Here is a 54,665-nt window from a genome sequence, read left to right as displayed (position 1 = left end):
CTCACCGACGGCAATGACCTCTCCGCCGAGGAGGCCACCTGGGCGCTGAACGAGATCTTCACCGATAGCGCCACCTCCGCGCAGATCGCCGCCTTCGGTGTGGCCCTGAAGATGAAGGGCCCCACCTCCGCCGAGCTGGGCGGCCTGGCCGCGGGCATGCTCGCGCACGCGCGCCGGATTCCGTTCGAGGGCACCGCGGTCGATATCGTCGGCACCGGCGGTGACCGCTCCGGCACGGTGAATATCTCCACCATGTCCTCGATCGTGGTGGCGGCCACCGGGATTCCCGTGGTGAAGCACGGCAATCGCGCGGCCTCGTCCAAGAGCGGCGGCGCGGATGTGCTGGAGGCGCTGGGCGTGAAGATCGCCCTGGGCCCGGCCTCGGTCGCGGCCTCGGTGCGCGAGGCCGGTATCGGCTTCTGCTTCGCGCCGGTCTTCCATCCCGCACTGCGCTATGCCAGCCAGGCCCGCGGTGAGATCGGCATTCCGACGGTCTTCAATATCCTGGGCCCGCTGACCAATCCGGCACAGCCGACCGCCGGTCTCATCGGCTGCGCCTTCGCGGATCTGCTGCCGGTCATCGCGGGCGTGTTCGCCGATCGCGGCGCCTCGGCGCTGGTAGTGCGCGGCAATGACGGGCTGGACGAGATCACCACGGCCGATACCACCGATGTGTGGGTCGTCGCGGGCGGTCAGCGGTACGAAACCACCATCGACCCAACCAAACTCGGCATCGAGCGCGTCGATCCGGCGGCCCTCAAGGGTGGCGACGCGACCATGAACGCGGTGATCGCCCGCAATATGTTCGCCGGTGATCTCGGCCCGGTTCGTGATGCGGTGCTGGTGAATTCGGCCGCCGCGGTGGTCGCCTACGAGCTCACCGCGGCGAATGCCGAGGACGATCTGCACGCGCGGCTGGCCGTTGCGCTGGAGCGGGTTTCCGCGGCCGTCGACAGCGGCGCTGCGGCGGCGCTGCTCGATCGCTGGGTGGCCGTGACGAACGAGCTCGGTTCCGACTGATCACGGCCGGACGAACCGGCCGCATTCGGCCCGTTCGTCCGAAAAAAGACCGAATTGTCGCTTTTCGCACGAGTTCGCAGGTGCCAAAGGTGTGTTGTTTGCTGGTGATACACCAGCGGCGGCGTTACAGTTTCGGCGTTGAGCAGGCGGTTCTCCGCTAGGGTGCGGGCGATCGCCGGACGGACCCAGTGAGGATGTGCGGCATGAAGCGGTACGGATATGCGATATCCGGGCTCGCGGCTGCGGTGCTCGTGACGGCCGCACCGAGGGACACAGCCATGGCGAGATCGCCGAAAAGCCTGCCCCGCTCCTCGACCCCCACGCCCTGATGGCGAGCCCCGCGCAGCACGGAATCTCTTGGCGCCGAGGCATTCTCGCGGTCACGGTGGCCGCGCTCGGCGGCGCCCTCCTCGGCGGTGTGCCGGTGAGCGCCGCACACCCGGTCACGCCGATTGCCCACACCTCGGCACAGGGCATGCTTACCGTGGACGACCGCGATTACGGCGACCTCACCGGATGCCTCACCGTCCGCAAGGTGCCCCGCCGCCTGGCGGTCACCAACAACACCGATCAGGCGGTCCGCGTCTATCTGCTGCCCGGTTGCCGAGGCGGCGTCACCCGCGTCATCGAGCCCGGCCGCCACGCCTCCCCCCTCGGCGCCGCAGTCCTCGCGAACTGACCGCATGCCTCGGAGGAACTCTCCGGGCGCATCGTTCAGACGGGATTGCCGGGCCCGCTACCGACCGCTATTCGCCGATGGAGAAGCCCTGCTCCACATCCGCGCGCGAGTAGGACTTGAAGGCGATGTGCGTAGTGGTGCGCTCGACTCCGGCCGTCTTATTGATCCGCCCGGTCACCACCTCCGCGATCTGCTCATGGTCGCGCACCCGCACCACCGCGATCAGATCCACATCCCCGGCGCACGAGTACACCTCGGCCACCCCGTCGATATCGGCCAGTTCCTGCGCGGTCTCCGGAATCCGATCGGACTCGGCAAAGATCAGCACGATCGCGGTAATCATGCGCCCAACTCTAGGTGATCACCCCCCGAATCCCCCCGACCCCCGACCGCACACCCCGCATCAGCACCCCACAGCGCCACTGAGCACTGTCCAGCACAGACACGCGCTGTTCGGTGCCCAGCACCCCCAGTCGCGTGCCAACCATCGCCCGCGCCGACCGCACAACCCGTCTCGATGCCACACAGCGCCGACAAGCACTGTCCAGCAGAGACATGCGCTGTTCGACGCCCTGGGCCGCAGGCAACCAGCGCGCGACCGACCGCACAACCCGCGTCGGTGCCACACAGCGCTGATAGGGGCTGCGCGGCACGGACATGCGCTGTTCGGTGCGGGCGGTCAGTCCGGGAGAGAAGCGGGGTCGACGGGGGTGCCGAGGAGGTCTGTGGCGGTGTGGTGGATTTTGGTGAGGGCGGACATGAGGTGTTTGCGTTCGGTGGGGGTGAGAGCGGCGGTGACTTTGTCCTCCAGGGCTTTTCGGTCGGCTTCGACGGGTTTCTGGAGGTCGCGGCCCTTGTCGGTGAGCCAGAGGCGGACGAGGCGGTTGTCGCGGTCGTCGGGGCGGCGCACGAGCAGGCCGGCGGCGGTCATGCGGGTGGCGGCCTTGACGACGGTGGGGGTGCTGACATTCAGGGCGGCGGCCATCTCCCCCGGCGTGCGCCCGTCCTGCTCCCAGAGTGCGGCCAGCACATGGTTCTGCCCGAGGTGCAGTCCGAGGCGGCGCATATCGCGATCGGCCAAGGCGCGCAGGACTTTCGACGTGCTGCCATGGAGATCGAGGAAGTCGGACATCAGGCCTCCGGGGTCGGCGGACAACTATTGACCAGAGATCGTTAGCCGTCTAGCGTTATTCGATAGACGGCTAACGACTTGGAGCGTTCATGATACTTCTGACAGGTGCGACCGGAAACATCGGCCGCGAACTCACCCGCGAACTGGCCACCGCCGGAGTCGAATACCGCATCCTGGTGCGCGATCCGGCCCGCGCCCGCGACCTCCCGGCGCCGGCGCGGCGATACGTCGGCGATCTCGACGATCCGGCCGCCCTCGCCGGGGCCCTGGACGGCGTCACCGCCCTGTTCCTGCTGGTCCCCGGCGTCGGCATCGACCACACCCGCCACGCGGTGAAGTCCGCACAGCAGGCCGGCGTCCGCCGCATCGTGCTGCTGTCCTCCTTCCATGCCGCCGGCGATCCCGTTCCCCCCATGGGCCGCTGGCACCGCGAACGCGAGGAACTCGTCCTGGCCGGCGGCATTCCGGCAACCATCGTGCGACCGGGCGGCCTCATGAGCAATGCCCTCGAATGGGCCCCCGCCATCCGCGCGGGCGAACCGATTCTCGACCCGACCGGCCCGGGCCGCTTCGCCCCGGTCGACCCGGCCGATATCGCCGCGGTGGCGGCCCGCGCCCTGACCGAGCCGAATCACCGGCCCGCCACCTATGCCCTGACCGGCGCCGAATCCCTCACCTGCGCAGAGCAGGTCGCGATCCTGTCGCGAATCCTCGGCCGCACACTCGAGATTCGCGGCACCAGCACCCCGGAGGAGGCCATCCGGGCTCGCTTCCCGAACGGAGCCCCACCAGCCCTGGCCGCCGCGATCCTGGAGTCCTTCACCCAAATGCGCTCCGACACAGTCGGACTGCGCACCGATACCGTCACTGCACTGCTCGGCCGCCCGCCCCGCACCTTCGCGCAATGGTGTGCGGCACACCGCGACGCCTTCGCCTGACCGGACGATCCGGGTCGCCGCAGGTCGGGGGCGTGCGGATCTTGATTTCGCCGAATCGTGTACCGGGCAGTAATTTTCGGGTGATCATGGATCGAAAATGTGAACCGACTAGTAGTCGCTGGCGTGGCTGCCCAGGGGGTTTCCGATGTTCGATCTGCTACCGGCTGTTCCGGTTCTCCGCCACCTCTCCCGAAATACCGCGCGTCTCGCCGTGCGCAACCTGCTCGCGGGTGCCACGGTCGTCGCGGTTGCCGCCGCTGTCGCCACGGCGCATGCCGAACCCGCCGCCGCACCGGTGGATCCGGCGGCGGCCATCTCGCAGGGCGCGCTCGCCGTTCTCCATTCGGTCACCACGGTGATGCCCGGCGTGGACCTCCCCGGCCTGGAACTGCCCGCCATGTTCAGCCCGGCCACCGCCATCGTGGTACTCGGTTACGGCCTGCTGCCCGATGGTTCGATGCGCCCGGAGCTGGTGAACCGCCTCTACGCCGGGTACGTCTCGGCGCTGCTGTCCCCCGATGCCCCGGTGATCGTCACCGGCGGCAATCCGCAGAACGGCGTCACCGAGGCCCAGGCCATGGCGGACTGGCTGACGCAGCGCGGCATCACCCCGCAGCGCATTCACAGTGAGACCCATGCGAATTCGACCGTGCAGAACGCGGCGTTCTCGGCCCAGCTCATGCAGGCGATCGGCGCACACGCGGCCATCCTGATCACCTCGGCCGACCATATCGCCCGGGCCCTCAGCAACTTCCGGTCCGCGGGCATCGCGGTGGTCGCGACCATGACCCCGGACGACTCACCCCTGTCCGCGCAACCATACGGAATAGGCAAGTAGCTTCGCACTCGAAAGCCGAAGGCCCGTCCCCTTTTCGGGGACCGGCCTTCGACGTCGGTGCCGTCATACCAGGTAGCGGGCGATGCTTTCGGCTACACAGGCGGGCTTGGGCTCTCCCTCGATCTCGATGGTGACCGTGCGTTCGCCCTGAACGCCGCCCGGGATATCGGTGATGGAGTTCAGGGTGAAGCGGCCGCGGATGCGACTGCCGACCGGGACCGGGGTGATGAAGCGAACCTTGTTGAGTCCGTAGTTGATTGCCATGCGCACGAAGCTGGCCTGCATCACCTGTGCGCTCATGGGGACCACCAGGGACAGGGTCAGGAAGCCGTGTGCGATGGTGCGCCCGTAGGGTCCGGCGGCGGCGCGTTCCGGATCGACGTGGATCCACTGGTGATCGCCGGTGGCGTCGGCGAACCGGTCGATGCGCTCCTGGTCGATGAGAATCCAGTCGCTGACACCGATTTCGGTCCCGACGGCCGCCCGCAATTCGTCGAACGAAGTGAAGTCGATCATGCTGTTTCCTCTCTCGCATGAGCGGGGCTCTCCGTGGTTACGCTCCGCCGCCGAGCCTGACCGCTCATGCGAACCGCTCCTTGAGTTCTCGCTTCAAAATCTTATGGGTGGGTCCGAGCGGCAGTTCGGTCAGGAATTCGACCCGCCGCGGGTATTTGTAGCGGGCCACGTGCTCCCGGGCGAACTCGATGATCTCCTCGGCGGTGACGGGCTCGGCGGGCACCACCACCGCCAGGATCTCCTCGCCGTAATTGTCGTCCGGCACCCCGATCACCGCGACCTGCGCGATCTTGGGATGCCGCAGCAGCGCGGCCTCGACCTCGGTCGGATACACATTGAATCCGCCGCGAATGATCATCTCCTTGATGCGGTCCACAATGCGCAGGTAGTCACCCTCGTCCTTGACGCCGAGGTCACCGGTGCGGAACCAGCCGTCCACCACGGCTTCCGCCGTAGCCTCGGGCCGCCCGGTGTATCCGCTGAACACATTGTGCCCGCGCACCACGACCTCGCCGACGCTCCCGGTCGGCAGCAGTTCGATGCGATCGTGCACGGCCGGATCGGCGATCTCGACATCCACGCCCCACACCGCATGCCCGACGGTCCCGGCGACCGGTCCGAGCAGCGGCTGGTTGACGGTGGCGGTCGGCGAGGTCTCCGAGAGCCCGTAGCCCTCCAGCACCTGCGCGCCGAACACCCGCTCGAAGTCCTCGAGCACCGAGGGCGGCATGGCCGCGCCGCCGCTGATGCACAGCCGCAGCTTCGGCAGTCGCTCCGCCTCGCGCGCGGCTTCCAGCAGGCCGACGTACATGGTCGGCACCCCGTGGAAGGTATTGATAGTCTCGGCGTTCATGAGCCGAATCGCCTCGGCCGCATCGAATCTCGGCAGCAGCACCAGTGTCGCGCCCAGCCGCCAGTGCGAATTCATGGACACCGTCTGCCCGAACACATGGAACAGCGGGAGCGCGCCGAGGGCGATGTCCTCGCGCTTGACCTCATTGGCGTCGAAGGCGTTCACCGTGGCGCACATGACCATATTGAGGTGACTGAGCTCCGCGCCCTTCGGCCGGCCGGTGGTCCCACTGGTGTAGAACACCACCGCGATATCGAGCGGACTGCGCGACACGAATGCCGGAATCGCTTCGGCGGCCAGCTCTTTCGGGTTCACGCAGGGAATCCCCGCGCGCTCGGCGGCCGCCTTGCCCACCGCAGCCACCATGTCGTGACAGATGAGCAATGACGCTCCGCTGTCCCGCAGCACGTATTCGGCCTCGTCCGCGGTGAGCAGCAGATGCACCGGCACCACGGTCGCCCCCGCCGCCAGGATGGCGTAGTAGGCGCGCGGGAAATCAGCGGTATTGGGCCCCATCAGCGCGACTCGATCCCCCGGCCGCACGCCGAGTTCGATGAGCGCCCCGGCCTGTTCGCGGGCCTGCCGCCACAGGTCGGCGAAGGTGATCCGTTGTGCGCCTTCGATGAGGGCGAGGTGGTCGGGCCGCCGCCGCGCCGGTTCGGCGAGAATGCTGGCCAGGGAGAGCGTCGCGTTCATGGAGACCTCTTGCTGTTCGTAGCGTGTGGCCTACAGGCCCATATCCTTGGCGATGATCATCTTCATGACTTCGCTGGTGCCGCCGTAGATCCGGTTGACGCGGTTGTCGGCGTAGAGCCGCGCGATCGGGTACTCGTTGATGAATCCGTAGCCACCGTGCAGCTGCAGGCAGCGGTCGATGACCCGGGCCGCGACCTCGGTGCAGAACAGCTTGGCGGAGGCGGCATCCGCCGGTGTCAGTGTCCCGGCGTCGAGCGCCTCGAGCCCGCGATCCACCACGGCTTCGGCGGCATCCACTTCGGCCTGGCAGGCGGCCAGCTCGAATTTGGTGTTCTGGAAACTGGCGACCGGCTGCCCGAACACATTGCGCTGCTGCGTGTATTCCTTGGCGAACTGCACCGCCGCCCGCGCCTGCGCGTACGCGCCGACGGCAATGGACAGCCGCTCCTGCGGCAGATTGAGCCCGAGGTAGGAGAATCCCTTGTTCTCCTCGCCGAGCAGATCCGCCACCGGCACTTCGACATTCGTGAAGCTGAGTTCGGCGGTGTCGGAGACCTTCAGGCCCAGCTTGTCGAGCTTGCGCCCGACGGTGTAGCCCGGCAACTTGGTGTCCACCATGAACAGCGAGATGCCGTGGCGGCGGTCCTCCGCACGGGGCGCGTCGGTGCGGGCGCAGACGATCACCCGATCGGCATGCACACCACCGGTGATGAACGTCTTGGACCCGTTCAGCACATAGTGCGTGCCGTCCTCGGAAAGCTTTGCGGTGGTGCGCATTCCGGCCAGATCAGAACCGGTCCCGGGCTCGGTCATGGCGATGGCGAACATAGTCTCGCCGCTCACGAAGCCGGGCAGCAGGCGCTCCTTCTGCTCCTGTGTGGCCAGCATCTTCAGATACGGCAGGCACAGACCCACATGCACGCTGGAGCCGCCGAAGGAGACCGCGGCGCGGGCGGCCTCCTCGATGATGACGGCCTGGAACTTGAACGATTCGATGCCCGCGCCACCGAATTCCTCGGGCACCTCGATGCCGAAGATGCCGAGTTCGGCCAGCTGGTAATAGAACTCGCGCGGCGCGATGCCGGCGTCGAACCATTCGTCGTAGACGGGCGCGACCTCGGATTCGATGAAGGCTCGCACCGTCTTGCGGAAGGATTCGTGGTCGGCGTCGAAAACTGTTCTCTGCATTACACTTTCTCTCTTGAATCAAGCCCCGGGCAGCGGCCTAGAGCTTGCGTCCGCCGTCGACGTAGATGGTCTGCCCGGTGACGAAGGAGGCGTCCTCGGAGACGAGGAACGAGACCACATTGGCGATATCCGCGGGCTGCCCGACCCGGCGCAGCGGCGTGATCGCGGCGGCCTGGGTCCGGAACTCCTCCGGATCGACGCCGACCCGCGCCGCGGTGGCATCGGTCATATCGGTGACGATGAATCCGGGCGCAACGGCATTCACATTGATGCCGTACGGGCCGAGTTCGATGGCGAGGGTGCGGGTGAAGCCCTGAATACCCATCTTGGCGGCCGAATAATTGGCCTGCCCGCGACTGCCCAGCGCGGACACACTGGAGGTGTTCACGATCTTGCCCGACTTCTGCTTGACCATGTACCGCTGCGCGGCGCGGCTGCACAGGAACGCCCCGCGCAGATGCACCGACATAACCGTGTCCCAGTCCTCGACGGACATCTTGAACAGCAGATTGTCCCGCAGCACTCCCGCATTGTTGACCAGCACGTCGACCGAACCCAGTTCCGCCGCAACACGTTCGAACGCGGCGTCGACCGAGGCCTCATCGGTCACATTGCAGGCCACCGCGATCGCCTTGCCGCCGTCGGCGACGATCGCGTCGACGGCCGTCTTACAGGCGGTTTCGTCGAGGTCGGCAATGACGACGGTGAATCCGTCGGCGGCCAGCCGGGCCGCGGTGGCGGCGCCGATTCCGCGGGCGGCGCCGGTGACGAAGGCAACCTTCGAGGTCATGCGAATCTCCTTGTCCGAGAGTGTGATCGAGATCAGACGATGGCGTTCACGCCGGTGAGGGCGCGGCCGATGAGCAGTTTCTGAATCTGGCTGGTGCCCTCGTACAGCGTGAGCACGCGCGCATCACGCAGGTACTTGGCGACCGGGTACTCGTCGATATAGCCGTAGCCGCCGAAGACCTGAATGGCATTGTTGGCGGCCTTGACCGCGGCCTCACTGGCGAACAGCTTGGCCACCGACGCCTCGGTGCCGAACGGCTTACCGCGCTCCACCAGGTCGGCCACCCGCCAGGCGAGCAGCCGCGCCGCCTCGACCTCGACGGCGATATCGGCGAGCAACTCCTGCACCAGCTGATACGAGGCGATGGGCTTCCCGAACTGCTCGCGCTCCTGAGCGTATTTCACCGCGGCTTCCAGGCAGCCGCGTGCGACACCGACACAGCCGGCGGCCACACCCATGCGGCCTTTGTCCAGCGCGCCCATGGCGATCTTGAACCCCTGGCCTTCGTCGCCGAGCCGGGCCGAATCGGGCACCCGTACCTGCTCCAGCACCAGTTCGGCGGTGGCCTGCCCGCGCAGCCCCAGCTTGCCCTTGATCTCGGTGCGACTGAATCCCGGCGCATCGGTCGGCACCAGGAAGGCGGTGACGCCCCGGGGCCCCGGCCCGCCGGTCCGCGCGAAGAGGAGCGCGACGTCAGCCCAGGTGCCATTGGTGATGAACATCTTGGTACCCGACAGCAGCCAATCATCGCCGTCCCGAACAGCTTTGGAGATCAGGCTGCCCGCATCCGATCCGGTACCGGGCTCGGTGAGCGCGAAGCACCCCAGCGCCTGACCGGAGCACAAGCGCGGCAACCATTCTCGACGCTGCGCCTCGGTGCCGTAGGTCTTGATCGATTTACCGACCAGCCCGAGCGATACCGACACGATGCCGCGCACCGAACTGTCCCCGCGCCCGAGCTCCTCGAGCAGCAGGCAGTAATCCAGTGCGGTGCCCCCGGATCCGCCGTACTCCTCGGGAATCTCGATGCCGAGGAATCCCATGGCGCCGAGCTTGCCGACAATGGCGAGATCCACCGATTCGGCGCGATCCCAGGCGGCGGCGTACGGGACGACCTCCTTGTCCACCCAGGCGCGGGCGACCTCGCGCAGTTCGCGCTGCGGCTCGTCGAGCTCGAAGTCCATCGGTCATAGCTCCTAACCGAACGTTGTTAGGTTAATGACTCCGAAGTTATCCTAACGGTGTTCGGTTTTTCAAGGATCAAGTGATAACTTCGAGGTCAGCGGGGTGATCAACCAGGGAGGTGAGACGAATGGCGAGACCGAGGGTGCCACTGCTGAGCCGGGACCGCATTCGCGACGCCGCCCTGACCCTCATCGACCGCGACGGCCTCGCCGAGCTGTCCATGCGCAAACTCGCCGCCGAACTGGGCGTGCGGGCGGCCTCCCTCTACGGCCACTACCCCACCAAGGACGATGTCCTGGACGATATCGCCGGCGGCATCATGGCCCGCGTCGACACCTCAGCCTTCGACCACGGCGACTGGCAGCACGGCCTCATGTCCTGGGCCCGCTCCTACCGCCAGGAGTTGGTCGCGCACCCCAACTTCGTCCCCTACCTCGCCGCCGGTCCCGGCAAACGCGAGGAGAACCTCCGCCACGCCGATGCCGTGCACGGCGGCCTGGTGGGCGCGGGCTGGCCCCCGCGCGATGCCACCATGATCGGCGCCGCCACCCGCTATCTGGTGATGGGCGCGACCATAGGATCGTTCTCCCGCGGCTTCGTCGACGACGTCCAGGTATACCGCGACCGCTACCCCCACCTCGAACAAGCCCACCTGCTCCGCGCCCGGGCCGACGAAATCGATTCCGAGAGCTTCGAATTGGCCCTGACCGCCTTCGTCGACGGACTCACCGCCCGCTTCCCGGCCCACGCGGCGGAATAAGAACTCACCGCAGGTCCGTCACCCGCCTGACCGTCCAATCCGCAACAGCACAGGTATATCCGCCGTTCACATGCCGATCCCCGATGCGCCACGGCGCATCGGGGATCGGGTACGTTGTCAAAGTTGCGGTGCGAGTGAGTTTCCCGGCGCGATGGCGCCGCAGCTGCTGGGCGCCGGTGCTCCCGCGAATCGATCGCTGAGCCAGGCGAGCGCGGCCAGTGTCCACGGAGCCATGGACGGGACGTGGCTGAGCAGGTCGTACTGCTGGTACTGGATGGACGGGTTGCCGGTCGCGCAGTACTGGTTGGCGAGAGCCCGGACATCACCGGCGATCATCACGCCGTCACCGTGGCCGATGCCAGGCTTACCGCCGTCGCTGCCCTCCAGTTCGCCATTGGCGCCCTGACCGATGAACATGGGGGTGGTCGGCGTGGGTGCGAGACCGAGGTCGATCTTGCCGACCGCCTCCACGAACGGCGGCACGCTATTGGGGTCGGCGTACTCCGGCTTCGCCAGCTGCTGCCAGGTCAATCCGGGGTATTGGAACAGCACATTGGCGATCGAGGCGTTCGACAGTTTGCCGACGATCTGTGCGCCGTAGCTGTTCAAGTAGGGCGCGAAGTCGATGTCATAGGAGCGCGCGATGCCGATGATCGCCATTGCCGCGACGCCCGACCACCCGATGCTGCCGCTGATGTACGAGAGGTTGTGTGCGGGGTTGACCAGGACGCCACCCTCGGCAGCGCCTACCAGGTTCGCGTCGACGTCCGGTGCGTAGTCGGGAGCCAGGGCCGCAGCCCAATTGGTGGCGATCGCGCCGCCGGAATATCCGATCAATCCGATCCGGGCATTCGTGTTCAAGCCGGTGTCCGGCGAATGCGTCGCCGCGCGGATCGAGTCGAGGGTGTTCATGCCGTATTCGGGTCCGGCGGCGAAATCCGCCTGTTCGCCCTCGGTGTCGTCGACGATCACGGCGAAGCCCTGCGCGAGCAGCGGAGCGATCAGCGTGGCTTCCATGCTATTGACCAGGCCGCCGAAACTCACATCACCGGCGACGGACCGCGAAGGTCCGTCTTCGGGATTGAGAGAGTCGTAAAATGACTGGTACGCAACCGCTTTGGTGGGGTCGGCACCGGGCGGCACCAGCACCGAGGTGACCCCGACCGTCGGCCGGTGCTGCGCATCGGTGGTGCGGTACAGCAGCTGCACCGCCGTGAGCGGAGTCGCGAAGCCGCTCACGTGATAGGGCAGCGTCCTGGTATCGAGAACCGTGCCCGGCTCGATCGACGAGAGCGGCGTATCGCCGGTGTACTGATAGAACGCATCGGACGCCGCATTCGCAGGTGGCGCGAACTCTGCCGTCGAACCGACCGCCAGCGCCAATGCCGCAACAGCCAGCACAACAGGAACACGTCCCAGTATTCTTCTCAACTCCGAGAATCCTCTCAACTGCGGGCACCACTAAAGCACTGGTCATAGACCACAGCTCTCACCGAACCCCGAGGCCAGGTTACCCACTGGTAGTTTGAACGTGTTCCCCTTTGTTCGTCAAGATCACCTCCCCGCGAGAGCAATGCACCCACTTCCGGCAAATGCCGACATTTGGCCAATTATCCACCGGGACAAGGAAAATCCCTCTACCGTCAGTCGATTCGCGCAGGTGGGAGGGGAAATTATGCGTAACTCGATGCCACTTCCGCATATATCGCCGCCGGACCGGGAACGGTCGTGGAAGGCGACCTCGGGCGTTCCATACGCGGTATCCGGCGCCGAGCTGGCCGTAGGCCATCATCCCGAAGAACGGGTCGGTCATGGCGAACAATGACCAACCCGGCGCTGCGCCATTGTGATTGGAGTTCCAGCGGCGCACGCGCAGACTCACCTGCGCCGAAGTACAGTCGTCGGCGGGCGGACGCTCAGCGGCTCAGGGTGGTCTCCCGGTCCATGCGGGACAGCTTGGCGGGATTGCGAACGGAGTACAGGCCGGTGATCAGGCCGTCGTCGATGCGCAACGCCATGACGGTGTCGAGCTCGCCGTTGAGGCGGAGGATGAGAGCCGGGTAACCATTGACCTGGGTCGGCTCGAAGGATGCCTCGGCGGCGAACCTGCTCCAGCCGGCGGACAGCACGCGGGCCACCTTGTCGGCTCCCACAACGGGTTGCGGGAGGGCCTGTTTGACGCCGCCGCCGTCACCCATGGCGACCACATCCGGCGCGAGGAGATCGAAAAGGCTTTGCAGATCGCCTGTTTCGACCGCGCGCTGGAACGCATCGAGCACACCGCGGGTCTCCGCCTGCGAGACCACACCGCGCGGACGGCGGGCGGCGACGTGCGCCCTTGCGCGGTGCGCGATTTGGCGAACCGCGGCCGGGGTTTTGTCGACGGCCTCGGCGATCTCGTCGTAGTCCAGATCGAATACCTCGCGCAGGACGAACACCGCCCGTTCGGTCGGGGTGAGCGTCTCCAGCACCAGAAGCATTGCCATCGAGACGCTTTCGGCCAACTCCACATCGTCGGCCACATCGGGCGCGGTCAGCAGCGGTTCGGGCAGCCACTGACCGACATAGGACTCCTTACGACGCCCGAGCGTGCGCAGCCGGGTGAGCGCCTGGCGAGTGGTGATCCGCACCAGATACGCCCGCTGATCCTGCACGATGCCGAGATCGACGCCCGCCCACCGCAACCACGTCTCCTGCAGCACGTCCTCGGCGTCGGCGGCCGAGCCGAGCATCTCGTAGGCCACGGTGAAGAGCAGATTGCGGTGCGCGACAAATGCTTCGGTGGCCGGGTCCGGCCGATCCTCGCTCACGACCGCGCTCCCGGCATCCGGAATGTGCTGCCCATGAGTGGCTCCTGTCCTCGATCTCGACTGCGTCCCCACAAGACGCCGGTCCCCCACATTCTGTGACAACGCTCCTCTATGACGGTCGTCACCCCGCCGAGCTGTCACAGGATTCCGGCCGCAGGCATCTCATGGGCAACCCGATCACGTACGAGGAGCAACCATGAACGTCACCCTGTGGATCGTCACCGGCCTGCTGGCCACCGTCGCCCTGGCCGGCGGCATCAGCAAGACCTTCGTCCCCAAGGACAAACTGGCCGCGGCCCCCGGCGGCGGCTGGACCGCAACCGCCGCGGTCCCCTTCATCAAAGCCCTCGGAACCCTGGAACTCCTGGCGGCCCTCGGGCTGATCCTCCCCGCCGCTCTCGATATCGCCCCGGTCATGGTCCCGATAACCGCCGCCTGCTGGATTCTGCTGATGGTCGGCGCAATCACCACCCACCTCCGCCACAACGAAGCCAAGTTCATCGCCGTGAACCTCGTCTATCTGGCCCTGGCCGTCGTCGTAGTCTGGGGTCGCTTCGGCCCCTACTCCTTCTGACCCCTACCGAGTTCAGTCGACGCGAATCACAAATCGCGGTGGCGTTATCGCTGCCGCCGGCCCGGCCTCCGCCGCCCGCACGACATGGCCGACAAAGGTCTCCACCGTTCGCCCCGCGGCCGCGCTACCCGGCCCATCCCCCATACCGTCGGCCAGCACCGCGAGCAGCGGCTGCTCCCGCAGGTAGCTCACATCGAAGTTCGCCGAATAGCGTTGGCCGGCATCGCTACCCACCGCAAACGTCGATCGAGTGACTGCGCACTGGCAGATTCTGGCATACCGACCCCGGCCAGATCACCCTCGAACCCAAACCCGGCTGTAGTCAGGAATTTTCGGGTATCAGCCGCGCGGATTTACGTTTCCTTTTCATATTTCGGCGAATTCAATACGAAAGCCCTCCGGGTTAGTGCTATTCGGAAGAAAAAGTCATCTCATCGCATGATGAATGGCTTTACTTAATACATGGAATGGGCTTACTGTCATATTGCTGTGAGCGACGGTCCGATCCGCGGACAACGCTCCGCCGATGTACCGGCGCCGGGCCGAAATAGCCTGTCGCGCAGTAGATCAAGAACCCACGGGTCACTTTGCCGTGCCCAGAACAGGAGAAATTCGGTGAACGGGAAGATTCTCGACTTCGCGGTTGTCGGCGCGGTGGTAGTCACCTTCTTCGCTTTCGCGATCTTCCACCCCGGAGTCGCGAACCTGCTCGTAGGTTGGTTCGGCGCCCTCGCCCTCGGCTACTACAGCGTCTACGTACGCCACGACCCCACACTCGTAAACGCAACCCGCGGCGGCGAACACACCCTGAACCATTCGACAACCCTGCGCCCCGCCTGGCGCTGACCCCCCGCGCTCAACGGATTTGCGGAGGTCACCTGGACCCCGCCCGCTGCCGGCAACTCCGGCGACCTCGTCATCTGCGATCGCAGACAGCAGGGTCGCGGCAGGATTGTCGCCGTAGTACTGGACGACCCGGGCCAGTCGCGACCGAGCACCGCCCACGGCCAGGTGAAGCAGTTCCGTGATGCTGCGCTCGGTGATGTCAGCCGGCTGCACGCTAACCGTCATGGAGCGAAGGTATCTCGAAACGAGGCCAGCAGTTCACGCTCATCGGCAATCGTGTGCACTGGTGCCCAGAAGCGAGTCGGACGGGTGAACCGATCGACCAACGGCCGTATTATTGGGCCCGGCACCACGGCGTGGCCGAACAATCGGAGGGCGGAGGCGAAATATGACCGACGAGGAGATCGTCATCTCGTTCGCCCTGACCAGACTGGACAACGCGAACAGCGACCTCGACCTGGAAGACGTTGCCACCCTGGTAGTGCGCCGCCTAACCTCCGATCAGATACTCGACCTCGCCACCCGCAACCTCGCGACACGAAATGAGCTACGGGGAGCATTGTTCGAATCTGCGGTTGAGCATGTACTCAGGGCCGTCCTGACGGCCCGAGGACCCGTCGACTAACGGATCGACTCAACAACAGCGGGCCAGCCCCGAGCGGACCTGACGGCCGAACGCACGCTCATAGGCATGAGCGCGCACTTGGAACCGCTGCCCGCCAACAAGTTTGGACTACAGACCAACGCGCGGGTCGCGGCATTACCGTGCGTTCGATGTGGGCCGAACCCGCGCTCTCGGTGGGGCCCGGCCTGGCGAAACTACGGCTTGGAGAATTCTGCCCGGGCGCCCCGCGCTGTGCGCGACCCGGACGCGCCCGTCAGAGCAGGGCGCCGCCGGAGACCTCGATGCGCTGGGCGGTCATCCAGCGCAAGCCTCCGACGCCAGCGTGGCGATGGCGTCGCCGATCTCCTCAGGTTCGCCGACGCGGCCGAGCGCGGTCTGCCCGGCGAGACCCTGGCGCATCTGGGCGTCATCGCGCATGGAACCGCCGTTGAAGTCGGTGGCGGTCGGCCCCGGGGCAATGGAGTTGACCCGAATACCGCGGGGGCCGAGTTCTGCGGCCAGAGTGCGGCTCAGCGCCTCGACGGCGGCAAGCTGCCCTACTTCACCTCAGTCCAGCACTACCTCGAGTCAGAGCACGAGGCCGGTAACGCCGACGTCCCGGACGCCGAGAGCGCCGCCGACCAGTTCCTCGGGATGATCGCCAACTACGTCCTGCGGCCCCGCATGCTGCTGACCGACTGGAACCCCGCAGCCCCTGACATCCGCTACGCCGTCGAGCAGGCTGTCGAAACCATGCTCGCCCGCTACACCACCGATCGACCAGCCTGATCCGAAACCGGAATTCGCACGCCCGCACCGGGTTCCGGAGGGCCCGAGCCGGTTATCGGAGGCGATCGCGGCTGCCGATCACGCCTCGAGCACCTTCAGAGAGTGGTTGGGAGAACGCCGCCGTCCGCCCGGATCGCCGCACCGTTGGTCGCCGACGAGCGTGGGCTCGCGAGGAATGTCACCAAGTTCGCGATCTCGCCGGGTTCGATAAAACGCTGGATGAGCGAGGTGTCGCGTACGAGAGAAGATTTCAGGTCCTGCGGCGAGAGTCCCTGAGCTGTCGCGATCCGCTCAACCGTACTCGCCACGCCATCGGAGTAGGTCGGGCCTGCGAGCACGGTGTTGACGGTGACCCCGGTGCCTTTGGTGAGCTTTGCGAGCCCGTTGCTCAGCGCAAGTCCAGCGGCCTTGGTTGCTCCGTAGTGCACCATGTCGCCGGGGACGTCGACTGCCGATTCGGTTCCAATGAAGATGATCCGCCCCCAGCCGTTCGCGAGCATTCCGTCGAGGACCCCTCGCGAAAGGCGAACCGCGCTCATCACGTTGATATCGAAGTACCGCAGCCACTCCTCATCCGGCACCTCGATGAACGGTTTGACGTCGAACAATCCCACGTTGTTGACAAGCACGTCCACGGGTCCGAGCTCCTCGAGGAGTGCCCGAACCTGCTCCGGCGCAGCGAAGTCCGCGGCGATCCCGGAGACCTGAGCGCCCGGCGTGGATGCTCGAAGACGTTCGACCGCCTCGACAACACGTTGCTCGTGCCGCCCATTCAGCACTACCGCAGCACCCTCGACCGCACATGCCGCGGCTACCGAGTAGCCGATTCCCTGCGTGGAACCACTGATGAAGATCTTCTTGCCTGCGAGTTGCATATCCATGGTCGTATCCCTCCCGGTCGCGTCGACCGCGGTTAACTTGCTTGGGCAAGTGAACTCTACGCGCCATTACTTTCCTGGGAAAGTTACGAGGTAGGATCGTCAATGTGGTAGACACCGGAGACTCGGACACCTTCACCCCGGATGAACTCGAGACGTGGTCCGCTCTGGCGACCTTGCTCGAGTGGCTTCCCCTGGCGCTCGACACTCAGCTACAGCGAGACTCGGGCATGAGTCACTTCGAGTTCGGGGTCCTCTTCGCCCTTTCGCGAGCCGCCGACGAGACATTGCGCATGAGCACGCTGGCCGGATACGCCAACAGCACGCTGTCGCGCCTGTCGCGCGCGGTAGCCAGACTGGAGCGCCGGGACTGGGTGCGGCGCGCACCCGATCCCCACGACGGTCGCATTACGATCGCGATCCTCACCAGCGCGGGCCGGGATGCGGCGCGCACGGCCGCACCTGGGCACGTCGCACTTGTACGGAAACTCGTCTTCGACTCACTGACGCGTGCGCAGGCGCAGCGGCTCGGTCACTCCAGCCTGCGGATCGCTGAAGCCATCCGCGCAGATGGTCCGTGGCGGCCGGAGAGCGAGCGCTGACATCGACTGCGGCCGTGACGTTATCGGGGTTGATCCTCCAACGCCACATGCCGGTTTCGACGCAAAGGGTTCATCGAATACGTAGAAGCTCGAGTATTGATGGCGTGTGCGTCAGAGGGCGTATGGAGTTGGCGCTCATCGGCAGAAGCGTGCGTTGGGCAGGCCGAGATGAACTGGGCCCGTTGAACTTCGGGCGCGATGCGTGGCCGCTTCGAACCGCGCGGGCAGCCGCATGAGCGTGTGCTGGGAAGCTATTCGCTGGCGGTCGGGTCGGCCTGTGCGTCGTTGACGGCACCGGCGCGGTCGATCTCGGCCATATGATCCTCGGCCCAGGTGCGCAGTGCCGCCAACGGAACCTCGATATCGCCGGGATCCTCGATGCCCTCGGCGAACCCACCGCGGCCGTGGTCGCGATCGACGCAGGCACCCCGGTCGCGGTCCTGCTCGCCCTGCGCCACCCCGACCGGGTACGACGGCTGGTGGTCATGGAAGCACTGCTGGGCACCCTCCCGGCACCGAGGACTTCCTCGCCGCGGGTCCGCCGTGGTGGTTCGGATTCCACGCCGTCCCCGGCCTCGCCGAAACGGTCCTGCTCGGCCACGAGGCGCGGTATATCGAGTGGTGTTCGGTCGGCCGATCGGATCTGACCCGAGTTCCAAAACCATTGGACCCGTTGATCTTCGACCCGGCCGCCCAGCCGATTCGAACCGCGCCTCGCGGCAGATCAGTGCGTTCGAGCGCTTCTCCGGGGATACCACCGGCCCTCGGGTCAGCCACCGAGGAGTCGCGCTATCTCACGCGCGACCTCCTCGGCTGGGACGTCGCGGATCTGTTTGCGGACGCCCCAGCGGTGGCCGAAGGGGTCGATGAACTGGCCGGTGCGTTCGCCGTAGAACACGTCGTCGAGTGGGTGAAAGATTTTGGCTCCGGCGGCGATTGCGCGTTCGAAGGTGGCGTCGACGTCGCCGGTTTCCACCTGCAACGCCAGGTAGGTGCCACCCAGGGTGGCCGGCGACACGATGCCCATGTCCGGGCACTCCCCCGCCAGATGCAGGTGAGTGTCACCGATGCTGAACTCGATGGCGAAGGCGGTGCCGTCCGGCAGCGGGATTCGGCTCAACTCCACCGCTTCGAACACCGCTCGATACCGATTGAGGGCCTGTTCCGGGTCGGAGACAACGAGATGCGGGGAGATATCGGCCATGACCGACTCCTGCGATTCGACAGCACAGTACTCTCCAGCTTCACCTCTCAACCCCACTCGAGGTCAACCCCTGTCGATCGAAAAGCTCACGGCCGCTGAGGAATGGCACTCCCCTGAGACCGGCGTGGGCGCCGCGGCAGTCGTCTCTCCGGTGTCGGCCTCGCCACCGCCGTCTCGAGTGACCTGCTGCGCGTCAGTCCGGCAGCCAGTGCAGCTCGTGCGCCAGGGTTTTGGCGACGGTACGAATACGGCGGTGTAGTGGTGACTGCACGCGCGGGAGGACCAGGTGGAACGCCACGGTGGGTGCGCCCCGCAGCGGTCGCCACGTGACACCGGCCGGTGCTGCCGTGACCGCGGTCTCCCCGGCCGGGGCGAGGGTGAGCCCGTCCCGTAGGTCGCGCTGAGACATGTCGAAAGAGACTGCGGGCGTGTGGAATCGGGGGTTCGGCCGGGCGTCGCGGAACAGTGCGGAGAACTGATCGTGGATCACGGGATTGGCCGCATGGTCGGGGAGCCGCAGCGGATACGCGGCCGCCTCGGCGATCTCGATCTCCGGATATTCGGCCAGCGGATGATGCTGCGCCAGTTGAACTCCGACGCGCACCCGCCGCAGCAGGAACCGGCGCACGCCACGCCCCGGCTGTTCACCGCGGGTGATCCCGGCATCGATGCGGCCGTCGGCGACCGCGGGAGAGATCTCCGGTGTCGCCATCGGGACCGCGCCGACCTCGAGTCCCGGGCTGCTTCGAATGAGCCTGTCCACCAAGGCCGGTGCCGTCTCGGCCCCCGCGCTGAGGCTGTATCCGATGCGCAGCGTGCCCAGTTCGCCGGCCCCCGCGTTCCGGGCGGTATCCCATGCCCGGTCCAGCGCCGCCAGCGCGGGCGGCGCGGACTCCGCCAAAGCCGCACCGGCCGTTGTCAATACGACACTACGGGTGTTGCGAACCAGCAGGCTCGTACCGAGTTCCGCCTCCAATCGGCGCATCCGGGCACTGAGTGCGGGCTGCGCGATACCGATCCGTGCGGCCGCGCGGGTGAAGTTCAACTCCCGCGCCAGCACCAGAAAGTACCGCAGGCTCACCGTATCCGGCGCCACATGCCCTCCCCCGCGATTGATAACGATCCGTTCTGAGTCTATCCCGACCGGGTCTTTCCCTCGACCGCATATCAAGCCCTAACCTGCGCATATGACAATTCAACCGACCGCGGTACCCGACACCGCACCCACACTCAGCGATGAAGGAGGCAGGCATGCATAAGTTGGTAGTCCTGTATCCCAAGCCCGCCGACCCTGACCACTTCCGCGACTACTACGTGACCAACCACCTTCCACTGATCATGAAGTGGCCCGGCCTGCTCGCGTACCGCTACAGCTTCGACGTGGCGGCGAAGCGGGGAGAAACGCCGTATTTCGCGGTCTTCGAGGCCGACTTCGCCGACGCCGCCGCCCTGACCGCGGCACAGGAGTCGGAGTACGGCAAGCGGGCGACCGCCGATGTCGTCAACTACGCCACCGGCGGTGTGGTCGTCATTCACTATCCGGTACAGGAGGGCACCGTCTGAGGCAGGACGGTACGCCCCGGGACGCGTTCGGCCGTTCCGGCCGGGTCCGGCTCTCGGCGGAAGGCCCGGTTCATCGAGCGTCGAAGGTGGCCGACGTCCTGACCCGATGTCACGGTGGTTGATGCGTGCGTACGGCGCGACGGCCGGGGCGGCAGCCCCGCGCCGGGGCCGACGTTCAGCCGTGAACGATCGATTCTTGTCGGCGCCAAAGGGTTTCGGCGGAGTTCACTCGCACAGCTGGACCGCTCGGCGTAGGTCGGCCACGTACGCCTCGGGCTGTTCCCACGCTGCGAAGTGGCCGCCCGCAGGGTGTTCCACGTAATCGCAGATGTTCAGGAACGCCTCGGCGTAGCTTCGAGGCTCCGGTTTGATGTCGCGCGGGAAGACGGAAAGCACTGTCGGCGTGTCGATCCGGCCAGGCAGGGTGGCCGGTTCGACGTAGGTGGCGAACGAGGTGCCGATCGTGCCGGTGACCCAGTAGGCGGTGACCCAGGTGAGCAGTTCATCCTCGGTGAAAGCCGAATCGTCGGACCAGGACTCCAGTTTCTCGACGATCCAGGCCGCGAGGCCCGCGGATGAGTCGCCGAGCGCGACGGCGAGAGTGTTCGGCCGCGTCGACTGTTCGGCGATGTATCCACCCTCCGTTCGGAACCAGTGCGCCCCTCGGCCGAGGTAGGCCACCGCATCGGGCGCGAGCATCGCGCGATCCGTCGTGAGCGCACGAAGTGGGGCGATATTCGTGAGGTGCAGGGCGGCAACCCGGTCCGGGTGTTGTGCCGCAAGCATTTCCGCGACGGTGCCACCTACGTCGCCGCCGGACACCGTGTAGCGCGCGTAACCGAGCTCAGCCAGTGCGTCCGCGACGATCTCGGCGATCCGGTTGACCGACATACCTGAACCGAGCGGGATCGCGAACGGGAAGCCCGGCAGCGCGGGAACCACCACGTTCATGTCCGCAAGTAACGGCAGGACGCACGCGAGCCGCGGCGATCGACGCCTTCGTGCTGGGCGTATCGACGCGTCGCCGGGTTCTGCGTTCAGAACTCGGCGAGCCCTCCGAACTCCAAGCCTGGCTGAGCACCACCATCCAACGCCTCACCGACGGGTGACCCGAGTAGTTCAGACACCCGGTCATCGCACTGAAGCCCATCGGCACATACCGCGCGACGCCCTGGCTCGACCGCAATTGCGCAGTGAACCCGGCGGCAGCGGAGATGCGGTACGTACACATCAGCATGTTGACGCGTTCCGCAGGCGTCGAATCGCCACGGCGAGTTGATCTTTCGCTGCGGCACGCTGTCCGGTTGAGTCAGCGCGACCAGCGGCAATCGAGTGCGTTCAGTTCAGCAACGGGCCCGTGGGTAAGTGTCAGGTGCCAGCGCATCAGAAAAATCTTGACCTGCAGTGCGGTTGAGGTTTCAGGATGATGCGGTGACTGATGACCGAATCAAGCTGCATCGCTCCGGACTTCCGGAGTGCCGACGCGGACCGGGAGGTCCCTCGTGACCGACTACCTGTTGCATCCGATCGGACACGTCGAGTCCGAACTCACCGAACTCGGCAACACACCACGCCAGCCCGACGAAGGGGCCCCGCCGGCATGGGTGGTTCTCGACGACCGCTACGTCGGCGCACTGGAAGGCCTCAGTTCCGGCATGGACCTACTCCTGCTCACCTGGCTCGACCGCGCCGATCGCGACGCCCTCACCGTCCACCCACGCGGCGACACCGCCCGCCCGCTCACCGGCGTCTTCGCCACCCGCGCACCACACCGGCCCAACCCGATCGGCCTGCACCACATCCACATCCTCGCCATCACCGGCAACCGCATCCACGTCCGCAACCTGGAAGCCTTCGACGGCACACCCATCCTCGACCTCAAACCCCTCCTCACTCCAGATCGCTGACTACCCACCACGTAATCGGCAGTAGCGATGCTCGTTGCTGCGAGCACGAGTTTCGCGGATGTGGACTGAAGCTCACCGAGCCGTCATCGAAGGTAGTTGCCCAAAGCATCGAGCAACCCCCGGCTGCCTTGCTCACGGTTCGGCCCGTCGGCCCAGAACTGGTCGAAGAAGACACCGTGCTCGGCATGGGTGAACCGAGTGCCCTCGGCGATGGGCTCGAACTCCAGAGAGGCCACCGACGTTGACATGTGGGCCCCGTCGATCCACATGTCGTACGTCGTGACGATGCGGATGTGCTCGACGATATCGGTGTAGGTGGCCTCGTACCGCGACACCGGACCGTCGTGGAACTTCCCCTCGGCGACATCACGGCCGCCGACGCGGAAGTCGAAGACCCACTCGCCCGGCTCGATGGCGTCACCGGCGCCCCACCAGGACAACTTCTGCTTCTCCTCGGCGAACGCGCCCCAGACGCGCTCAACGGGAACCGGATAGCTGCGAGTCAGGGTGAACTCGGCGCGGGCGAGTCGGCGTTCGGTCGTCATATGCGCGTCCTAACGGGTGAAGGTGACGTGGATCGTGCCGCTCTCGGCCACTTCCGTCGTCACCTTGTGGGTGAGGTCGAGACCGCCCAGATCGTCCCACAGCCCAGTTCCCCGGCCCAGGACGATCGGCGCGACCATGAGGTGCAAGTCGTCGACCAGGCCGGCGCGCAGGAAGGCGCGTGCGGTGCCGACGCCACCGCTGACACGCACGTCCCGGCCGCCCGCGGCAGCGGTCGCCTCGGCGAGCACGTCTTCGATTGCGCCACTGCGGAAGTGGAACGTGGTCCCGCCCTCCATCGCGATCGACGGCCGCGGGACCACGCGGTACGCGTATCCACCCGGCGGGGCCGGTATCGACGAATCTTGGCGTCGCAGTGTGTTGGTGAGGACGTAGACCGGCGTGCCGAACGGCGGCCGATCACCCCACCAGCCCTTCCATTCCGGGTCGCCGGGAAACGCGTGCAGCCCGAACATGCCCGCGCCCATGATCTCGGCCCCGACTCCCTCGAAGAACGCGGCGGTGTAGCGGTCGTCGACGCCGGACGTGCCGGCGCCACTGGTGTCGCCGAACACGCGCTCGCGGAACGTGCGGGTCGCGACGTGGCCTGCCGAGAGGCGCCCGAAGTCCTCGCCCATCGGATTGTCGGGAGAATTGTCGGTCGCCGAGGTGAAGCCGTCCAGCGAGACGAACAAGTTGATGCGAACGCGGGTCATAGGTCAGTTCTCCTTCGGAGCGGTGCGGGTCAGGTGGATTCCGAGCCGGTCGGCTTGGTGTTCCGCGGGGGTTCGTTGCTCGCTGAGCCACAGGTGCAGGACATCGAGCGCGCCCGGTCGCAGGCTCACAGTGCGAACGCGTCCGAGCTTGTGTGACGTCACCACCCCGGCGTCCTCGAGGACGCGCAGATGCTGCATCAGTGACGGCAACGCCATCGCGAACGGTGCCGCCAGCTCGGATACGACGGCCGGCGACTTCGCCAACCGCTCGACGATGGCTCGGCGCGTCGGATCCGCGAGAGCGCGGAGCAATGCGTCGAGTTCACCATGATACTTAGGCACACACCTAAGTATTGCAGCGGTGCCAGGATCGGTCAACCGGTTCAACTCCGGATGATTTGGTGGCGGGGAATCGGCGCTCGAGCTCCGCGCAGGTCGCGGCGATGTAGTGCGTCAAGTGCCCACGGCGAACATGACCAGCCCCATGATTGGATGTCTTGTGGCTCGAGAATGTTTCCGGATCATCGAACCCATTGCCATGGATGTGGCGACACCGAGTTGGGCACCACACTTCCCTCAGTTCGACGCCGTCGTGGGCTATTCCGATCTGGGGCACATATTCCTGACCGGCCGCAACACCGGCAAGCACGGCGTGCTGCACCCGTACAAGTCCGCAGCCATGAGCTACGGGACGTTCGCCGATACCGCAGAGTTCGTGAACGAGGTGGTGCGCGAACCGGGTTCGCCGAGTACGTCCTGAGGCCCGGCCACGTCGCGGAGATCCGAAATCTCCTGGGCCCGCTCGGTCCCGAGCAGGTGTACATCCCGGTGGCAAGTGTCAGGCCGAGCGCCGATCACCGATTTCGCCGTCACCCTGCGGGTCGGATTCGAGTTCTCCGACGACCACCTCGACGAGAAGGAGCGGTTCGTGGACACGGACACACTCGACCAGTTGCTCGCTGACTACGCGGCCCGTCTCTCTGGCAGTCCATGGACGGAGCTCTTCGATCATCGGCCGACGTTCAAGTACGTCAGCCGATGGCTGCATCAGCAACTGACTCAACATATTCCGCAGCTGATCTACGCCTCTCTGGAGAACGACACGATCGGTGTCGTCACCGTCAACCCGCCGGTTGAACACCGCCAGTTGACCTTCCACGGTCCGAGGTCTCGATCGGCCTGAGCGGTCACAAACCCCGCCTCACCGGCAAAATTTGCCGCCCCAGTGCGATCTTTGACCGCTCAGGCCGATTCTCCAGCCACCCCCACGTGGTCCACAGCCATTCGACCAGTTGCCGAAGGCGATCTCGGTCGTAGCCTTCCCGAGAAGCCAAGTGGCCGAACTCAACAGCGCGGATCGCGGCATTACCGTACGTTCGGAATATGCCGAGCTGCTGTGCTCTGCGCGGGCGCCGAGCAGGTCGAGAACGAGCTCGATTCGGTCGCCGTCAGCTTGCGTACCCCAACTTGGCCGTCGGCTCGTCCCGGCCTGCTCGCTGGGTCGTAAGTCGTTGCGGTGAACTGGGTTTACGACGATTTCCGGCTTCAGCGGTGATTGATCACCGATTACGCCATCCGATGGCGCGAGAACACCGCCATTTTCCGACCCGAGTCACACGGTCGGCGGATCAGCTCGTCAGTCGTGTTCCAGGACAGGAGGATTCGGGTTTGCGAGCGTGGCGGTGCCGAGAGCGCTGCAGGTCTCAGCGAGGGTCGGCAGCGGTGATGAGTTGGTCGAGTCGGTGCAGGGCGTGGGTCATGGTATCGATGTGGGCATCGAGGGCGCCACCCTCACCCATCACCTCAATGCGATGGAGAGCAACGGCCTGGTCGCAGATCGCCTGTCCTGGTTCGAGATTCTGCGTCAGCTGCTCGCGATCCGCCGTCCCGATGACGCCGTCGAGCTGACAAATGCGGCCGTAACCGGTTGCACTACAACACAAGCGCTGACGATGCTACCCGCTCTGAGCTTCCAGCGCCCCGACTGGGTGCTGTGCCAGCTCGGCGCCAATGACGCGCAGCGTCTGGGCAGCGCCCGAACCAGGCTGGTCAGCGCCGGCGAGACCGCCCGCAACCTACTTCTGCTGCGCGACCGAGCGCTCGAACTCACCTCCGCGCAATGGGTCTGGCTCACGCCGACCGCGGTGGACGAGAGCAGAGCGGCCGCCTTCTCCCATTTTCAACGGGCTGGAATCTCTTGGGCCACAGCCGATATGGCTGACACCGCGAAGATCATGTCCGCCCGGCCGGAACCGGCCGTCGATGCCCTGCCGGCCACCATGCCCTTCTCTGGCAGCGGTTTACATCTCGATGACGGCGTGCACCTGACCCTGGCCGGTCAGCAAGCCGTCGCGGTCGAGGTGGTGGCGAAACTGGCACAGCCGGCCCGGTAATCGGCGCACCGATGCGAAGGCCCCGAGTCGAATGCGACTCGGGGCCTTTGTATTACAGCGTCGGGTTACTTCAGGCGCAGGCTGCCGAACAAGCCGTCGGTCTCGTCCTTCGGCCCGGCGGTGAAGTACAGCGCGTCGGTGTCGCCGAGGCTCTCACCATTGCCGAAGAGCAGGCCCCAGAGGCCGTCGATGGCGATGGGCTTGCCGTCGGTATCGCGGGCGTAGTCCTGGAACTTGCCGGTGGAGTCGTCGAAGGCGAGCAGGCGTCCGGCGCCGCCGAAATTGCCCACCAGCAGCTTTCCGGAGAGCGGGCCGAAGCCCTGCGGCGCGAGAGCCACGCCCCAGGGGGCGTTGAAGCGGCCGCCGTCGTCGAGGGTGCGGACCAGCTTGCCGCTGGCGTCGAACTCGGCGACCTTGCCCTTTTCGGGCTTGCCCTTGGCGGAGGCTTCCTGATCCTTGTCGAGCTTGTTCTCTTCGCCCTTGTAGATCTTGGTGGCGTCCTTCTCGTCGGCCTGCGTGATCGCGTAGGTGACGAAGATGCGGTTGCCGATGGTGGCGACATTGAACGGCGCGGGATCGCCGATCTTCACCTTCTTGCCCTTGCTCGCGTCGGCCGGGTCGACGGCGTCACCGGTGGCGAAGGGATTGGCGAAACCGGTGGTGGACGTCAGCTTCCAGTCCTTGTCGAAGGTGCGGACCTGCGGGTCGGAGCCGAAGTCGGCGGCGATCAGCTTGCTGCCGTCGGGGCTAAGGGAAATGCCCTTGAAGCTCATTCCCTGTGCGGTGCCGTCGAATTCGAGCACGGCCGGACCGTCGTGCCGCACCACCGCGCCGGGCGTGGCGCCCTGTTCGGTCCAGCCGGAGATCTTGCCGGAGTCGGTGGCGAAGATGAAACGCGCCGAACCGGTGAGCTTTTCATCCTTGCCGTCATAGCTGACCGGCTGATCGTGCACGGCGAAGATATCGGAGGTGATGGGCGCCGGGTTGAAGATGACCCCGGTGGTCTTGCCCTCGCTGTCGTCGTCATCGCCGACCACGGCGTCCGCGCCCGGCACCGTGACGACCTTCAGCGGATCCTGGAACATCTTCTGGTACTTCGCATCCGACGATTTGGTGACATCACCGACGAACTGGAAGGACTTGCCGCCCGCGCCTACCCAGAAGTGGCCGCCCGCACCCTTGGGCCGATCGGCGATGCCCCAGGCATTCACCATATCGGGATAGGTGAACTGCGCCTTGTAGGAATCCTTGTTCGCGGCCAGATTGATCTGCGAGTAGTGGTTCCCGTCCAGCGACTTCACATCGGTGGCGTCCGGCTCCGATTTCGAGCAGGCCGCAGCGAGCAATAGCGCCGCGCCGACCGCGGTAATGCGCATCAGGTTCTTGCGCACCGGGGCGTCGTTCCAGCGTCCGTTCAATTCCCTCGTCCTTCCAGTCCAGACCGCGTGACCCCACGGTTAGGAGACGCTAACCATAACTGGTTTAGGTGACGCTAACCATATCTGGAAGGACTCAGGACTCCCGTCAGGCGTCGAATGCCGCCCTGACCTGCTCTTCGGTCAAGCCGTAGTCGGCCAGCGAGTACCGGTGAACGGGCCTGCGGTCACCGCTCTTGCTCTCCTCATCGAGCGAACTCATCGAGGCGCGCGCCGGATCGGAGAACTCCAGTCCGAAGGCGGTGTAGATCTTCTCCACGGTCCCCATCGGATCGGCGCGCAGTTCGTCGAACTCGATATCGATGAACTGCTCCGGGTTGTAGCGCGCCCGCGCGGCGGTGAATTCGTGCAGCCCGCGCGACCACAGCTCCAGCTGCGTCTCACCGATCTTGTCGCCGACGAAGGTGGTGGACCAGCCCGCCGCCGCCTGATCGGAGAGGCTGCACGAGGACCCGACGATCGTCACCGGATCACGATGGGTCTGGATGATGAGCGCATCCGGGTACACCGCCATGAGCGCATCCAGCGCGAACAGGTGGCTCGGATTCTTGAGTACCCAGCGCCGGCTGTCACCGAGCCCGATGAGCTGCAGGTTCTTCTTGTGCCGCGCGTAGGAGTCGGTCCAGTCCTGCTTGCGCAGCCACTGCGAGTACGTCGGCAGGTAGGCCAGCGATTCGTAGGAGATGGATTTCATCGTCTGCCGCAGCAGCTGCCAGCACTCCTCCACGTCGGCGGCGCTCATGTAGTGCACGCCCATGAATTCCGGATTCTCGATGCGATGCTGCGCGAATCCGGCGTCGATGCGCTGGTAGATGGGATTGCCGGCCCAGGTGTCGCGCGGCGGCCGCGGCTGCGGGAAGTCCGCCAGCCACATCTCCAGCGCCTGATGCCCCGGATCGGCGGCCAGCAGCCGATGCAGTGCGGTGGTGCCGGTGCGCGGCAGCCCGGTCACGAAAATCGGCCTGGCGACCGAGGTTTCGGCATATCCGGGATTGGCCTTCCAGGAGGCCTCGCTCAGTGCCCGGGCGACCAGTGCCCCGCGCAGGAAGTACCGGCTCATCTTGGAGCCGAGCTCGGTGAGCCCGGCGTCACGCTGGTAGGACTCCAGCAGGACGCTCAGGCCCTCCAGGTAGTCGTCCGAGCCGAAATCTTCGAGGCCGCAGACCCGGGTGGCCGAGGCGTGCAGATCCTCGACGGTGCCGACGGAGGTGCGTGCGCTCATAGGTAGAACTCCTTCTGGAGCCGGGAGCCCCTGTCGCACAGGGACTCCCGGTCATTCGTAATCAGACGTGGTACTCGCCGCAGTTGACGTCGAGGGTCTGGCCGGTGATGGCATTGGCCCACGGCGAGGCCAGGAAGACGACGGCCTGGGCGATCTCATCGGGCAGCGGCAGCCGCTTGAGATCGGATTTGGAGGCGGTCTGCTGGTACACCTGCTCCTGCGTGATCCCGTACTTCTTGGCGATCTCGCCGAAGTACCACTTCAGCTGTTCGGTCCAAATGTACCCGGGAGCAACGGTATTGACGCGAATACCCTTCTCCCCCAGCTCCGTCGCGAGGGTCTGCGACATGGCCAGCAGCGCCGACTTGGCGACCTTGTAACTGCCGTAGCGGGGCTCGGAGTGCCGCAGCACCGCCGAGTTGATCATGACGACATTGCCCTTGGTCTCGGTGAGCACCTCGGTGAACGCCTGCGTCATCCGCAGCCCGCCGAGCACCGTGAGTTCGATGCTGTCGCGAATCTGCTGGAAGTCGGTGCGCGCCAGCGGCTTCATGGACGGCACCGAAAACGCGTTGTTCACCAGCACATCAACCTTGCCGAAGGTCTCCACACTGCGCGCGAGCAGATTCTGTACCTGCTCGTCATCGGTGATATCGGTAGGCACGCAGAGGGTTTCGCCGCCCTCGGCCTCGATCTCGGCCGCGACCTCCTTCAGCTTGGATTCGGTGCGCGCCGCGAGTACCACCTTCGCGCCCGCCGCCGCGGCCTCCAGGCAGATGGACCGGCCCAGGCCCGGTCCGACGCCGCTCATGACGACAACCTTGTCGTTGAGCAGTCCCGTTTCGAGCCTGGTCATCCCAGCATCCTCCCTGCGAAAGCCCGCTGACGAGTGGCGATTCGATCACGCCAGCCCGCCTCGTCGATCTGATTGTGCGCGAAGTGCGGCAGCCGTTCGGCCACCTTGTCGAAGGGCACCAGTTCGATGGTGGGCCCCTGCTCCGGAGTAATGGGTGCGGACACCCGCTGCCAGCGGAACTGCAGAATGCCGAGCTTGCGCCCGGTGGTCTCGATCCAGTTGGCGATCCCGGGATTGCGCGCGGAGACCACCATGCGGATCAGGCCGTCCGGATCGACCTGTGCCTGAGCATGATTGAGGCTGGTCTGGTGGTTGGAGTAGTCCAGCGAGATGTACCAGCGGCTGCCGAGCTGGAAACCCTGGTACGGCGCATCGGATTTCGGCACGGTGATGATGAGCGCCTGATCGTCCTCGAGCTCGAAATGCCCCACCGAGGAGTACTGCGTGCTCAAACCACCCGGCGTGAGCCGGGGTTCGGTCAGGGTATTGACCGGCAGGTTCAGATAGAACCACTTGGGGAAGTTGAACCAGGTGTTCACCCGGGTCAGCAGCATGCGACCCGCCGCACGGTACCGCTTGCGCGAGGCGGTGACATCGGCCTCGACCGGAGCGGTGCCGATGGTGTCGATCCGCTCGATCCGAATACTGCCCTTGCGCTCAGTCGCCCAGTCGCTGTACACCTCTCGCACCGCGAGCATGGACGCGCCCTCGCCGAGCACGAAGTAGTTCGGCCCCGGATTCTCCTTGGGCGGGCCGAACCGCAGCTGATAGCTGCCGTCCGCGGCGATCTCGAGCCGCCGGTCGTCGAAGGCATCGTCGCCATTGGGCACATCGGTGGCGGTGTAATCGCCCTTGAGCACCTGAAAGCTCAGGTCGGCCGTATTCCCGCGCACACCGGTGAGCAGGTATTCGCCGTCCGGCTCGACGGTGGCGTGGTAGTACAGCGTGTCCGGATTATCCAGGCCCATCTTGGTATACGGCCCGGTGGAGGTCACGAAGTACGGGTGCGATTTGCCGTGCGCCCGCGAAAGCTGCAGTACCGCGGCAATACTGCCCTGCAGATAGTCGTAGCCCTCGGCGAGGTCATGCTCGTCGCGGATGAATTCCGCTCCGGCGATGAGCTTCTCGGCCTCCGCGACCGCGGCCAGGAAAGGCTCGGTCAGCGGTAGTTCGGCCTGGTCGTTAGTGGGTTCCATCAGGCGTCAGCACTTCCTTCAGAGAGATGGGGCCTAGGAGATGAAGCCGAGTTCGGTACGGATGCGCAGGGCGACCTCGGCCGGGGTGCCCTGATCGGGAGTAATGGTGAGTTCGGCGTACTCGGGCCGCTCATACGGTGAGGAGATGCCGGTGAACTCGGGCAGCTCCCCCGAACGCGCGCGCTTGTACAGGCCCTTGGGATCGCGCAGCTCGCACTCCTCTAGCGGAGTGTCCACGAAGATCTCGTGGAACGGCAAATGCCTGCCCGAGTGCAGCTTTCGCGCATCACGCCGCTGTTCGCGGAACGGGCTGATGAGCGAGACGATGGCAATAGTGCCCGCATCGGCGAACAATGCGGCGGTTTCGGAAACGCGGCGGATGTTCTCCCGGCGGTCCTCATCGGTGAACCCGAGATTGCTGGTGAGCCCGTGCCGCAGATTATCGCCGTCGAGCAGATAGGCGGGTCGCCCGGAGGCGATCAGCTGCCGCTCCAATTCCACCGCGATGGAGGATTTTCCGGATCCGGACAGGCCCGTCAGCCAGATCGTCGCACCTTCGCTCAAACGCTGGGTGCGCTCCACCGCGGAGTTGTGCCACACCACATTCGCCCGCGGCCGCCGTCCCGTGGCGCGATGTCCGCGATCACTGGTGGCCTCGGTGAGACCCGGCGTCCGGGCGGTGATCATGCCCGCTGCCACAGTCTGATTCGTGGTCTCATCGACCAGAATGAAACTGCCGGTGGCGCGATTGTCCCGATACGGGTCGAACATGATCGGCTGCCGGGCGTGCAGGGTGACGCGCCCGATGTCATTGAGCGCCAGCTGATCCGCCTCCGTCTGCCGGTGCAGGGTGTTCACATCGAGCCGGTAGTCCAGCTCGGTGACCCGCACCTTCGAGTTCTGGGTGGCGGTGCGAATGCTGTAGTCATTGCCCGCCCGCAGCTGCGCGGTATCGGAGAACCAGCACACCATGGCGTCGATCTCACGATCCTGATGCGGCTGATTGCCGGGCCGGGCGAGCATATCCCCACGGCCGATATCGATTTCGTCGTCGAGGGTGAGCGATACCGCCATCCCGGCGAACGCTTCCTCGATCTTGCTGCCGCCCGGTCCCCAGATCTCCGTCACGTGACTGGTGCGGCCCGACGGCAGCGCCACCACCTCATCGCCGGGCTTGAAGATGCCGCCCGCGATGGTGCCCGCATAACTGCGCTGGCTCTCGCCGTGCGGGCGGATCACGTACTGCACAGGCAGTCTCGTATCGATGAGGTTGCGGTCGGAGGCGATGTGCACCTCTTCGAGATGCCGCAGCAGTGTCGGCCCCGGATACCACGGTGTGTGCTCGGACATATCGACCACATTGTCGCCGTGCAGCGCCGAGAGCGGAAGGAAACTGAGGTCGCCGACATCGAGCTTGGTCGCGAAATCCGCGAATTCCGAACGGATTTCCTCGAAGCGCTGCTCGGACCAGTCGACCAGATCCATCTTGTTCACACACAGCACCAGGTGCCCGACGCCCAGCAGCGACGACAGGAAGGCATGCCGGCGCGTCTGCTCGGAGACGCCCTTGCGGGCATCCACCAGAATGAGCGCCAGATCCGCGGTGGACGCGCCCGTCACCATGTTCCGGGTGTACTGCACATGCCCCGGGGTGTCCGCGATGATGAATTTCCTACGCGGAGTGGTGAAGTAGCGGTACGCGACATCGATGGTGATGCCCTGCTCCCGCTCGGCGCGCAGCCCGTCGGTGACCAGCGCCAGATCCGGCTGACCGCTGCCACGGGCCAGGCTGACCCGCTCGAGCGCGTCGAGTTGATCGGTGAACAGCGATTTGGAGTCGAACAGCAGACGCCCGATGAGGGTTGATTTGCCGTCGTCGACACTGCCCGCCGTGGCGAGCCGTAAAAGGTTGCGGCGCATCAGAAGTAGCCCTCTCGCTTGCGATCTTCCATGCCGGAGTCGGAGATTCGGTCGTCGGCGCGGGTGGCGCCGCGCTCGGTGAGGCGGGTGACCGCGGTTTCGGCGATCACGTCGGTGGCATTGGCGGCATCGGATTCGACGCAGCCGGTGCAGTCGGCATCGCCCAGGGTGCGGAAGCGCACGGTGGTCTCGAATACCTTCTCACCGGGCTGTGCGGTCAGGAACCTGTTGTCGGCCAACAGCATTCCATCGCGCTCGATCACCTTGCGGCGGTGCGCGTAGTACAGCGACGGCAGCGCCACCTCGGCGCGGTCGATGTACTCCCAGATATCGAGCTCGGTCCAGTTCGAGAGCGGGAAGACGCGAATGTGCTCGCCCTTGCGGTGTGCGCCGTTGTAGAGGCTCCACACCTCGGGGCGCTGCGCCCGCGGATCCCACGCGCCGAACTCATCGCGGAAGCTGAATACCCGCTCCTTGGCCCGGGCCTTCTCCTCATCACGCCGCGCGCCGCCGAAGACCGCGTCGAAGCGCTCCTCGCGGATGCTGCGCAGCAGTGTGGCGGTCTGCAGCCGATTGCGGGTCTCGCCCGCGACCTCGGTGACCCGGCCGGCGTCGATATCGTCCTGCACCCGGCCCACCAGCAGCTGCGCTCCGAGGCGATCGGCCGTCTGATCCCGGAAGTTGATGACCTCGTCGAAATTGCGCCCCGTATCGATGTGCATCAGCGGAAAGGGCAGCGGCGCGGGCCAGAACGCCCGCCGCGCCAGTTCCAGCATGACCGCCGAGTCCTTACCGCCGGAGAACAGCAGCACCGGCCGTTCGAAGGTGGCGGCAACCTCTCGAATAATGTGCACCGATTCCGCCTCCAGGGCGTCCAGGTGCGACAACTCGTATCCCGCGCGCATTCGCTTCACTCACTCGCCGCGTCTTCCGTCAACGTGCCCGTCCGGGTGGTGTCCACTCCGGGCTTGCGTTGTCGAATATTCGACGCTATTGTTCGATTATATGACACCGACGATAGGTCGCTAGCCTGTGACGGTCAATACCCCGCACTGAATTGGTACGTCACATCCGGGCGCCCACCCGCCGGAAGCCGCAGCAAGTACGAGCAGCAGAGGTCACCGTGTCTGAAATCAGCTCCGCCACCGCGCTGTCGGAAAGCACGCTCACCAGCGAATCGAACGCGGTCTCCCCGCCCACCCGGCGCGTGGTGCAGACCATCGAACTGCTGTCCCGGCATCCGGCCGAACATCTCTCGCTCGCGCGCATCATTCGCGGCACCGGCATGTCCCGCGCCACCGCGCACGCCGTGCTGACCCAGCTCACCGCCGACGGCTGGACCATTCGCGACGAGGACGGCAATTACTGCCTGGGCCTGGGTTTGATGACGGTCGCCCGGCGCGCCGAGGCCGCCTTCCCTATCCGCCGCCTGGCCGCCGACGCCATGCGCGAACTGGCCGAGGCGCACCAGGTTCCGGCCTTCCTGGCCGAACGCGAGCAGAATTCGATTCTCATCACCGAGATGATCGGCACCCCGTCGGTGCATTGGATGCGGGCCGGTCGCCGCATGCCCTTCGCGCCGCCGGTCTGCCGCGAATTCATCGCCTGGGCCCCGGAATCCGCGCGCCGGCAATGGCTGGCCGGCGCCGAACCCGCGCACCGGCCGCGGCTGAACGCGGTCCTCGATGCCATTCGCACCCGCGGCTATGCGGTCGAACGCCTCGCCGACGATTCCACGCCCATGCTGGAAGCCCTTGCGGCACTGCGGCATTCGCCCGTCACCGATCCGCTGCGGCACCGGCTCAGCGCCATGATCACCGAACTCATCACCATCGACTACCTGCCCGACGAGCTCGGCGAAGACAATGCGGTCGTGTCGGTCTCGGCACCGGTGTTCGCCCCCGACGGCACCGTGGTCGCCTCGATCGTCGCCTGCCCCGACACCCACCTGCCCGCAGCCCGCCTGCGCGACCTCGCCGCCGCCACCGTCACCGCCGCCGCCACGGTCGGAACCGCACTGCGCCGATGACAGCGGAGCGGGACTCGGGCAGGATCACGGGATGGACGTCCTCACCTCCCGCGAGATCTACTCCAACCAGTGGATAACAGTCCGCGAGGACATCATTCGCCGCCCCGATGGTGAGCAAGCCATCTACGCCCTGATCGAGAAGTCCGATTTCGCGATCATCGTGCCGCAGGACGGTGACCGCTTCCACCTGGTCGAGCAGTTCAGACATCCACTGCGCCAACGGTGTTGGGAATTTCCCGGCGGCGCCGTCGCCGACAAGAGCCTCGACCCGTCCGAGGTCGCGCGGCAGGAACTGCGAGAGGAGACGGGCCTGCGCGCCGAGCACCTGACCTACCTCGGCAGGGTCGCGCCCGCGCCCGCCACCAGCACCCACTACGGCCGCATCTACCTGGCGACCGGGTTGACGGAGGGTCCGCACGAGCGCGAACCCTCCGAACAGGACATGCGGGCGGCGTGGTTCTCCCGGGCCGAACTGGAAGCGATGATCACCGAGGGCGTGGTCGTCGACGCGCAGACGGTCGCCGCCTACGGGCTGCTGCTACTGCACGAGCGCAATAACCACTGAGCTACCGCCCGCCCGCGTTCTCGAGCGGGGCTACGGCGCCGCGCCCGGTCCTCGAGCCGAGTTACTCCGCCGCGCCCGGCAGTCGGGCTGAGCTGCTGCGCCTCACCCCTTACTCGAGCCGAGTTACTCCGCCGCGCCCGCGTACTTGATGAGTCCGGCGACGACGTCGGGGAAGTCGGCGGTGATCTGAGCACCGATCTCCGGGCCTGCGGCATCAGCGGCGGGTCCGGTGATCTCGGTCCGGTAGGTCACCATGGTGCGGCCGGGGGCGAGCAGTTGCAGCCGGTGGTCGGTGCGGATCTCGAAACCCTCGCCGGTGAAGACGTCGGCCCAGAGCCGGCCCTCGATGATCTCCACGAACCGCAGTTCGACAGTGTCACCCTCCGGTGAGGTCATCCGGAATGTCGTCCCGACGGCGAAAGGCCCGTCCAGCTCGAAGCTTTCGATGCCCGGATTCCATTCGGGCCACCGGTCCGGATCGGACCAACTGCGCCACAGCGCCTCCGGATCGACATCGGTCTCGGCGCTGTACTCGTACTCCCACATGAAGCGTGAGTCTTCCACTCCAGCGCTGTACACGCCGGTTCCCAACGGTGGCAATACGGCCGAATCCTCGTTTCCTCCCCCTAAGATGCAGTGATAGTTCCTATGCATGACCAAGAAGGTGGTCCCCACCACCGGCGCGCACTGCTGCGCCCCTGGATGAGCGAGGTTGGAACGTCATGAGTGGCAATCATTTCCGTAATCGCACGGCCTGTACCGCGGTACTCACCGGCATGGCGGCGGTGTCCCTCGCCATGGCGGGTACCGCCCAGGCCGATGCGCTATGGCCCGGTGGGCCCGATGTCCCCGGCGTGCCGTCCATCATTCAGCCGCCGGCGCCCGCGCCGGTCACGGCCCCCTGCACGTCCGAAGGGGCCCGGGTCTGCATGAGCCTCTCCGACAATGAGGCCTGGCTCATGGAGAACGGCAAGGTCACCTACGGTCCCACGCCCATTTCGCACGGGCGACCCGGGTTCGAGACACCTCCCGGGGTCTTCCACGTGGCCTCCAAGAAGGAGTACCACTGGAGCACCATGCACAATGCCGAGATGAAGTGGGCCGTGTTCTTCAACGGTGATATCGCCACCCATATCGGCCCGATCGAAGAGAAGTCGCACGGCTGCATCCGCATGACTCCGGAGGGCGCCGAAACCCTCTACCGCTGGGTCAACCCGGGCGATGTGATCGAGGTCGTCCGCTAGATCCGCACCACGCACAAGCGCCCCGCCGAGAACTTCGGCGGGGCGCTTGTGCGTGGTGAAGCCGGTGATCACCAAGGGAGCGGTCCGTATTCGACGTCGCCGACCATGTGGTGACCCCAGAGCTGGCCGGACGGGCCGTCCGCGGGCAGGGTGGCGAGGTGTACCGATGGCTCGGCCCCCTGAGTCGGGGTGCGAAAGCCGGTATTGCCGTTCAAGTCCGTGGCCGTGTAACCGGGATTGGCGGCATTCACCTTGATTGGGGTGTCCCAGAGTTCCTTGGCGTACATGGCCGTGATCATGTTGAGGGCGGTCTTCGAAGACGGGTAGGGGATGGCAGCCATCGGCCACATGGGGCTTTCGGGGTCGGTCATCAGTGCAATGGAGCCGACTTCGCTCGAGACGTTGACGATTCGGGCGGCCGGGGCGCGGCGCAGCAGCGGCAGGACGGCATTGGTCACAGCGACCACGCCGAAGACGTTGGTCTCATAGACCTTCCGCAAGGTGGCGAGAGTGGTGGACGAGGGCTTGTTGTCACCGTCGACGAACCCCCCGATGCCCGCATTGTTGATCAGGATGTCGAGGCTGCCGAACTCGGCGTCGATCCAGGTGGCGGCGCGGGCGATGGAGTCTTCGTCGGTCACGTCGAGCTGCACGAAATGAGCCTGTGCGCCTTCGGCTTTCAGCTTGCCGGCGGCAGCCTGGCCGAGATCCTTATCGCGGGCCGCGACGAGAACGGTGATGCCACGGGCGGCGAGTTGGCGGGCGGTTTCGTATCCGATGCCTTTGTTGGCTCCGGTGATGAGTGCTGTAGTCATGTCACTCAGCATCGCGCTCGAAACCGGTGCTGGGGAGGACCGGGTTGTACCACCCACCGAGGGCGGAAGTAGCCGACACTGGAGGCATGGCGGATCGAAGCGAACTGGCGGATTTCCTGCGCACCAGGCGGAATCGTCTACGGCCCAGTGATGTCGGGCTGCCGGATGGAATCAACCGGCGCGCACCAGGATTGCGGCGGCAGGAGGTCGCGCAGCTGGCCGGGATATCGGTCGACTACTACATCCGGATGGAGCAGGCGCGCGGAGCGAAACCCTCGCGGCAAGTGCTGACCGCGCTGGCGCGGGCACTGATCCTCACAGTGGACGAGCGTGATTACCTCTTCCGCATGGGCGGGGAGAATCCGCCGACCGTCGTCGGACCGAATCGTACTGTCCCGCAGTCGGTTCGAATCATCCTGGATTTGCTCGCCACGCCCGCATACGTCGTCGACGCCAGCTACGAGATCCTCGCCTGGAACGATCCGGCCATCCCCTTCATCGGCGATCTCGACGCTCATCCCGACCATGAACGCAATATGGTGCGTTGGATGTTCATTCAGGCCGGCGACCACCCGCAGTGGTCGGACGAGTCGATCCTGCACTTCGCCCGCTCCACCGTCGCCGATCTGCGCTCCGCCTACGCCCGCTATCCGGGCAACCCCGTCCTGGCCCGCCTGATTACCGAATTACTCGGCACCGCACCGCGTTTCGCCGACATGTGGAACTCACACGACGTAGAGGTCCGGCGCGGCCACAACAAACGCATCGACCACCCCGCACTGGGCCTCCTCGAATTCGAATGCCAGGTGCTCCACATCTCCGACACCGACCAGCGCATGATCGTCTACTGCGCCACCCCCGGCACCCCCACCGACACCGCCTTCCGCACCTTGGCCGCCGCCCGCCCAACGGCCCCCTGACCCAACCGAACCTGCCCACACACGAACTCCGCCCACCCGCTGAGCCACGTATCCGCCGAACTCGAGCGCACCTCTCACGAAATCGACACGCTGGTACACCGTTGCGATGGCTCGCACCAGCGATCCGCATTCGGCCAATAGAATCCGGGCAGATCCGGCCCGTCGACCTCGTGATGGGTACCTTCCTCACCGCTGCATCCCAGTACCCCCGCCCCGTTCGAGCACACTGCGTCAAGAGCTCACCGAAGCCGAGCATGCCGCGATCGCTCGCTCGCCCAATTCGCGTACGAGCCGCGCCCGTACGTGACGGGTTCGCCCACAGCTGTAACCGGGCGCCCTATCTCTTACCGACAGCCGCGCCACACCGGCACTTCACGCGAAGTCGGCACGGGCGCAGGAATTCTCGCTGACGGGTACATCCATGATCAAATCTCTCACCTTGCTCGCCTCGCTCGCGGTGGCCGCAAGCAGCTTCGGCCTCACCGCCGCCGACACCGGCGCCGAAGGCGGCCCCGCCTGTCTCTGGGCCGGTGCCGCCTACCCGCAGGGCGCGGACCTGAGCGCGGGCGGCTCCGACTACACCTGCGGATCACAGGGTTCCACCCCCTACTGGACTCGTGGGCCAGCGGCGGCATTCAGCACCGCGCCCAACCCCGGCGCGGACACCAATCCGTCGGGCAGATTCAGCGCGGGCGCACGCCAGCCCGGCACCGAGTACGAGGACACCTGCGTCGGCGACCAATTCATCCCGGGCCCCGGCGACGTCTACCAAGCTGTCCAGACCAGCGCCGGCCTGCTGTGGAAATCCGCAGGCCCGATCTCCCAATGGACTTTCGACCCCGGCGCGGTACACCCGCAAACCACCCGCTCCTCCGGCCTCTGCATAGACGGCGTCCTCACCTGACCCGCCCGTCCGCCCCCGAAATCCGTTGCGCCCCAGCAATGACGCTGGGCAGAGGATGACCAACGACGTTCATCCCCCGCACCGACCGTTATCCGCGACAGCGGGCCGTCAAGCCATCAGCCGCCCTCGTCACCCCGATGTCCGGCGGCCGCCATCGAACGAGACATGCTGCAGCACTACGGATGTAAATCCCGGCCGAAGTCACACAGGATGACAAAGGTGATGGCCGCCCGGATCTCAGTCCCGACAGCGGTATGGCCGAGCCGGGCCATATGGGGCCGAGCAAGGCGAGCCGTGCCAGGCGAGCCGGGTGGCGGCGGAGCACGGACCAGCCGGGCCGGGCGGGCCTAGCCGACCGCGCAGGACATAGCCAGATCGGTTGGGGCGGTCCCCGGTCAGGTGGTGGGGTTCGAGATCAGGTAGCGCTGGATGGTTGGGCCGATGTCGGCGATCAGTTGGTCGGGGGTCAGGGCTACTACCGGAGGGATGCGGAGGACGTAGCGGCAGAGGGCTATTCCCAGCATTTGGGTGACGATGAGGGCGGCGCGGCGGGGGGCGTCGGCGGGGTCGCCGACGGTGAGGACCGAGGGCATGACCTGTTCGGCGAAGATTCGGCGGACGCGGTCGGTGACCGTGTCGTCGGTGACGGCGGAGCGCATCAGGGTCAGGATGATGTCATTGCCGGGCGCTTCCTCCCAGAGTGCGAGGAAGCGGCGCACCATTACTTCGCCTAGCGAATCCTGCTGTGCGACACTGAGATCCGGCAGGTCCAGGCGGATGTCCACGGCGGCGGCGAACAGGCCGTCCTTATTGCCGTAGTAGCGCATGACCATCGACGGGTCGATTCCGGCGTCGGCCGCGATGGCGCGAATGGTCGCCTTCCGGAACCCGTCCTCGGCGAATCTCCGGCGCGCGGCTTCGAGGATCGCGGCGCGGGTGGCGTCGGATCGGCGCGGGGTGCTCTCGGCTGTCATGCCAACAACTGTAGGCCAACAAGTGTTGACACGCCCCCGACGGGGTCCTAATGTCTAAGTCAACAGATGTTGGCCAACAGATGTTGGCAAAGCTCGAGGAGTCGACATGAACACCATTCCCGCCGCCACCACCGTCGCCATCGTCGGCGCGGGTCCGGCCGGTCTGACCGCGGGCATCGCGCTCGCCGACGCGGGCATCGAGGTGGTACTGCTCGACCGCCTGGCCGAAGGCGCGAACACCTCCCGGGCCGTCGTGGTGCACGCCCGCACCCTGGAAGTGCTGGCGGACTACGGAATTGCCGATCAGCTCATCGAACACGGCATCCAGACCCCGAACTTCGTCATGCGGGACGGCGAGCACGTACTGGCCCGGGTCTCGTTCTCGAAGCTGCCCACCCCGTACCCCTACGCCCTGATGATCGGGCAGGAATCCACCGAGGCCATCCTGCTGGCCCGGCTGGAGAAGGCGGGCGCACAGGTGCACCGCCCCTACGAGGTCACCTGTCTCACCCAGGACGGTAGTGGCGTCACGCTCGAATACACCGGCCCGGAGGGCACAGGCTCCCTGCGTGCGGACTATGTGATCGGTGCCGACGGCATGCACAGCAAGGTCCGCGAGGCCGCGGGCATCGGCTTCACCGGTTCCACCTATCAGGAATCCTTCGTCCTGGCCGACATCCATATGACCTGGCCAGACCCGCGCAACGAGGTCTCCCTGAGCCTGTCTCCCGAGGGCGTCACCGTCGTCGCGGCCCTGCCCGATGCGACCGGCACCCGCTACCGCGTAGTCGCGACGATCGCCGAGGCCCCCGAGAAGCCGAGCCTCGAGGATGTGCAGGCGATCCTGGACCAGCGCCGCCCCGACTCGAACGTGAAAGTCCATGACGTGCTGTGGAGCTCACGCTTCCGCGTCCACCACCGCCTCGCCGACCACTACCGCGCCGACCGCGTCTTCCTCGCCGGCGACGCCGCCCACGTGCACAGCCCCGCCGGCGGCCAGGGCATGAACACCGGCATCCAAGACGCCGCCCTCCTCGGCACCCTCCTGGCCCGCACCCTGCACGGCGCCCCCGACCTCCTCGACACCTACGAAACCACCCGCCGCCCAGTAGCAGCCGGCGTAGTGAAATTCACCGACCGCCTGACCCGCATGGCCACCCTTCGCCCCCGCCCAGCCCGCCTCCTCCGAAACCTCCTCATCACCACCGCAACCCGCATCCCCGCAGTCCGCAACACCCTCGCCCACCAACTCTCCGAACTCTCCACCCGCTAACCCCCACCCCCACCAAAAACTCCGCCCCCCAGCCACGGCCGGGGGCGGATGTCGTTATCCCGCAACACCACCGGAACCCAGCTGAACAACCGATCACCAGGAACTGACGGCGGCATCGCCCGAGAAGCGCCCGCCACCATTTCCTGGTGATCTTGAGGGCTGGTTCGGGTGCGGGGTCAGCTTACGGAGACGAGGGCGTCTCGGGCTTCCATGAGGGCGAAGCCGAGGAGGTTTTCGCCGCGCCATTGGGCGGGGTCGGCGGCGGCTGGGTTTTCGGCGCCCAGGCCGATGCCCCAGATGGTGTCGCGGGGGGCGGCTTCGACAAGGATTTTGTCGCGGGTGGCGAGGAGGAAGTCGCGGAGGGGGTCGTGCTGGCCGAATTTGGCGATGCTGCCGCGCATGACGATGTCGAAGCGATGGGCTGCCCAGGTGGTCTGGTCGAAGCCGCGGACCTCGCGGCCCAGGCGTTTGGCGTCGGCCGGGGTGGCGCTGGCCAGCACCCGGTCGCGGACCTCCTCGTCACCGAAGAGGCGGGCCTTTTCGCCCATCATGAAATGCTCTGCGCTGCGGTAGGTCTGGCCGTCGACGGTGAATTCCACCGGCCACCACTGGCTCAGAACCCACTTGCCCACCTCATACCCGGGGGTGCGCGTATGCCCCCAGAAATAGAGGAATTCCGGTGTTGCCCCCGCCGCCATTTCGGCGGTCAATTGTGCCCTGTCCACAAATCCCGACCCTAGTCGACCGCCATGACAGCCTCCGACCCAATATTCGCCACACCGCCGGACCCGCCGCCGAAACCAGGATCAACCGGACGATCCCCGCGAGACTTCGCACCCCAACACACAATCAGATCACCAGACTTCGCGGACCCCGGCCAGAAGCCGGCCGGATGACTGAAGGTTGCCCGGACACCCCGGGCGAGCGGCCACCCCGACCATGCGGAGAGTTGCCGGGACACCCCAGCGCGGAGCCATCCCCGGCCATGGGGCGCATCGCGCGAAACCCTCAGTAGCCGGGCAGCGCGCGAAGGCAGGCCATGACCTCGGCGGAGGGGTGGTCCTTCACTCGATAGCGGGGCGGGTCGTACCCGTCGACCGGCGTCAGATCGATGTGCGCCACAACGTCTTCCCACGCGGCCCGGACAACCTCGCCACCACTGGTCACCATGCAGACGAAGTGCGCTCGCGGCAGCAGTGTGGGAACGCCGTCGGTCCAGGGCGTCATAGTGTGCGAAGTCCCATCGGGCGCACGCACATGCATGAGTTCGCTGACCGCTTCCTCCCGAAACCGATCGGCGCGTAGATGTTCGGTCTGGCTGCGATAGGTACTGGATGCCAGCCCCACCTCGAGCCGCCGCAGCGCGTGCCAGGCCGCATGCTCTTCCGGGAGCCGCAGCGGCACCAGCTCGCCCTCCTCGTCCACCGTGTACGGCAGCGGTGAGAGCGGCCGCAAGGCCTCGCCGTATTTCTCCTCCGCCATTTCCAGGAAGACCGGCAGCTGTTCCTGGGCCGCCCCCAGCACCACGAACATGCCCAGATGCCCGGGTAGCAACACCATCGGGCGCACACCCGTCCGCGCCCGCACACCGGCCAGCCAACCGCCGAGCAACGGCAGCGACCCGACATAACTCTCGCCGTCGTCATCGGCGAATTCGAGAACCCTGATCCCCGTACAGGGTTCGAATGCCTCCAGCGTATTCATCGCCAGCCCCGCCATATTCATATGCGCGGACCGGAACACCCGATCGGCGTCCACACCCCAGCGCTGCAGATCAACGGTGGTGACAAAATGGACCGTGCTCGGATTGTCGACCACGATCATCTCGATCAAATACGGCAGCGCCGGCCGCCACACCATTACCTGGCGGCTGTCGAAACCCTCGAAATCCAGGTGAATACGCCCGGATCCACGCAGCACCGGACGTAGTCGCCCCACCACCGAATCCCAGGTGTCCGGCGCACCCTCGGACAGAAACGCCTGCAGCAGATCGGCGACCCGACGCCGGCGCTCCTGATCCGGCTGCCCCTGACAACGTTCGAACAACGTGTGCAGCACTATCTTCCCGTGCCCGGTATCCCGGAATCGGAATGCGACCTCGAACGCCTCGATATCGAATTCCGCCGAATCGATCCCCTCGTACTGCTGTACCTGCGCGAGCACCTTGTTGCCGAACCGATTTCGCTCCAACCTCATATCCCCGCCCGAAGAACTCATGGCGCGGACTATACGTATATCCACCGACAGTTCGGGCCGCTTCCGGCCCCGCGGACAACCCCCGCGAATTCACAGCGAACCGAGCCGATGTAACCGGAAACATGCTGTTCACACCGTGTCTCACCCCCGCTCACCGGGACGGCGGTCCAAGTACGAGCACAACCGGCGCGACTATGGTTAGCTGTAGCGCCATGAGCACGTCCCTCTCCACCCCGCCGGCAGAATTCCTCCCCCGCGATACCGCGGATGTGGTTCGCACCGTGCGGGATTCGCGCACGGCAACGAAACCGCTGATCATCCGCGGCGGAGAGCGCCCGGACGAGGAACTCTCCCTCCCGGAGCAGGGCAGCGTGCTGTCCATGCGCAGGATGAACCGCGTCCAGGTCGTCGACGCGGACGCCCGCACCGTGCGGGTGCAGGCGGGGGCGCGGCTGTCCGATATCGACCGCACCCTCGGCGCACACGGCCTGGGGCTGCCCATCGTCGGCGATCATCGGGATATCACCGCGGGCGGATTCGCGGCGGTCGGCGGGCTCAGCGCCGCCTCGCACCGCTTCGGCATGTTCAGCGACAATGTGGTGGAGCTCGAATACGTCGATCAGGACGGACGTTTCGGCACCTGCGGCCGCAATCATCACACCGAGCGCTTCCGCCGAATTCTGGGCGGCGGCGGCCGCACCGGCATCATCACCGCGCTCACGCTCGAGGTGACCGATGTGGACAAGGACCGCACCTGGCTCACCACCGACGCGCATCGCTTCCTGGACTTCGACACCTTCGTCGAGCAGTCCTACAAGGAGATTCAGTCCCCCGGCGGCGCCATGCTGCAGGTGGGCCGCTGGGTGGACACCGCACCGCTGAAGGTCTCCCGCCCGGTCGGCACCGGCTCCGTGCAGCTCGGCACGGTCCGCTTCGGCCAGTGGTCCGCCCTGCACCCCACCGCCCCCAATCTGTCGCTGCGGGCGCGGCGTGAGGTCGGCGCCCGCGCCCGGAAGTCCTTGGGCGCCATTGCCGCCTCGGCCGGCGGCCGCGCCGGTATGCCGGTCCGCAATGCCGCCGCCGGTGCGCTCATGTTCGCTCCGAAGGTGCTGACACTGCGCGATGCGGAGTACCTGGCCGATACCGTCATCAGTTCCTCGGAACGCGGAGCGGCCTACCGCATCTCGGTCTTCGCGCCCATGTCCACCTATCCGCGGGTCTTCCACCGCCTGCACGATCTGTTCTCCGGCCATCGCGAGAGCACCGGCTGCTTCACCGTCATCTCGGCCCTCACCTATGGCGTGCGGTCCACCTACCTGCACGAACTCGATGACGAGGACCACGGTTTCATTACCTTCACCTGCCGCCTGCGCCCGGCCGCGCTGCCCTCGGAACTGTTGCGGGACATCGTTTCCTCGATCGACGAGATCTGCCTCGCCGAACGCGCCCGGCGTTATGACCCGACCGATTAGAATGTGTTCCGCCGCACCGCCAGCAACCGGTTAGCAGCCGGTTCGGCGGTGCGGACGGTATCGGTACTGTCGGCGGGGCACCGGTACATGGTTCAGCTCAGTAGTCCGTGTCACCCCACGAGGGTCGGCGCGGATCTCCACGTGACTGAAGGTTGCCTGTCCCATGGTCGAATTCCGTGCTGCCCGCCGCCCCCGTCCCGCCGTGAATACCATTGCGGGTAAACGCATTGTCATCACCGATGCGTGCTCCGATATCGGCCGGGCCACCGCCCGATTACTCGCCTCCCACGGCGCAGAGGTCCTCCTCGTCGCGCGCCGCGGGAGCCAACTCGTCGAAGACTGCGCTGCCATCATCGAATCCGGCGGGCGCGCCCACTGGAACCGCTGCGATATCTCCGCCCTCGGCGATGTCGATCAGCTCGTCGAATGGCTGCTCACCGAATTCGACAGCATCGATGTTCTTGTCAACAATGCCGCCCGTCCCTCGCGCCGTCCCGTCCTGGAATCCCTGGACCGCTTCCGCGATTACCAGCGCACGATGGCCGTCAACTATTTCGGACCGCTGCGGCTCACCCTCGGTCTACTACCCGCCATGCTGGCAGGCGGCTCGGGCCATGTGGTGAATGTCGGCCCCTGGAGTCCGACCACCGGCGCCGCACCGAATTTCGGGGCCTACGCCAGTTCCCAGGCGGCGTGGACCACCTTCGGCCAGTGCGCCGACGCCGAATTGGCCCCGCGCGGTATCCATGTCACCGCGGTGCACTATCCGGCCTTCCGCATGGACTCCGCCGCACCGACCTACTACACCCAGCAGCCGATCCTGAACCCCGCGCAGGCGGCCGGTTGGATCGAGACGGCAATTCGGACCCGCCCCAACCAGATTCAGCCCCGCTTCCCCCGCGCCCTGCTCGGCCTCGCCGGCATGGCCCCGCGCACCACCCGCCTGAAACTCGCGCTCGGCATCTGAGGACCAGCTCCATCCGATGAGGGGAGGCGGGGTGCCCGGCAACGGCCACCCCGCCTTTCGGATACAGCACCCCGTCATCCCGGTGTGCCTTCGGCCGGGATCCACAGGCGACCGCACACAGCGAAGCGCCCCACCGGAATCCGGTGGGGCGCTTCACGAATCTCAGTACGAGCGACTCAGTGCTTCTCAGGTCCGATGTGGTACTCGAACACCAGCCCGCCGGCCGAGAACAAGATGCAGAGCACGCCGACCGCGATCAGCCAGTACTGGAAGAACGCGAAGCCGAGGGCGGCAACGGAACCCGAGGCGGCCAGCAGGATGGGCCAGAACGAACCGGGCGAGAAGAAGCCCAGGTCGCCGGCGCCGTCCGCGATCTCCGCCTCTTCGAAGTCTTCCGGACGCAGGTCCAGTCGACGGGCGACGAAGCGGAAATAGGTACCGACGATGATCGCCAGACCGGCCGTCAGCACGATGGCGGTGGTACCGGCCCATTCGACGCCGGTACGCGACTGGCTGGTGAAGTAGCCGTATACGACGCCCACGATCGCGAAGAAGACCGCGAGCAGTTCGAAGATGCGAGCTTCGACCTTCATATCAGTTCATCCCTCACTTGACTTCGGAGGCAAGTTCATTGCCACGCGCATCGCGCTTGGTATTGAACGGCTGGGTGGTGACTGCCAACGGTGCCTCGCCGATACTCTGCAGCGCTGCGGCATTGGTCTGACCAGCCTTGCGCGCATCCATGTACTTCGTGAAGTTCTCCGGCGACACCGCCCGAACCTCGAAGTTCATCATCGAGTGGAACGTTCCGCACATCTCGGCGCAACGGCCGACGAACGCGCCGGTCTTCTCGATCTTGGTGATCTGGAAGATGTTGTCCGAGTGGTTCTGCTTCGGGTTCGGCATGACGTCGCGCTTGAACAGGAACTCCGGCACCCAGAAGGAGTGGATGACGTCCGCGGCGGCCAACTGGAACTCGATGTTCTTACCGGTCGGCAGCACCAGGATCGGAATCTCATCCGAGGTGCCGACAGTCTCGACCGTGTCGTAGTTCAGGTACGAGATGTCATTGGCCGGCAGACCGTTGTTCGGTCCGGGCTGCGGGTGGCCGTCGGCCGTCCGCTCCTTGTACTCGTCCTGGATCTGCTTGTTCACATCCTGGCGGGCATGATCCACACCGTCGAGCTGGTAACCGCCCGGGCCCTTGAAGTCGACCTTCTGGTAACCGAACTTCCAGTTCCACTGGAAGGCCGTCACATCGACGACGACATCCGGGTTCGGCACCTTCTCGGCCACGTAGTTCTGCACCACCACGGTGAAGTAGAACAGCACCGCGATGATCACGAACGGAGCAGCCGTGTAGCTCAATTCGAGCGGCACGTTGTAACCGGTCTGCCGCGGGAACTCCGGGGAGTCCGCCTTCTTACGGTGGAATGCGATCGTCCAGAAGGTCAGACCCCAGACCAGCACGCCCATCACCAGTGCGGCGATGACCGACCACGTCCACAGCTCACGCATTCGGGTGGCCTGCGGCGTGACGCCCGAGGGCCAACCGAATCGCAGCCACGGGTTGTCGATCGAGCAGCCGGAGCAGAGCATCGCGGTGATGCCCAAGGACACCGCCAGCCCGGCCCGTCGAAGGATGCGGCCCCGTCGACCCTGGGCGGGTCGTGCCCCTATCGCTTCGCTCGCCTTGTGCGCCACGCTCAACGCCTTCCTGGTCGTCTATTCGACTGGCATCGCCCGGGCTCCCTTCCGCCGGGCGACACAACTACAGCACGTTTGGGAGCTCTGGGACCGACCCCGCGCAACGCACGACGGCCCCGGGAGTTCCCGAGTACTACGCAGCGTAGACCAAACGGGGCACCGCATTGTGGTGGGGTCCGCTTCGACACTCCGGAAGCCGTGTCCAACTTGCCCTTCGCTGTGTTTGATCTGCCCTTCGCTTCGCTACGGGCGGGTTCGCGGCCCCCTCTGTCTCGTTCTTCCCTCCCTCCGCTCCTCCGCTTCGCTCCCCCGCTCCACTCGGTCCAGAACGAGACGGGCCGCGAACTTGGGGTGCATCCGCAGGAACGCGAGCGGGGCGAGTGCGGCATACTCTGGCAGTAAGTTTCGTGTCCTGTTCGGCGCGATGGTGTGCACAATCCTTGACTCCGGAAACGAGGTTCTGCCCGCAGTGTGTGGACTGCTCGGATTTCTGACGGCTCAGACGGCGACCACCCCGGACGGGCGGACGGTCGAGACCACGGCGGCGCAGGTTTATGAAGCGCTGCACTGCCAAAGGCACCGCGGACCCGATGAGAAGGGCACCTGGAACGACGATCGCATGATCTTCGGCTTCAACCGCCTCTCGATCATCGATATCGAGCATTCGCATCAGCCGCTGCGCTGGGGCCCGCCGGAGAACCGGCAGCGCTATGCGCTCACCTTCAACGGCGAGATCTACAACTATCTCGAATTGCGGGAAGAGCTGAAGGCCGAGCACGGCGCGGAGTTCGGCGAGGAGCCGATGTTCCTGACCGAGGGCGACTCCGAGGCCATCGCGGCCGCGTTCCACTACTGGGGCGCCGAGGCCTGCAAGCGGCTGCGCGGCATGTTCGCCTTCGCCATCTGGGATACCGAGCAGGATCGGCTGTTCATCGCTCGCGACCCGTTCGGCATCAAGCCGCTGTTCCTGGCCACCGGGCCGGGGGGCACGGCCTTCGCCAGCGAGAAGAAGAGCCTGCTGGAACTGCTTCCGGCACTGGAACTCTCCGATGAGCTGGACCCGCGCGCGCTGGAGCACTACACCGTGCTGCAGTACGTACCGGAGCCGGAGACGCTGCACAAGAACATCCGGCGGCTCGAATCCGGTTGCTACGCCTGGATTCGCCCCGGTGTGGCGCCGAGCTTCACGCGCTACTTCGATCCGAAGTTCCGCGTGGTGCCCTTCGCCAAGGACGGTGAGGTGACGGCGCATACGCCGACCACCAATCCGCGCCCGGCCACGCAGCGTCCCAACACCGCCGCCAATCGCTATCGGGAAATCGCCGAGGCGCTGGAGGATTCGGTCGCAAAGCATATGCGCGCCGACGTGACCGTCGGCTCGTTCCTGTCCGGCGGCATCGACTCCACCGCCATTGCGGCGCTTGCCATTCGGCACAACCCGAACCTGCTGACCTTCACCTCCGCCTTCGAACGCCAGGGGTATTCGGAGGCCGATGTCGCCGCCGAGACCGCGGAGGCCATCGGCGCGAAGCATTTCATTCGCATGGTCAGCCCCGAGGATTTCGCGGGCGCGATTCCCGAAATCGTCTGGTACCTGGACGAACCCGTGGCCGATCCGGCGCTGGTTCCGCTGTACTTCGTGGCCAAGGAAGCCCGTAAGCACGTCAAGGTGGTGCTGTCGGGCGAGGGCGCGGACGAGCTGTTCGGTGGCTACACCATCTACCGGGAACCGTTGTCGCTCAAGCCGTTCGAGTACCTGCCCAAGGGTGTGCGCAAGCTCGCGGGCAAGCTCTCGGATCGCATTCCGGAGGGCACTCGCGGCAAGAGCCTGCTGCACCGCGGCTCGCTGAAGCTCGAGGACCGCTACTACGGCAATGCCCGCAGCTTCAATGACGCCCAATTGCGTTCGGTGCTACGCGATTTCCGGCCCGAATGGACGCATCAGGACGTCACCGGTCCCATCTACGGCGTGCAGGATCGCGGTATGGATCCGGTGGCCCGCATGCAGCATCTGGACCTGTTCACCTGGCTGCGCGGTGACATCCTGGTCAAGGCCGACAAGATGACCATGGCCAACTCGCTGGAACTGCGTGTCCCCTTCCTCGACAACGAGGTCTTCAAGGTCGCCGAGAAGATCCCCTTCGAGCAGAAGATCACCAAGGACACCACCAAGTACGCGCTGCGCCAGGCCCTGGACGGCATCGTCCCGCCGCACGTCCTGCACCGTGCCAAACTGGGTTTCCCGGTCCCCCTGCGCCATTGGCTGCGCGGCCCCGAACTCTTCGACTGGGCCCGCGAGCAGATCACCGAATCGGGCACCGACCACCTGCTCGACAAGGCCGCAGTCATGACCATGCTGGAGGCACACCGCGCCGGCCCGATCGACCACTCCCGCCGCCTGTGGACCCTGCTGATCTTCATGGTCTGGCACGGCATCTTCGTCGAGCACCGCATCAAGCCCGATATCCAGGAGCCGGTCTACCCGGTCAACCTCTGAGCGACGCAGGCGGTGGCCGCACACCTTCCCGGGTGTGCGGCCACCGCCATGTCGCGGCCAGGTCATCGCGAGGGCGGCAGCTCCGCACGACCGGGAGCACCACACGATCAGCGGCATCATCACGAGGTCGGAGCCATCGCACAGCCGCCGCCTTCTCACGCGAGCGTCATCAGGTGGGCGATCCCGAGTCACGACCACAGGCAGCGACTCACAGCCGCGAACTGTCAGGTCGGCGCGTTCGGCCCGACCGCGTCGGCATGCTGATCACCGTGCGACGTAGCGTGATCATGGTGCGCGAAAACTTGGCCGGCCGTACCGACTTCGCAAGCGAACAGCTATGTGGGTGATCTTGGCCGGGCTGGGCGCCCTCGCCGTCGTCACCGGATGGCTGCCGTCCGAGGTCGCCTATGACATCGGGGTCACCCGGGCCGCACCGATTCTGGGGTTCCTGGTCGCGGTGACGGTGCTGGCCGAACTGGCGGATATCGCAGGTGTTTTCGATATCGCGGCGGTCTGGTGCGCGCGATTGGCACGCGGTTCCACGCTGCTGCTGTTCGGGTTGACGGCGGTGCTGGCCACGGTCACGACAATCTGTATGAGCCTGGACACCACCGCCGTGCTGCTCACCCCGGTGGTGCTCGCGCTGACCCGCCGCCTCGGGCTGGCGCCGCTGCCCTTCGCCTTTCTGGTCGTGTGGCTGGCCAATACCGCCAGTCTGCTGCTGCCGGTTTCGAATCTCACGAACCTGCTGGCCCTGCAGCACGCCAACACCTCCACGCGGGCGTTCGCCGCACACATGGTGATCCCGCAATTGGTGGCGGTCACCCTGACCGTCGTCTACCTCGGCATCGTGTTCCGACGCCACCTCACCGGCAGCTATGCGGCCCCTGAACCGGTAGCCCCGGCCGATCGCCTGACCTGCATCGCCTGCGCTCTCGCGTGCGGCGGTTTCGCCGTCGCCATCATGGCCGGCGTACCCCCGTGGCTAGCCGCGACGGCAGCCGCTACCGCGACACTGGCGGTCTTCGCGTTGCGCGGCCGCAAACACCTGAGCTGGACTCTGTTCCCCTGGCGGCTGATCGTCACGACCGAGGGTCTGTTCCTGACTGTCACCGCCGTCGTCCACCACGGCCTGGGCGATCTTCTGATCCGCTGGTCGGACGGGTCCGGTGCCCGCACCACCGCAGTGGCGGCCACCGCCTCGAACCTCATCAACAACCTCCCCGCCTATCTGGCGATGGAAACAGCTGTCCCCCAAGGCAACCCGAACGGCATCTACCCTGTCCTGCTCGGCACCAATATCGGCCCCCTCGTCACGATGTGGGGCTCCATGGCCACCCTGCTCTGGGCCCAGCGCTGCCGCTCTCGCGGAGTCCCCATCAGCGCAAGAACTTTCGCCACCATCGGCATCATCGGCATGCCGATAGTCCTGCTGGGCACCTGGCTCGCCCTCCCCGGCTAGCTCTCCCAGCCGGTATGCGCTGGGCCGCTGCGGACGAGGCGCCGCACGGTGCGACGCCTTGCCGAGCCGGCTATCTGCTCGTGATCAGCATCCGGCCGGCGGGGTCTTCACGGCCGAACCGGTGAAGCAACCGGGCTGGAGCTGCCTCAGGACGTCGGCCAGGAGGTTGATACCGACACTGCCGGTGCTACTGCCGCTGTCGGCATCCGAGGGTGCGGCGACGGGTGCGGCGGCCGTGGCGGCGAAGGCGAGGGGCGAGCCCGCGGAAACGGCAGCGGCGACGGCGATCCCGATGAGGGTGGTGCGGATGGTTCGAGTCACGATGAGAGATCTACTTTCGGTACAGCGGCGGACGCCTATACGTCCTATTGAGCCTCGATCAATGTACAGAGTTGTTCGCAGGTAGGAGGCGTAACCGATATCCCCAATGCTGGGACAATTCAGCCGGGAAGCCGAAGGGGCCCACCACGGTCGGCTCCGCGGCACGTGACCGGTCGTCACCGGGTGATGTTAGGGTCGCCTGGAACGTGAACGCGTCTAGGGTTCCGCGAGCAGGCCGTGAGTCAGTACCCACAATCAGGCCTGTGAGGACTGGTCCGAGCGACGCCACGACGGGGCTCACCGCGTACGTGCTGTCGATGCTCGACCAGCCCGAGGCGGTGGCGGCAGCCATATCGGCCTTCCTCACCGGAAAGCCGATCGAGACGCTCTCAGGGCTTGATGAACTGAGCCAGTAGCTCGGTCTGTTCGAACATTGCGGCCGTTTCGCGGGCCGAGGGGTCTCCGGCATCAGGGTCGGCACCGGCCGCCACAAGAGCGCGCAGAATCCCCGGCTCACCCTTGAACACCGCACCGGACAGTGGAGTCTGACCGGCGGCATTGGTGATATTGGGATCGGCACCGTGCGCCAGCAGGGTCACCACGGCCGCCTCGTGCCCGTAGTACGCGGCGAGCATGAGCAGATTGTCGCCACGCGCATTGGTCAGGTTCACCGGAACCCCGGCGTCGATATAGGCGCCCAGCTTCTCGGCATTACCCTCACGTGCGAGTTCGAAGATCTGCCCGGCCAATTCGAGAACTTTGTCCTCGTCGTCAGTACTCACGGCTCCACTACTACCAGGTTCCGGCGAACTCAGTAGAGCAGCGGCCCCAACTCCTTGGCACAGCTGCGCGCCTGACCGTCATGACCGAGCAGCGCCCCGACCCGGCTGCTCGGCCCGGAGATGCACAGCGCACCCTCGACCGTGCCCGTCTCGTTGTAGATGGGATAGGCGAGACAGGCGAGTCCCGCGACGAGTTCATTGACCGCCTGGGCGAATCCGGCTTCCCTGACCACGCGGATCTCTTCCGCCAGCACCCCGTGGTCGATATGCGTATGACTGGTGACGCGCACCGGTTCGGGAACCATGGCCCGCCACTGGGTTCGGCTGGCGAGCAACAGCTTCCCTGCCGCCGAGGCGTGCAGATACCGCACGAGTTCGCGTTCGCCCAGCACGGGATGATCGGGATCCTCGCTGATCACCTGCACGGTATCAGGCCGGAAGTTCATCAGATGCACGGCGAAACGCGTCGAATCGCGGAACTCGGTCAGGCACTGCCGCGCCGCACCGGTGACCACCGAGGTCTTCATGGCCTCGGCCAGCCCGCGCAGCCGCACGCCGAGCCCGAAGCCGCGCAGATCCGCGGTGCGCACCAGAAATTCGTCGGCGACCAGCGCATTGATCAACCGGTAGGCCGTCGCGGGCGCCATGCCGAGCCGGTCCGCGATCTCCTTGGCGGTCACCCCCACCCCGCAGTCCGCGACGACCTCGATAATGGCCAGTGAGCTGGTGACGGTATTCGCGCGCCGTGAGTCCTTCATGCGCCGCTACCGGAACGTCTCGGTCTGCAGCAGATCGGCGCGCAGCGGTTCGTCGTAGATACCGACCCCGCGCAGCCGCTCCGGCGCGAAGATCCGCAGGCCCAGGGTGAACACCAGGGAGGCGACCATGACGGCCGCATAGCTGAGCAGCAATTCGGTGTTATTGCTCTGATTCGAGAAGCACGCCGCGACCACCAGCAGTGCGAGCAGGACAGCGGTGACCGTGCCGAGCACCGTGATCACCCGGCTCGATTCCCGAATCCGGTGCAGCAGTGCGGGACCGGCGAGACAGGCGGGCAGATAACTGCCCAGATAACCCAGGGCGCTCAAGGTCAGGAACGATCGAATGCCGTCCTGCGGCGCCATTCCCGCCAGCAGCGCCACCACCGCACACGAGGTCACCACGAACATGCTGAGCACGATCGCATGGGCGGGCGTATGGAACCGCGGGTGCGCACGCCCGACCACCGCGGGCGCGATGCCTTCGCGCCCCATGGTGAACAGCACTCGCACCAGGGCATTCATCGAGGCGAGTGTGCAGGCGAAGAACGAGGCGGCGATGCCGAGGTCGACCACCCCCGCCAAAAACGCCGAATTGTCCCGCAGCAGCAGGTCGGTCACGGGAGTCATACTCTCCGATACCGTCACCGATCCGTCGGACAGTGCGACCGCCTGGCCGCACACCGCGACCAGATAGATCGCGCCCGCCGCGACCGGCGTCCACACCAGTGTTCTGGGCACCGAGCGGAACGGCCGATAGGACTCTGAGGAAAGCGTTGTGGCGCTTTCGAATCCGACGAAGGCGCTGATGGCCAGCACGGCGCTGATGGCCAGCGTGCCGGGATCGACTGGCGCGACGAAATCGTGCGGAATCCGCGGCGTCTGGTTGTCCCTGGTCATCAGGAAGACCATCAGGGCCAAAATCCCGGCGACCGAGACACATTCGATGAGCAGGGTGGTCGCGGCGGAGATCCTGATGCCGCGCGCCATCAGGAGCACGGCGACGGTTGCCGCGACCAGCACGATGAGCACGATGGCGACAGTGCTGCCCGAGCCCGCCATCCCCGCCGCACCGGCGACCTGATCGAGGTAGGTGCCGACCGCGAACAGGCTCGATACGCTCAC

General features: G+C 66.1%; 64 protein-coding genes (2 of these 64 cut by a window edge). 27 read left to right on the top strand and 37 right to left on the bottom strand.

Features of this window, described 5'->3' with window-relative positions; translation table 11 throughout:
• Positions 1 to 1,020: the 3' portion of an anthranilate phosphoribosyltransferase gene (trpD, locus tag OG716_RS00775; protein ID WP_405135822.1), read on the top strand. The gene continues 36 nt to the left of window position 1, outside the view; the window shows 1,020 of its 1,056 coding nt (coding positions 37-1,056); its start codon lies beyond the left edge, outside the window; its stop codon occupies positions 1,018 to 1,020.
• Positions 1,021 to 1,216: 196 nt separating this feature from the next.
• Complete coding sequence (locus OG716_RS00770) at positions 1,217 to 1,699, top strand: hypothetical protein (RefSeq protein ID WP_405135821.1); 483 nt, start codon at positions 1,217 to 1,219, stop codon at positions 1,697 to 1,699.
• A 67-nt stretch (positions 1,700 to 1,766) separates the two neighbouring features.
• On the opposite strand, the gene OG716_RS00765 is transcribed toward OG716_RS00770, so the two are convergent.
• Together OG716_RS00765 and OG716_RS00760 are read right to left on the bottom strand one after the other, a co-directional pair.
• Positions 1,767 to 2,042, bottom strand: coding sequence for an Lrp/AsnC family transcriptional regulator (locus OG716_RS00765; RefSeq protein WP_297609004.1), 276 nt, complete (start codon positions 2,040 to 2,042; stop codon positions 1,767 to 1,769).
• 336 nt (positions 2,043 to 2,378) lie between these two features.
• On the bottom strand, positions 2,379 to 2,831 hold the full coding sequence (locus OG716_RS00760) for a MarR family winged helix-turn-helix transcriptional regulator (RefSeq protein WP_405135820.1): 453 nt from the start codon (positions 2,829 to 2,831) through the stop codon (positions 2,379 to 2,381).
• A gap of 89 nt (positions 2,832 to 2,920) precedes the next feature.
• On the opposite strand from OG716_RS00760, the gene OG716_RS00755 reads away from it, so the two are divergent.
• Both OG716_RS00755 and OG716_RS00750 read left to right on the top strand, forming a co-directional pair.
• Positions 2,921 to 3,769, top strand: a complete 849-nt coding sequence (locus tag OG716_RS00755) for an NAD(P)H-binding protein (protein WP_405135819.1) — start codon at positions 2,921 to 2,923, stop codon at positions 3,767 to 3,769.
• 145 nt (positions 3,770 to 3,914) lie between these two features.
• Complete coding sequence (locus OG716_RS00750) at positions 3,915 to 4,607, top strand: YdcF family protein (RefSeq protein WP_405135818.1); 693 nt, start codon at positions 3,915 to 3,917, stop codon at positions 4,605 to 4,607.
• 63 nt (positions 4,608 to 4,670) lie between these two features.
• On the opposite strand, the gene OG716_RS00745 is transcribed toward OG716_RS00750, so the two are convergent.
• From OG716_RS00745 to OG716_RS00725, 5 genes are all read right to left on the bottom strand, one after another.
• Positions 4,671 to 5,123, bottom strand: coding sequence for a MaoC family dehydratase (locus tag OG716_RS00745; protein WP_405135817.1), 453 nt, complete (start codon positions 5,121 to 5,123; stop codon positions 4,671 to 4,673).
• A 64-nt stretch (positions 5,124 to 5,187) separates the two neighbouring features.
• Complete coding sequence (locus OG716_RS00740) at positions 5,188 to 6,672, bottom strand: long-chain-fatty-acid--CoA ligase (protein WP_405135816.1); 1,485 nt, start codon at positions 6,670 to 6,672, stop codon at positions 5,188 to 5,190.
• 30 nt (positions 6,673 to 6,702) lie between these two features.
• Complete coding sequence (locus OG716_RS00735) at positions 6,703 to 7,860, bottom strand: acyl-CoA dehydrogenase family protein (protein WP_405135815.1); 1,158 nt, start codon at positions 7,858 to 7,860, stop codon at positions 6,703 to 6,705.
• Between the two features lie 37 nt (positions 7,861 to 7,897).
• The gene (gene fabG, locus OG716_RS00730; protein ID WP_405135814.1) at positions 7,898 to 8,650 is read right to left on the bottom strand and encodes a 3-oxoacyl-ACP reductase FabG; all 753 of its coding nucleotides are present in this window, start codon (positions 8,648 to 8,650) and stop codon (positions 7,898 to 7,900) included.
• A gap of 32 nt (positions 8,651 to 8,682) precedes the next feature.
• Positions 8,683 to 9,834: an acyl-CoA dehydrogenase family protein gene (locus OG716_RS00725; protein WP_405135813.1), complete on the bottom strand. Its 1,152-nt coding sequence runs from the start codon at positions 9,832 to 9,834 to the stop codon at positions 8,683 to 8,685.
• 128 nt (positions 9,835 to 9,962) lie between these two features.
• On the opposite strand from OG716_RS00725, the gene OG716_RS00720 reads away from it, so the two are divergent.
• Positions 9,963 to 10,595, top strand: coding sequence for a TetR/AcrR family transcriptional regulator (locus OG716_RS00720; RefSeq protein WP_405135812.1), 633 nt, complete (start codon positions 9,963 to 9,965; stop codon positions 10,593 to 10,595).
• Between the two features lie 117 nt (positions 10,596 to 10,712).
• Here OG716_RS00720 and OG716_RS00715 read toward each other — a convergent pair whose 3' ends face one another.
• The 3 genes from OG716_RS00715 to OG716_RS00705 form a co-directional block, all read right to left on the bottom strand.
• Positions 10,713 to 12,026: a lipase family protein gene (locus OG716_RS00715; protein WP_405135810.1), complete on the bottom strand. Its 1,314-nt coding sequence runs from the start codon at positions 12,024 to 12,026 to the stop codon at positions 10,713 to 10,715.
• A gap of 79 nt (positions 12,027 to 12,105) precedes the next feature.
• Positions 12,106 to 12,477, bottom strand: coding sequence for a hypothetical protein (locus tag OG716_RS00710; protein WP_405135809.1), 372 nt, complete (start codon positions 12,475 to 12,477; stop codon positions 12,106 to 12,108).
• Between the two features lie 34 nt (positions 12,478 to 12,511).
• The gene (locus OG716_RS00705) at positions 12,512 to 13,405 is read right to left on the bottom strand and encodes an RNA polymerase sigma-70 factor (protein ID WP_405135808.1); all 894 of its coding nucleotides are present in this window, start codon (positions 13,403 to 13,405) and stop codon (positions 12,512 to 12,514) included.
• 196 nt (positions 13,406 to 13,601) lie between these two features.
• Here OG716_RS00705 and OG716_RS00700 point away from each other — a divergent pair, with 196 nt between their 5' ends.
• Positions 13,602 to 13,979: a DoxX family protein gene (locus OG716_RS00700; protein ID WP_405135807.1), complete on the top strand. Its 378-nt coding sequence runs from the start codon at positions 13,602 to 13,604 to the stop codon at positions 13,977 to 13,979.
• Positions 13,980 to 13,991: 12 nt separating this feature from the next.
• On the opposite strand, the gene OG716_RS00695 is transcribed toward OG716_RS00700, so the two are convergent.
• Positions 13,992 to 14,213, bottom strand: coding sequence for a hypothetical protein (locus OG716_RS00695; protein ID WP_405135806.1), 222 nt, complete (start codon positions 14,211 to 14,213; stop codon positions 13,992 to 13,994).
• A gap of 381 nt (positions 14,214 to 14,594) precedes the next feature.
• Between OG716_RS00695 and OG716_RS00690 the strand changes: the two genes are divergently transcribed.
• Positions 14,595 to 14,825 (top strand): hypothetical protein, encoded by a 231-nt coding sequence (locus tag OG716_RS00690; RefSeq protein ID WP_405135805.1) that lies wholly within the window; start codon positions 14,595 to 14,597, stop codon positions 14,823 to 14,825.
• Positions 14,826 to 15,213: 388 nt separating this feature from the next.
• Positions 15,214 to 15,450 (top strand): hypothetical protein, encoded by a 237-nt coding sequence (locus OG716_RS00685; protein WP_405135804.1) that lies wholly within the window; start codon positions 15,214 to 15,216, stop codon positions 15,448 to 15,450.
• Positions 15,451 to 15,744: 294 nt separating this feature from the next.
• Here the strand turns inward: OG716_RS00685 and OG716_RS00680 are convergent, their stop codons facing one another.
• Entirely contained in the window at positions 15,745 to 15,951 is a 207-nt protein-coding gene (locus OG716_RS00680) for an SDR family oxidoreductase (protein WP_405139434.1), read from the bottom strand.
• On the opposite strand from OG716_RS00680, the gene OG716_RS00675 reads away from it, so the two are divergent.
• A complete protein-coding gene (locus tag OG716_RS00675) occupies positions 15,859 to 16,218 on the top strand; it encodes a TetR/AcrR family transcriptional regulator C-terminal domain-containing protein (protein WP_405139432.1) in 360 nt (119 codons plus the stop codon). The two genes, OG716_RS00680 and OG716_RS00675, sit on opposite strands and share 93 nt — an antisense overlap.
• A gap of 95 nt (positions 16,219 to 16,313) precedes the next feature.
• On the opposite strand, the gene OG716_RS00670 is transcribed toward OG716_RS00675, so the two are convergent.
• Complete coding sequence (locus OG716_RS00670; RefSeq protein WP_405135803.1) at positions 16,314 to 17,099, bottom strand: SDR family NAD(P)-dependent oxidoreductase; 786 nt, start codon at positions 17,097 to 17,099, stop codon at positions 16,314 to 16,316.
• 104 nt (positions 17,100 to 17,203) lie between these two features.
• Here OG716_RS00670 and OG716_RS00665 point away from each other — a divergent pair, with 104 nt between their 5' ends.
• The gene (locus OG716_RS00665; RefSeq protein ID WP_405135802.1) at positions 17,204 to 17,698 is read left to right on the top strand and encodes a MarR family winged helix-turn-helix transcriptional regulator; all 495 of its coding nucleotides are present in this window, start codon (positions 17,204 to 17,206) and stop codon (positions 17,696 to 17,698) included.
• Between the two features lie 251 nt (positions 17,699 to 17,949).
• Here OG716_RS00665 and OG716_RS00660 read toward each other — a convergent pair whose 3' ends face one another.
• Positions 17,950 to 18,156 (bottom strand): hypothetical protein, encoded by a 207-nt coding sequence (locus OG716_RS00660; protein WP_405140296.1) that lies wholly within the window; start codon positions 18,154 to 18,156, stop codon positions 17,950 to 17,952.
• Here OG716_RS00660 and OG716_RS00655 point away from each other — a divergent pair.
• Complete coding sequence (locus OG716_RS00655) at positions 18,103 to 18,345, top strand: alpha/beta fold hydrolase (protein ID WP_405139430.1); 243 nt, start codon at positions 18,103 to 18,105, stop codon at positions 18,343 to 18,345. The two genes, OG716_RS00660 and OG716_RS00655, sit on opposite strands and share 54 nt — an antisense overlap.
• A 122-nt stretch (positions 18,346 to 18,467) precedes the next feature.
• On the opposite strand, the gene OG716_RS00650 is transcribed toward OG716_RS00655, so the two are convergent.
• Both OG716_RS00650 and OG716_RS00645 read right to left on the bottom strand, forming a co-directional pair.
• Positions 18,468 to 18,902: a VOC family protein gene (locus tag OG716_RS00650; protein ID WP_405135801.1), complete on the bottom strand. Its 435-nt coding sequence runs from the start codon at positions 18,900 to 18,902 to the stop codon at positions 18,468 to 18,470.
• 193 nt (positions 18,903 to 19,095) lie between these two features.
• The gene (locus OG716_RS00645; protein ID WP_405135800.1) at positions 19,096 to 19,998 is read right to left on the bottom strand and encodes a LysR family transcriptional regulator; all 903 of its coding nucleotides are present in this window, start codon (positions 19,996 to 19,998) and stop codon (positions 19,096 to 19,098) included.
• 155 nt (positions 19,999 to 20,153) lie between these two features.
• On the opposite strand from OG716_RS00645, the gene OG716_RS00640 reads away from it, so the two are divergent.
• Positions 20,154 to 20,465, top strand: coding sequence for an EthD family reductase (locus tag OG716_RS00640; protein WP_405135799.1), 312 nt, complete (start codon positions 20,154 to 20,156; stop codon positions 20,463 to 20,465).
• A gap of 225 nt (positions 20,466 to 20,690) precedes the next feature.
• On the opposite strand, the gene OG716_RS00635 is transcribed toward OG716_RS00640, so the two are convergent.
• Complete coding sequence (locus OG716_RS00635) at positions 20,691 to 21,434, bottom strand: alpha/beta hydrolase (protein ID WP_405139428.1); 744 nt, start codon at positions 21,432 to 21,434, stop codon at positions 20,691 to 20,693.
• 533 nt (positions 21,435 to 21,967) lie between these two features.
• Between OG716_RS00635 and tsaA the strand changes: the two genes are divergently transcribed.
• Positions 21,968 to 22,372, top strand: coding sequence for a tRNA (N6-threonylcarbamoyladenosine(37)-N6)-methyltransferase TrmO (gene tsaA / locus OG716_RS00630; protein WP_405135798.1), 405 nt, complete (start codon positions 21,968 to 21,970; stop codon positions 22,370 to 22,372).
• Positions 22,373 to 22,455: 83 nt separating this feature from the next.
• Here the strand turns inward: tsaA and OG716_RS00625 are convergent, their stop codons facing one another.
• The 3 genes from OG716_RS00625 to OG716_RS00615 are packed head-to-tail and all read right to left on the bottom strand — an operon-like array spanning position 22,456 to position 23,973.
• Positions 22,456 to 22,917, bottom strand: coding sequence for an SRPBCC domain-containing protein (locus OG716_RS00625; RefSeq protein WP_405135797.1), 462 nt, complete (start codon positions 22,915 to 22,917; stop codon positions 22,456 to 22,458).
• A 9-nt stretch (positions 22,918 to 22,926) separates the two neighbouring features.
• Entirely contained in the window at positions 22,927 to 23,631 is a 705-nt protein-coding gene (locus tag OG716_RS00620; protein ID WP_405135796.1) for a dihydrofolate reductase family protein, read from the bottom strand.
• A gap of 3 nt (positions 23,632 to 23,634) precedes the next feature.
• Complete coding sequence (locus OG716_RS00615; RefSeq protein ID WP_405135795.1) at positions 23,635 to 23,973, bottom strand: ArsR/SmtB family transcription factor; 339 nt, start codon at positions 23,971 to 23,973, stop codon at positions 23,635 to 23,637.
• Between the two features lie 157 nt (positions 23,974 to 24,130).
• On the opposite strand from OG716_RS00615, the gene OG716_RS00610 reads away from it, so the two are divergent.
• The 3 genes from OG716_RS00610 (at position 24,131) to OG716_RS00600 (ending at position 26,024) form a co-directional block, all read left to right on the top strand.
• The gene (locus OG716_RS00610) at positions 24,131 to 24,391 is read left to right on the top strand and encodes a hypothetical protein (RefSeq protein WP_405135794.1); all 261 of its coding nucleotides are present in this window, start codon (positions 24,131 to 24,133) and stop codon (positions 24,389 to 24,391) included.
• A 75-nt stretch (positions 24,392 to 24,466) separates the two neighbouring features.
• On the top strand, positions 24,467 to 24,814 hold the full coding sequence (locus tag OG716_RS00605; protein ID WP_405135793.1) for a hypothetical protein: 348 nt from the start codon (positions 24,467 to 24,469) through the stop codon (positions 24,812 to 24,814).
• A gap of 493 nt (positions 24,815 to 25,307) precedes the next feature.
• Entirely contained in the window at positions 25,308 to 26,024 is a 717-nt protein-coding gene (locus tag OG716_RS00600; RefSeq protein ID WP_405135792.1) for an SGNH/GDSL hydrolase family protein, read from the top strand.
• A 65-nt stretch (positions 26,025 to 26,089) separates the two neighbouring features.
• Here the strand turns inward: OG716_RS00600 and OG716_RS00595 are convergent, their stop codons facing one another.
• From OG716_RS00595 to cysD, 6 genes are all read right to left on the bottom strand, one after another.
• Positions 26,090 to 27,442, bottom strand: a complete 1,353-nt coding sequence (locus tag OG716_RS00595; protein WP_405135791.1) for a TIGR03118 family protein — start codon at positions 27,440 to 27,442, stop codon at positions 26,090 to 26,092.
• Between the two features lie 106 nt (positions 27,443 to 27,548).
• A complete protein-coding gene (locus tag OG716_RS00590; RefSeq protein ID WP_405135790.1) occupies positions 27,549 to 28,682 on the bottom strand; it encodes a sulfotransferase family protein in 1,134 nt (377 codons plus the stop codon).
• 61 nt (positions 28,683 to 28,743) lie between these two features.
• Positions 28,744 to 29,538, bottom strand: coding sequence for an SDR family oxidoreductase (locus OG716_RS00585; protein ID WP_405135789.1), 795 nt, complete (start codon positions 29,536 to 29,538; stop codon positions 28,744 to 28,746).
• A complete protein-coding gene (locus OG716_RS00580) occupies positions 29,535 to 30,734 on the bottom strand; it encodes a hypothetical protein (protein WP_405135788.1) in 1,200 nt (399 codons plus the stop codon). The genes OG716_RS00585 and OG716_RS00580 overlap by 4 nt, the downstream gene beginning before the upstream one ends.
• Before the next feature lie 33 nt (positions 30,735 to 30,767).
• The gene (cysC, locus tag OG716_RS00575; protein ID WP_405135787.1) at positions 30,768 to 32,654 is read right to left on the bottom strand and encodes an adenylyl-sulfate kinase; all 1,887 of its coding nucleotides are present in this window, start codon (positions 32,652 to 32,654) and stop codon (positions 30,768 to 30,770) included.
• Positions 32,654 to 33,559: a sulfate adenylyltransferase subunit CysD gene (gene cysD, locus OG716_RS00570; RefSeq protein WP_405139426.1), complete on the bottom strand. Its 906-nt coding sequence runs from the start codon at positions 33,557 to 33,559 to the stop codon at positions 32,654 to 32,656. The genes cysC and cysD overlap by 1 nt, the downstream gene beginning before the upstream one ends.
• Positions 33,560 to 33,777: 218 nt before the next feature.
• Here cysD and OG716_RS00565 point away from each other — a divergent pair, with 218 nt between their 5' ends.
• Both OG716_RS00565 and OG716_RS00560 read left to right on the top strand, forming a co-directional pair.
• Positions 33,778 to 34,683 (top strand): helix-turn-helix domain-containing protein, encoded by a 906-nt coding sequence (locus OG716_RS00565; protein WP_405135786.1) that lies wholly within the window; start codon positions 33,778 to 33,780, stop codon positions 34,681 to 34,683.
• A 31-nt stretch (positions 34,684 to 34,714) separates the two neighbouring features.
• Positions 34,715 to 35,248: an NUDIX domain-containing protein gene (locus OG716_RS00560; protein ID WP_405135785.1), complete on the top strand. Its 534-nt coding sequence runs from the start codon at positions 34,715 to 34,717 to the stop codon at positions 35,246 to 35,248.
• A 123-nt stretch (positions 35,249 to 35,371) separates the two neighbouring features.
• Here the strand turns inward: OG716_RS00560 and OG716_RS00555 are convergent, their stop codons facing one another.
• Positions 35,372 to 35,812 carry an SRPBCC family protein gene (locus tag OG716_RS00555; protein ID WP_405135784.1) on the bottom strand — a complete coding sequence of 147 codons (441 nt, stop codon included), beginning with the start codon at positions 35,810 to 35,812 and terminating at the stop codon, positions 35,372 to 35,374.
• A gap of 158 nt (positions 35,813 to 35,970) precedes the next feature.
• Here OG716_RS00555 and OG716_RS00550 point away from each other — a divergent pair, with 158 nt between their 5' ends.
• A complete protein-coding gene (locus tag OG716_RS00550; protein WP_355130951.1) occupies positions 35,971 to 36,492 on the top strand; it encodes a L,D-transpeptidase in 522 nt (173 codons plus the stop codon).
• 68 nt (positions 36,493 to 36,560) lie between these two features.
• On the opposite strand, the gene OG716_RS00545 is transcribed toward OG716_RS00550, so the two are convergent.
• Positions 36,561 to 37,307: an SDR family oxidoreductase gene (locus OG716_RS00545; protein WP_405135783.1), complete on the bottom strand. Its 747-nt coding sequence runs from the start codon at positions 37,305 to 37,307 to the stop codon at positions 36,561 to 36,563.
• Positions 37,308 to 37,393: 86 nt separating this feature from the next.
• Between OG716_RS00545 and OG716_RS00540 the strand changes: the two genes are divergently transcribed.
• Together OG716_RS00540 and OG716_RS00535 are read left to right on the top strand one after the other, a co-directional pair.
• On the top strand, positions 37,394 to 38,227 hold the full coding sequence (locus OG716_RS00540) for a helix-turn-helix transcriptional regulator (protein WP_405135782.1): 834 nt from the start codon (positions 37,394 to 37,396) through the stop codon (positions 38,225 to 38,227).
• A 421-nt stretch (positions 38,228 to 38,648) separates the two neighbouring features.
• Positions 38,649 to 39,131, top strand: a complete 483-nt coding sequence (locus tag OG716_RS00535; RefSeq protein ID WP_405135781.1) for a hypothetical protein — start codon at positions 38,649 to 38,651, stop codon at positions 39,129 to 39,131.
• Positions 39,132 to 39,526: 395 nt separating this feature from the next.
• Here OG716_RS00535 and OG716_RS00530 read toward each other — a convergent pair whose 3' ends face one another.
• Positions 39,527 to 40,105, bottom strand: a complete 579-nt coding sequence (locus tag OG716_RS00530) for a TetR family transcriptional regulator (RefSeq protein ID WP_405135780.1) — start codon at positions 40,103 to 40,105, stop codon at positions 39,527 to 39,529.
• Positions 40,106 to 40,211: 106 nt separating this feature from the next.
• Here OG716_RS00530 and OG716_RS00525 point away from each other — a divergent pair, with 106 nt between their 5' ends.
• Positions 40,212 to 41,378, top strand: coding sequence for an FAD-dependent monooxygenase (locus OG716_RS00525; RefSeq protein ID WP_405135779.1), 1,167 nt, complete (start codon positions 40,212 to 40,214; stop codon positions 41,376 to 41,378).
• Between the two features lie 176 nt (positions 41,379 to 41,554).
• Here OG716_RS00525 and OG716_RS00520 read toward each other — a convergent pair whose 3' ends face one another.
• Both OG716_RS00520 and OG716_RS00515 read right to left on the bottom strand, forming a co-directional pair.
• On the bottom strand, positions 41,555 to 42,103 hold the full coding sequence (locus tag OG716_RS00520; protein ID WP_405135778.1) for an NADAR family protein: 549 nt from the start codon (positions 42,101 to 42,103) through the stop codon (positions 41,555 to 41,557).
• A gap of 283 nt (positions 42,104 to 42,386) precedes the next feature.
• On the bottom strand, positions 42,387 to 43,595 hold the full coding sequence (locus OG716_RS00515) for a hypothetical protein (protein ID WP_405135777.1): 1,209 nt from the start codon (positions 43,593 to 43,595) through the stop codon (positions 42,387 to 42,389).
• Positions 43,596 to 43,786: 191 nt separating this feature from the next.
• On the opposite strand from OG716_RS00515, the gene OG716_RS00510 reads away from it, so the two are divergent.
• On the top strand, positions 43,787 to 45,046 hold the full coding sequence (locus OG716_RS00510) for an FAD-dependent oxidoreductase (protein WP_405135776.1): 1,260 nt from the start codon (positions 43,787 to 43,789) through the stop codon (positions 45,044 to 45,046).
• A gap of 163 nt (positions 45,047 to 45,209) precedes the next feature.
• A complete protein-coding gene (locus OG716_RS00505; RefSeq protein ID WP_405135775.1) occupies positions 45,210 to 46,013 on the top strand; it encodes an SDR family NAD(P)-dependent oxidoreductase in 804 nt (267 codons plus the stop codon).
• A gap of 176 nt (positions 46,014 to 46,189) precedes the next feature.
• On the opposite strand, the gene OG716_RS00500 is transcribed toward OG716_RS00505, so the two are convergent.
• Together OG716_RS00500 and OG716_RS00495 are read right to left on the bottom strand one after the other, a co-directional pair.
• A complete protein-coding gene (locus OG716_RS00500) occupies positions 46,190 to 46,606 on the bottom strand; it encodes a cytochrome c oxidase subunit 4 (RefSeq protein WP_355130971.1) in 417 nt (138 codons plus the stop codon).
• 13 nt (positions 46,607 to 46,619) lie between these two features.
• Complete coding sequence (locus OG716_RS00495) at positions 46,620 to 47,612, bottom strand: cytochrome c oxidase subunit II (protein ID WP_405139424.1); 993 nt, start codon at positions 47,610 to 47,612, stop codon at positions 46,620 to 46,622.
• A gap of 577 nt (positions 47,613 to 48,189) precedes the next feature.
• Here OG716_RS00495 and asnB point away from each other — a divergent pair.
• Together asnB and OG716_RS00485 are read left to right on the top strand one after the other, a co-directional pair.
• Complete coding sequence (gene asnB / locus OG716_RS00490; RefSeq protein ID WP_405135774.1) at positions 48,190 to 50,217, top strand: asparagine synthase (glutamine-hydrolyzing); 2,028 nt, start codon at positions 48,190 to 48,192, stop codon at positions 50,215 to 50,217.
• A 337-nt stretch (positions 50,218 to 50,554) separates the two neighbouring features.
• Positions 50,555 to 51,679 (top strand): SLC13 family permease, encoded by a 1,125-nt coding sequence (locus OG716_RS00485; protein ID WP_405135773.1) that lies wholly within the window; start codon positions 50,555 to 50,557, stop codon positions 51,677 to 51,679.
• Between the two features lie 84 nt (positions 51,680 to 51,763).
• Here the strand turns inward: OG716_RS00485 and OG716_RS00480 are convergent, their stop codons facing one another.
• Entirely contained in the window at positions 51,764 to 52,000 is a 237-nt protein-coding gene (locus OG716_RS00480; protein WP_405135772.1) for a hypothetical protein, read from the bottom strand.
• Between the two features lie 263 nt (positions 52,001 to 52,263).
• On the opposite strand from OG716_RS00480, the gene OG716_RS00475 reads away from it, so the two are divergent.
• Entirely contained in the window at positions 52,264 to 52,416 is a 153-nt protein-coding gene (locus tag OG716_RS00475; protein WP_405135771.1) for a hypothetical protein, read from the top strand.
• On the opposite strand, the gene OG716_RS00470 is transcribed toward OG716_RS00475, so the two are convergent.
• The 3 genes in view from OG716_RS00470 to OG716_RS00460 are tightly spaced (at most 29 nt apart) and all read right to left on the bottom strand, a layout consistent with a single transcriptional unit that may run on beyond the window.
• A complete protein-coding gene (locus tag OG716_RS00470) occupies positions 52,390 to 52,782 on the bottom strand; it encodes an ankyrin repeat domain-containing protein (RefSeq protein ID WP_405135770.1) in 393 nt (130 codons plus the stop codon). The genes OG716_RS00475 and OG716_RS00470 overlap by 27 nt on opposite strands.
• A 29-nt stretch (positions 52,783 to 52,811) precedes the next feature.
• Positions 52,812 to 53,540, bottom strand: coding sequence for an IclR family transcriptional regulator (locus OG716_RS00465; RefSeq protein ID WP_405135769.1), 729 nt, complete (start codon positions 53,538 to 53,540; stop codon positions 52,812 to 52,814).
• Between the two features lie 6 nt (positions 53,541 to 53,546).
• Positions 53,547 to 54,665, bottom strand: the 3' portion of a protein-coding gene (locus OG716_RS00460; protein WP_405135768.1) for an APC family permease. Its footprint extends 354 nt past the window's final position; only the last 1,119 of its 1,473 coding nucleotides appear in the window; its start codon lies beyond the right edge, outside the window — the gene reads right to left on this strand; it ends in the stop codon at positions 53,547 to 53,549.

It is taken from the genome of Nocardia sp. NBC_01388, assembly GCF_045040085.1.
Classification (GTDB): Bacteria; Actinomycetota; Actinomycetes; order Mycobacteriales; family Mycobacteriaceae; genus Nocardia.
Note: the sequence above shows the minus strand (reverse complement) of the source record. Positions and strands in the feature narration are given on the sequence as shown.

Excerpts from the sequence above, each read along its gene's own strand:
- OG716_RS00765 (WP_297609004.1), bottom strand. The coding sequence starts at position 2,042 with ATGATTACCGCGATCGTGCTGATCTTTGCCGAGTCCGATCGGATTCCG.
- OG716_RS00760 (WP_405135820.1), bottom strand. The coding sequence starts at position 2,831 with ATGTCCGACTTCCTCGATCTCCATGGCAGCACGTCGAAAGTCCTGCGC.
- OG716_RS00755 (WP_405135819.1), top strand. The coding sequence starts at position 2,921 with ATGATACTTCTGACAGGTGCGACCGGAAACATCGGCCGCGAACTCACC.
- OG716_RS00750 (WP_405135818.1), top strand. The coding sequence starts at position 3,915 with ATGTTCGATCTGCTACCGGCTGTTCCGGTTCTCCGCCACCTCTCCCGA.
- OG716_RS00745 (WP_405135817.1), bottom strand. The coding sequence starts at position 5,123 with ATGATCGACTTCACTTCGTTCGACGAATTGCGGGCGGCCGTCGGGACC.
- OG716_RS00740 (WP_405135816.1), bottom strand. The coding sequence starts at position 6,672 with ATGAACGCGACGCTCTCCCTGGCCAGCATTCTCGCCGAACCGGCGCGG.
- OG716_RS00735 (WP_405135815.1), bottom strand. The coding sequence starts at position 7,860 with ATGCAGAGAACAGTTTTCGACGCCGACCACGAATCCTTCCGCAAGACG.
- fabG (WP_405135814.1), bottom strand. The coding sequence starts at position 8,650 with ATGACCTCGAAGGTTGCCTTCGTCACCGGCGCCGCCCGCGGAATCGGC.
- OG716_RS00725 (WP_405135813.1), bottom strand. The coding sequence starts at position 9,834 with ATGGACTTCGAGCTCGACGAGCCGCAGCGCGAACTGCGCGAGGTCGCC.
- OG716_RS00720 (WP_405135812.1), top strand. The coding sequence starts at position 9,963 with ATGGCGAGACCGAGGGTGCCACTGCTGAGCCGGGACCGCATTCGCGAC.
- OG716_RS00700 (WP_405135807.1), top strand. The coding sequence starts at position 13,602 with ATGAACGTCACCCTGTGGATCGTCACCGGCCTGCTGGCCACCGTCGCC.
- OG716_RS00685 (WP_405135804.1), top strand. The coding sequence starts at position 15,214 with ATGACCGACGAGGAGATCGTCATCTCGTTCGCCCTGACCAGACTGGAC.
- OG716_RS00670 (WP_405135803.1), bottom strand. The coding sequence starts at position 17,099 with ATGGATATGCAACTCGCAGGCAAGAAGATCTTCATCAGTGGTTCCACG.
- OG716_RS00650 (WP_405135801.1), bottom strand. The coding sequence starts at position 18,902 with ATGGCCGATATCTCCCCGCATCTCGTTGTCTCCGACCCGGAACAGGCC.
- OG716_RS00640 (WP_405135799.1), top strand. The coding sequence starts at position 20,154 with ATGCATAAGTTGGTAGTCCTGTATCCCAAGCCCGCCGACCCTGACCAC.
- OG716_RS00625 (WP_405135797.1), bottom strand. The coding sequence starts at position 22,917 with ATGACGACCGAACGCCGACTCGCCCGCGCCGAGTTCACCCTGACTCGC.
- OG716_RS00620 (WP_405135796.1), bottom strand. The coding sequence starts at position 23,631 with ATGACCCGCGTTCGCATCAACTTGTTCGTCTCGCTGGACGGCTTCACC.
- OG716_RS00590 (WP_405135790.1), bottom strand. The coding sequence starts at position 28,682 with ATGAGCGCACGCACCTCCGTCGGCACCGTCGAGGATCTGCACGCCTCG.
- OG716_RS00585 (WP_405135789.1), bottom strand. The coding sequence starts at position 29,538 with ATGACCAGGCTCGAAACGGGACTGCTCAACGACAAGGTTGTCGTCATG.
- OG716_RS00580 (WP_405135788.1), bottom strand. The coding sequence starts at position 30,734 with ATGGAACCCACTAACGACCAGGCCGAACTACCGCTGACCGAGCCTTTC.
- cysC (WP_405135787.1), bottom strand. The coding sequence starts at position 32,654 with ATGCGCCGCAACCTTTTACGGCTCGCCACGGCGGGCAGTGTCGACGAC.
- cysD (WP_405139426.1), bottom strand. The coding sequence starts at position 33,559 with ATGCGCGCGGGATACGAGTTGTCGCACCTGGACGCCCTGGAGGCGGAA.
- OG716_RS00560 (WP_405135785.1), top strand. The coding sequence starts at position 34,715 with ATGGACGTCCTCACCTCCCGCGAGATCTACTCCAACCAGTGGATAACA.
- OG716_RS00550 (WP_355130951.1), top strand. The coding sequence starts at position 35,971 with ATGAGTGGCAATCATTTCCGTAATCGCACGGCCTGTACCGCGGTACTC.
- OG716_RS00545 (WP_405135783.1), bottom strand. The coding sequence starts at position 37,307 with ATGACTACAGCACTCATCACCGGAGCCAACAAAGGCATCGGATACGAA.
- OG716_RS00540 (WP_405135782.1), top strand. The coding sequence starts at position 37,394 with ATGGCGGATCGAAGCGAACTGGCGGATTTCCTGCGCACCAGGCGGAAT.
- OG716_RS00535 (WP_405135781.1), top strand. The coding sequence starts at position 38,649 with ATGATCAAATCTCTCACCTTGCTCGCCTCGCTCGCGGTGGCCGCAAGC.
- OG716_RS00530 (WP_405135780.1), bottom strand. The coding sequence starts at position 40,105 with ATGACAGCCGAGAGCACCCCGCGCCGATCCGACGCCACCCGCGCCGCG.
- OG716_RS00525 (WP_405135779.1), top strand. The coding sequence starts at position 40,212 with ATGAACACCATTCCCGCCGCCACCACCGTCGCCATCGTCGGCGCGGGT.
- OG716_RS00515 (WP_405135777.1), bottom strand. The coding sequence starts at position 43,595 with ATGAGTTCTTCGGGCGGGGATATGAGGTTGGAGCGAAATCGGTTCGGC.
- OG716_RS00510 (WP_405135776.1), top strand. The coding sequence starts at position 43,787 with ATGAGCACGTCCCTCTCCACCCCGCCGGCAGAATTCCTCCCCCGCGAT.
- OG716_RS00505 (WP_405135775.1), top strand. The coding sequence starts at position 45,210 with ATGGTCGAATTCCGTGCTGCCCGCCGCCCCCGTCCCGCCGTGAATACC.
- OG716_RS00500 (WP_355130971.1), bottom strand. The coding sequence starts at position 46,606 with ATGAAGGTCGAAGCTCGCATCTTCGAACTGCTCGCGGTCTTCTTCGCG.
- OG716_RS00495 (WP_405139424.1), bottom strand. The coding sequence starts at position 47,612 with ATGCTCTGCTCCGGCTGCTCGATCGACAACCCGTGGCTGCGATTCGGT.
- OG716_RS00485 (WP_405135773.1), top strand. The coding sequence starts at position 50,555 with ATGTGGGTGATCTTGGCCGGGCTGGGCGCCCTCGCCGTCGTCACCGGA.
- OG716_RS00465 (WP_405135769.1), bottom strand. The coding sequence starts at position 53,540 with ATGAAGGACTCACGGCGCGCGAATACCGTCACCAGCTCACTGGCCATT.